We start from the raw sequence: 57,671 nt of genomic DNA, 5'->3' as shown, positions 1-57,671 counted from the left end.
CCGCGCCTTATCACGTCGAAGTAGCGCTGTCCTTCGCCCACAAGCTCCTTTCGCCGCTCCATGTATATGCGGTCGAGCGTGATGTCTTGGGCCGTCACCACCTTCGTTGCGTCGGTGGTGCGGTTGGTTATCAGCTTGTTGAGCAGCTGTGCGGCGGCAGCCTTGTCGCCCGTCTGGAATGCGGCCTCGGCAGCGCTAAGGTACACCTCCGACAGGCGCAGCATAGGCACGTTGGCATAGCGCACGTCGCCGTTGTGCGCCGGCATCTTGTTGATGAACACCCCGTGTTTCACAAAGTCGTTGCCGTCGGTTTCAAATTTGCCGGCATAGGTCTCGGGGTCGCCGCCCGGCTTGAGCAGCACGTTGTTGCGTGCGTCGGCCGGGTCGGCCTCCATTGCCTCGGCAAATGCCTTGGTCACCATGATGTCGCCGTAGCCGGGAACATCACCATGGGCGTCGCTCATGCAGTAGGCTATGCCCTCGCGGTCGGTCCAGTCCTTGTTGTCGTTGATAGACAGCTCGAATATTATCTCGTTGTTGTGTGCGTTGCTGGTCTTTGCCCATGCCTCGGCATACTCCCCGGGAGTCCACAGCACGTAGGGAGAGTTGCTTATTATGTCGCGCGCGGTGGCCAGGGCCTTGCCCCATTCGCCCTTTGTCATGTACACACGCACCTGCAGTGCCTTGGCTGCCCACAGGTTGATGTACACCGATGCGTCGCCTTTGTTTGATGTGGGCAGCGCCCCCGACTTCACGGCGTCGTCCAGGTCTTTCTCTATCTGTGTGTAGCATTCGGCCACAGTGTTGCGTTTCGGCTTGTTGGCGTATGCGTTTTCAACAGGCTTGAGCATTATCGGCGCGCCGAGCGAAGCCCCTTTGTCCATGGTGTAGGGCTTGCCGTAGATGCGCGTCAGGTCGAACAGTGCCATGGCTCTGAGTGTCTTGGCCTCGGCCTCGTATTGTGCTATGGCCTCGTCGTCGCCCAGTGTGCCGCTCTCGGCGGCCTCTATCACGCGGTTGGCCCTTTCGGTGACTATGAAAGCCGACTGCCACGGAGTGTTGCCGCCTGAGAAGTTGTCGGCCGTGGAGTAGGTCATGTAGTAGTAGAAATTGCCGCGTCCGCTTCCGTCCACCCAGTTGTACTGCACGTCTTCGCCTCTCATGTCGCCGTAGATGAACATGTTGCGGCCGTAATAGTCGACAAAGTCTCTGATGCCTTTCAGCGAGGCGTAAACGCCGTTGCGCACAGTCTCGAGGTCGCTCACCGTTGTCACAGCCCCGTTGGCGTCTATTCCGTCAGACGGTGTCTGGTCGAGCCAGTCGTTGCCGCACGACGTCATGCCGGCTATAATCGACAGGATGGCCATTGCTCTATATATTCTTGCTGTTTTCATATTTCGTTTGATTTATGTTGTTATTGTGCTAATTAACTTGATGTATGGCCGGAGCGGCAATCAGAAGTCGAGCTCCACGCCGAAGGCAAACGTCCTGTAGGCCGGCGTCTCAAACGTCATTATTCCGCTCGGGCTCATCTCCGGGTCTACCACGAGGTCTTTCGACTTCCATGTCAGCAGGTTGGAGCCCGAGAAGTATGCGCGGGCCTTGGTCAGTCCGAGCTTGCTGATGAAGCTTGTCGGGGCGCTGAAGCCTATGGTGAGGCTCTTCAGCCGCAGGTAGTCGGTGGGCATGAGCCATCGCGACGAGGCCGTTGTCGATGCGCTTCCGTACTGGAACTTGGGCAGCTTGGCGTTGGTGTCGCCAGGGCCCGTCCACATTTCCGACAGGTCGTATGACGCCGGCACGGCGCCGCCGTAAAGGTATCTGCCGCCGTCGGTGTGCTGCCATGTGGCGTAGTCGAACGCTTCGCCACCCACGGAGTAGGTCAGCGTGAAGCTCAGGTCGATGAACTTGTAGCGCAGGGTGTTGGTCAGTCCGCCCTCTATGGCCGGGTCGTGCTTGCCCACAATGGTCTTGTTGGCCTGTGCTATCTCGGTGGTGGTGTTGCGGGCGTTGTCGGTTCCGTCGTTGATGTAGTAGAGGGGCTTGCCCGTCTGGGCGTCCACGCCGGCGTATTCATACAGGTAGTACGAATAGTAAGGCTCGCCCACGCGGTGTATCATAGGCCCGCTTATTATCTCCTGGCTCTCGCCGTCGAGCTTGGTGAGCTTGTTGCTGTTGTGCGAAAGGTTAAGAGAGGTGGTCCAGTTGAAGTCTTTCGTGTCGAAGTTCACCGAGGTGACGGTCATCTCAAATCCCTTGTTCTCCATCTCGCCCACGTTCATTGGCTGCGTGAACACGTATGCCCCTGCGTTGCCGTCATAGCGGTAGTGGCCTCCTGTCATTGACACGGGCAGGTTGTATATCAGGTCCGACGTCTTGCGCTGGTAGTAGTCGAGCGTCACCGAAATGCGGTGCAGGAACTGCAGGTCGAGTCCGATGTTCCACGTCTTGTTCTTCTCCCACCTCAGGTCGGGGTTGGCAATGCCTACTATTCCCATGCCCGACATGCCGTTGTAGTTCTGGTTGCTGTACTTGTAGAGGTTCATGTAGGCATAGTAGTCGGACGGCTGCGTGCCGTTGACGCCGTAGCTCAGTCGCAGCTTGCCGTCGGAGAGCACATCCTTGACGGCCGCCATGAACTTCTCGTCTATAAAGCGCCATGCTCCCGACACCGACCAGAACGTGCCCCATCGGTTGTCGCGCGACAGCTTGGATGTGCCGTCGGTGCGCATGCTTGCGCCAATGTAGTATCGCCCTGCGTAGTTGTAGTCAATGCGGCCGAGGTAAGACGTGAGCCTGTAAGAGCTGTAGCCCGACGACGCATTGGTCTCGGCGGCGTTGCCGAATTCGTAGAGCTGCCCCGGATATTTCTGTCCGCTGACGTAGTTGTCGGAGTTAACGAAGTTCTCGGTCTCAAAGCCCAGCAGCACGTTGACGTTGTGCTGGCCGAACGTTTTCTCGTATGTCAGCTGCGTTTGCGAGTTGAGCTGTTGGTAAGAGAGCTTGTCGCGCTGCATCACTCCGCCCGGTCCGCCGTTGTTAGAGAACTTGTCCCACAGCACGTCCTCGGTGCCGTCAAAGTAGTCGTAGGCTATTTTCTCGCTCAGCTTCAGGTTGTCCCAGATGTTGTAGGTGAGCTTTACGGTGCTGAATGCCTTGGTGAATGTGTACACATCCGATGAGTGGTCGCGCTCGAATATCGGGTTGACGCCAAACAAGCCGCAGCCGTCGTTGAGCGTGCCGTCGTCGTTGTATGGTGTCGACGACGGGTTTTGCACCCAGGCGTAGTTCATTATCGGGCTGGTGAACGAAGTGCCTTCGTTGGCCAGGTCTTGCCTGGTGCGCGACAGCTGCGTGGTTACCTGAAGGTCGAACCGCCCGAAAGAGTGCTGCAGGTTGGCGTTGCCGGTGATGCGCTCCAGCCCCTGGTCGTAGGCAATGCCCAGCTGCTTGTTGTATGCGAGCGACGCATAGAACTTGGTGTCGGTGTTGCCTCCCGTGACGCTCATCTGGTAATTCTGGTGCGAGCCGGTGCGGAAGAGCAGGTCTTTCCAGTCGGTCCATCCGTTCTTGGGCATCGAGGCGTATGCGTCTATCTTGCTTTCGGCATAGGCTTTGGCGTCGGCTGCCGACATGCCGAGGTCATAGATGGCCTGGTTTTCGAGGCCCTTGCTCAGCAGGGCGCGCCTGTCGTCGCCGCCCAGGGTGGGCCTGTAGTTTATTGCCATGTTCGAGAATCCCCAGTCGCTGCGGAACGACAGCTTGGTCTTTCCGGCCTTGCCGCTCTTCGTCGTGATGACAATCACGCCGTTGGCCGCGCGCGAACCATATAGTGAAGCGGCCGCAGCGTCTTTTATCACCGTCATCGACTCGATGTCGTTGGGGTTGATTGTCGACAGCAGGTCGGAGCCAGTGTCGTTGTATGAGCCCGAGAACGGGTTGGCGTCGCCGCTCTGCACCGGTGTGCCGTCTACCACGATGAGCGGGTCGTTGCCGGCGTTGATGCTGCTCATTCCCCTTATCCTGATGCTCTTTGTGCCGCCGGGGGCGCCCGATGTCTGGCTTATCGACACGCCGGCCACTCCTCCCGACAGCTTGTCGGCTATCGAGATTACCGGCACGTCTTGCATGGCGTCGGTCTTCAGGCTCTGGGCCGAGCCGGTGAACGATGCCTTCTTGAAGTTGCCGTAGCCCGTGATGATGGTCTCGGCCAGCTCGTTCTTGGCTTCCAGCAGCTTGACCTTCATGCCGTTTTTGGCTGCCACTGTCTGGGGCTCGAAGCCAATGTAAGATATCCTCACATTCTTTTTGCCGGCGGGAAGTGTTATGCTGAACTTTCCGTCGCCGTTTGTCACTGTGCCTTTTGAGGTTCCGTCTACAACGATGGTGGCCCCTATTACAGGAGAGCCGTCACTGTCTGACACCACCGACCCCCTTATCAGGGCCTGCGCCATCGCAAATCCGCATGTCGTGATGAGCAATGACAAAATGATAAACAATCTTTTCCTCATGATGCTTTTTGTTTTAATAAGTGGATAATTATTTACTCTTTGGCATTCAATCCCGGTTTCGTTCACAAATTTAGAAACCTTTTCTTAATTTTAAGGCTTATAGTATTAAAACTTTGCGCGTTGGTAACGGTTTGATAGAATGATTCTGTGTTATCGGATAAATGTTAATTGAGAAAACGCAATATTTTATAGAATGAAAGGAAAAATGGCTATGCTTAGGGCTGTTTCACCGATATGTTGGCATAATCTTCGCATAATGTTAAAAAACGCCAGTTTCGCTGTTGCTGTCTCGCATTGGCCTCATGCCCTGGCCGTGGGCGTTTGGGGTGGTTTCGGCAGCAGCCGTGCGGCTCCGCCTTGCCGGCCCCGGGCGGTAGCCTTTGCCCTGCCGCCTGCCACGGTGGCGCCGGTTGCGTGCGGGTGGTTGCCGTGGGTGGGCGTGGCATGGCGGTCTGTCGGCCCCGGTCGTGGCGGCATGTCTGGGTGGCATCCTGCCGCGCCATGCCAACCCCTTGGCGCCCAGCAGTTTGCAAAACGGCTCGTTTTGCCTTGCCGAACGGCCCGTTTCAGGGTGCCATACGGGCCGTTCGGCAACCCCATACGGGCCGTTTGGGCTCGCAGGGCGCCAATAGCGGCAGTGGCGCAGAGCAAAAACGCCATTTTTGTTTCAGACTTCAAACATTTTTATTAAATTTGCACGAGATAAGCAGCGCACAGCCGCCCGGCAGCCGCAGTGGCCGACAGGCAGGCCCGGTTCACCGTGTCGGCGCAGCCTGCAAACCGAAGTGTGATGAAGAATAGATATCTCGAAGAATACAACAGGCGCAACCTCAGGGTGTGCCAGCTTAAGCAGCTCGACATACTTGAGGAAATAGACCGCCTATGCCGCCGCCATTCCATCAGCTACTGGCTCGACGGCGGCACGCTGCTCGGGGCCGTGCGCCACGGGGGCTTCATCCCCTGGGACGACGACATCGACATAGCCATGCGGCGCGAAGACATGGAGCGGTTTGCCGCCGAGGCTGCCGGCGAACTGCCGCCGGACCTGTTCCTGCAGACAAGGGCCACCGACCCCGAGGTGGAGCTGCCCATCGTGAAGGTGCGCGACATGAACTCCTTCTACATCGAGGCGGGCGACAACTTCGCCGCCGGCTACCAGAAAGGGCTCTATGTCGACGTGTTCCCCTTTGAAGACTACCCCACCGTGAGCCGCGGTTTCGTCAAGCGCATCACCAAGGGCATATCAAAGAGCAACTCAATACTGCACAAGGCCCACCACTACAGCGTGCGCGCCGCGGCCGAGCTGTTCTGGTTCGGGGGCAAGTATGCGGCATACAGCGCGCTGTGGGCGGCCGCGTGCGCGCTGAAGCCAAAGGGCACGTACATCGGCAACATACCCACCAACAACGGTTACGGCATCATGCACCGCAAGGACAGCGTGTTCCCGCTCACTGAGGTCGAGTTTGAGGGCAAGCGGTTTCTGGGCCCTGCCAACCCCGATGCCTACCTGCGCGACCTCTACGGCGACTACATGCAGGTGCCGCCCGAGGAGAAACGTGTGTTCCACTCTGTGTTCATAATGCCCGAACTGATGGCGTAGGCACAGCAAACAGCAAAGAAAATGAACATAGCAATCATACTCTCAGGTGGCGTGGGCAGCCGCATGGGCATCGACATGCCCAAGCAGTATGTCGAGGTAGAGGGCATGCCGGTGCTGGGCTACAGCCTCGCCGCCTTTGCCGCCCACCCCGACATCGACGCCATAGTGGTGGCCGTGGCCGACCAGTGGCGCTACTTCGTGGCCGGCCTTGCCGCCCGCCTCTGCCCCGAAAAGCCCGTGAGCCTGGCCCCGGCCGGCCAGACCAGGCAGTACTCCATATTCAATGCGCTTGAGGTGGCGGCACGGTCGGCCACCGGCGACGCCGACCTGGTCATCGTGCACGACGGCGCACGGCCGCTCGTCGGCGCCGACCTCATAGGCCGGTGCCTCGCTGCCTGCTCCGCGGCCGACGCCGTGATGCCGGCCATAGCGGTGAAAGACACAACCTACCTCAGCGACGACGGCACCACCATCACGGCGCTGCTCGACCGCAGCAAGCTGTGGGCCGGGCAGGCGCCCGAGGCGTTCAGGCTCGCCAAGTACCTGGCGGCCCACCGCGCCATGGACGCCGCAGAGCTGATGAAAATAAACGGCAGCACCGAACTGGCATTCAAGTCGGGCCTCAGTTGCCGCATCATCGAGGGCGACCCGATGAACTTCAAGATTACCACACCCGAGGACTTGAGCAACTTCAAGACCATCATCAAAGCAAGAAAGAAATGAAAGCATACGTACTACACGCCGTGGGCGACCTGCGTTACGAAGACGCCCCAACGCCCGAGTGCCCCGAGGGGTGGGCCCTGGTCAGAGTCAAGGCTGCCGGCATTTGCAGTTCCGACGTGCCGAGGATATTCACCAAAGGCACCTACCACTTCCCCACCATACCCGGCCACGAGCTCTCTGGCGTGGTCGAGAGCGTGGGCAGCCCCGCCGACGGGGGGCTGTGCGGGCGCCCGGTTGGCGTGTTCCCGCTCATCCCCTGCCGCCGGTGCCCGCAGTGCGAGGCCGGCAACTACGAGATGTGCGACCATTACGACTATGTGGGGTCGCGCCGCGACGGCGGCTTTGCCGAGCTTGTGGCCGTGCCGGTGTGGAACCTCCTGCCGCTGCCCGAGGGCGTCTCGCCAACGGTGGCGGCCATGCTCGAGCCGCTGGCCGTGGCCCTGCATGCCGTGAAGCGCAGCCGCCTGGCAACCGGGCAGTCGGCATGCGTTGTCGGCACGGGCATGATTGGCATCGGGGCGGCGCTCTGGGCCCGCATGCTCGGGGCCTCTACGGCAGACGTGGTGGTGCGCAACGAGGCCAAGCGGCGCATGGTCGAGAGACTGGGGCTGACGGCAGTGGCCGCCGCCGATGCCTGTGCAGGCCGCTATGACGTGGCCATCGAGGCTGTGGGCACGCCCGGGGCTGTGGCCCAGGCCGTGGGGCTCACGGCGCCGGGGGGCACGGCCGTGCTCATGGGCAACCCGTCGGGCGACATCACCCTGGCGCAAGACGTCTACTGGCGCGTGCTGCGCAAGCAGATCACGCTGCGCGGCACGTGGAACTCTTCTTACCACGGGGCGCAGCCGTCCGACTGGACCGAGGCCGCCGAAGCCATAGCGCGGGGGGCCATCAGCCCCGAGAGGCTCGTCACCCACGTGTTCGCCCAGAATGAACTCGGGCGCGGCCTGGAGATAATGCGCGCCCACTCAGAACCCTATTGCAAGATAATGACCACATGGAACTGATGGAAAGGAAAGGCGAGATATCGGCTTCGATGATGTGCTCCGACCTGGTCAACCTCAAGGAGACCATCGAGATATTCGAGCAGGAGGGCGTCGAGCGCCTCCACATCGACGTCATGGACGGCATATTCGTGCCAAACTTCGGGCTCGGCGTAGACTACATACGGGGCTTGCGCAGCCTCACGGGCATACCGCTCGACCTGCATCTAATGATAAAGGAGCCGGAGTACAAGCTGCAATGGATAGGGATAGAGCCTACCGACATTGTCTCTATACACTACGAGAGCAGCTTCCAGGTGCAGCGCGTGCTCGACTGGCTCGCTCCTTACGGCTGCAAGCGCTTCCTGGCCATCAATCCGGCCACGCCGATAAACTCGCTTGAAGAGGTGCTCGACTATATCGACGGCATCAATGTGCTCATGGTCAACCCCGGGTTTGCAGGCCAGAAGATTGTGCCGAGCACCATGCGCAAGGCCGCAAAGATAGCCGAGCTGCTGCGGCGCGAGGGCCGCGAGGACATAATAATGGAGGTTGACGGCAACATAACGCCCGACAACGCCCGCAAGCTGCGCGATGTCGGGGCCAGCATCTTTGTCGCCGGCACGTCGTCGATATTCAAGGGCGACATCAGCAAGTACCGCGACAACATCGAAGAGTTGCGCCGCGCCATCGTCTGACGGGGGCTTTTTAGGAGTTAAGGAGTACGGGAGTGCAGGAGTACAGACAATGGTTTAGTGTGTTTTTAGGAGTAAAGACAATAGTTTAGTGTATTTTTAGGAGTTAAGGAGTTAGGGAGTAAAGGAGTTAAGACAATGGTATTTGACTATCTTCCTGCACCACTTTCCCCATGCTCCCACAGCTTCCATGTTTCCATAACTATTGTCTGTACTCCCGTCTACTGCCTCCCGCCTCCAAAATATATACTAAACCATTGTCTGTACTCCTGCACTCCTGTACACCAGCACTCCTGAAAAAGCCTCTTGGATTTTATCTGGTGAGCATTGGTTTCAGCCCAGCATGAAGCCCACAAACAGCGTGCCGTTGTATGCCCACAGCCATGCGGCAAGGCAGCCCGTGGCCACCCGCAGGGCCTTCAGGGCGGCGCCTTTGGCCCTGAGCATGGCGTAGGCCATGGATATTGGCATGACGAAGAGCCAGTGGGGGCCCATTATGTATATCTCGTTGATGGCGAAGCCGAGCCCCATCGACAGCGCCATGTCGACCGCAAACCACGAAAGGCACAGCCAAGCGAACCGCTCGCGGCGCCCGCACCAAGCCCCCAGCGCGAAGAGAAGCACGAGCGCGGCCTCGACCACGTAGTTGGCGGCCAGGCTGTAGCGCACCACCACCGGCCTGTCTATCCACACATCGCCCAGCAGATGGTCGCTGTGCAGCTGCAGGGATTCGCCGAACAGGTTTTCCACGGCGGCGTCAAGGCGCGACGTGGTGGCGTCGGTCCAGTTCATGAACCCCACCGTGCTTATCGGTTCGCCGCCGTGGTCGGCGTGGGTGGGCATATTGTTCTTGCGCAGGTTGGCGTTTTCCTGCTGCAGGTCGGCGTCGGTCTTGGGCTGGGGCACGCCCCCCACGCTGAAGCCGGCCCACAGCAGCAGCGCCGAGGGCAGGGCCATGGCCACAAGTAGGTTGCGCCAAGCGAAAAACCGCCGGCCGTTGGCCATCCACTGGCCGAGCGCCACTTTCACCCCGTTGCTCAGCGTTACGCCAGCCGTGACCACCATGAGCAGCGCGGCGGCCGGGGCCGACAGCGGCGTGCCGTCGCGCATGTGGCGGCCGCACACGTAGAGGGTGAGCAGCAGCAGGCACAGCGAGAAGGCGAAGTGGTCGGGCACAACCATGGGCACCATCACATAGGCGAACGAGAAAAACAGGGCCGTGAGCAGCGCCGTGTCGGCCCGGCAGAGCCCCACCACGTCGCGCAGCAGGCGGTGGAAGAGAACAAACGAGGCGAAGTCGGCCACGGTGAGCATGGCCGCCGTTATCAGTTGGGCGCAGTTGATGCCCGCTATGGGCATGAGCCACTCGTTGAGGCAGGCCGCAGGGTAGAGCATCCACAGCAGCAGCGGATGGCGGAAGCCGTTGAAAAGCACCCGCCATACCGACATGACAAGGTAGAGGATGGGGTCGTAGCCCGACACATGGAACTTGCCGGTGAACATGCCCCAGAAGCCGCCGTGGATGTTTTTGGCAAACACGTCGTAGTATTTGCCCACCATGAGCGCGTTGAGCGCCACGATGACGGCCAGCGCCACGAGGGCCGGCCAGCGCTCTTCGCGGCGCAGGCATAGCTGTCTTGGGATTTTCATAAGGTATGACTTACATTTCCGGGCTGCAAAGTTAATAAATTATCTGCACTTAGCCTGCCGCCCGGGGGCAAAAAGCCTGTGGCGCCATGGCCGTTCGGATAAGTTTTAGTATCTTTGCACCCGACATTCAGGCGGGCGGCCCCCGGCACGGGGGGCTACGGGCTTTGTGGGGCAGGCGTGCCCCGGGGCCGGGCCGGCAGGGGCCATCGCGGTGGCGGTGGCATGGCTGTGGGCACGGTGGCGGCTGCCCCGCATCAGGCTACTTGACATAACATCCTACAATTGAACAGTGTAATGGACGTATTGGGTAAACGTGTTTCTATTGTTATGTGCACCTACAACGGGGAGCGGCATTTGCGCGAACAGCTTGACTCTGTGCTCAACCAGACATACGGGCTGCACGAGATAATCATACAAGACGACGGCTCCACCGACGGCACCATGGCCATTGTGGAGGAATATGCTGCACGTAACAGCATCATAAAGCCGTGTGTCAACAAGGGCGGAAGGGGCGTCAACGCCAACTTCTTCAGCGCAATGGCCCTTGCCACGGGCGACTACATTGCCATTTGCGACCAGGACGACATCTGGGAGCCCGACAAGATAAGGCTGCAGATGGACGCCATCGGCGGCAAGTTGCTGTGCACGTGCCGTTCGGTGCCGTTCAGCAACGACAGCCGCATCAGCCTTAACTACGACAGGCGCTGCCCTAACTACGGGCTCTTCAGGCTGCTCTTCTCGTCGCTCCCGGGCCACACGCTGCTCTTCAGGCGTGAGTTGCTGAACCTATTCCCGCACAAGGGCGAGATATTCAACCGCACTTATTATGACGTGATACTGAGCATCACGGCCGCTGCTTACGACAGCATAGTGATGGTGGACAGGGAGCTTGTGCACCAGAGGCGGTGTGCCACGTCGGACACTTACATCGTGCCCGACAAGCGGCGTGAGCGCTCTGCGGCCAACGGGGCCTACATACTGTGGTGGGCCGTTTGCAACTATGGCCGCATGAAAAAGTACATCGCGTGGCACTTCAGGCCCAGGCTCGACTTCCTCAGGGCCATCAAGTCTGACAGCCGGGTGTGCCGCGACGGCGTGAGGCTGCTCGAGTGCGAGTGCTCCGGGGGCCTGTTGCCGCTGCTGCGCATGGTGCGCTTGTTTGTGAAATACCGCCATACGCTGTTTTATACCTACGAGCCCGACCCCGTGGCCCTGCTCCGCAGCCTGCTCTACCCGCTGATGCAGGCCTACAACTACCGCTATCTGCTCGAGCGCGGCCAGCGGTTGGATTAGCCGCCGGGGATGCCGCCTGCGCGGGGCGGCTGCGCGGGCGCTCTGCAAAACGGGCCGTTTCACCGTCTGAAACGGCCCGTTTCACAATGCCATACGTGCCGTTTTGCACTGCAAAACGGCACGTATGGCCAACCGGTTGGCTATCAGCGGGTTGATGGCGGCGTCAGCATTGCTCCCTGACGCGGCCGGCCCTAACCTCTATCATCTCCACTCCGCCTATCCTTGCGGCCATGGGCGAAAACGAGCTTCCGGCCGAACCGTATATCCGCTGCGTGCGTGCCAGTGTGTACATGTCTGCCAGTCCGCCCCTGATGCCGTCGGCGCTGCTGCGCGATGCCGCCGCCGCTGCCGTGATGACCCTGCCGCCAAACTCTGCCGTGAGCTCGGCTTTCACCCCCTGGTCGTCGGTGGCGAGGAATATCTTCAGGCCCGGGTGGACTGCCAGTTCGCGCCTGCCGGCCTCGATGAACAGCGAGGTGGGGCTCTGGGCTGTGGCCTCTCCGTGGTCGGTGCGGCGTATGTGCATGCCTATGGTGTAGTCGGCAAAGAGGCCGGCGTTGGCCTCCACGCTCCGCATCACGCTTGCCACAGGGCGGAACAGCAGCCTGTAGGTGTCGTCGGGATATGCCCCGAACTCCTGGTAGCAGCTCATGTAGCACCGCCGCCCTGCGGCCCACGCCTCGAAGTCGAAGCCGCGCTGCTTGAGCGGCGTGACGCTTTTCTCGTATATCCGCCGTTGGTACGCCAGGGCCTGGGGCAGCGCCGGCAGCCACAGGTTGCGCCTGCGGGGGCGCCCGTTGACAATGGCGTCGGCCACGCCTGCCTCGCGCAGGTCGATGCCCGGTGCCTCGATAGGCTCGAAAATGTCGGCGAAGGGCGCGTTGAGTGCCCAGTCGCGGAACCACACCACGTGGAGCCGGCTGCCCACGGCGAGGCACAGCCGGTAGGCAGACGCCACGGCCCGCATCCTGTTGGCCAGTCCGCCTGCGGGCACAAGCGTCAGGCTTCCTTTGTGATTTGTCGTTTTCATGGTCGCAAATTTACGAAAAAGACTTGACAATACGGGCACTGTCAACAAATAACTGCTATTTGCTTTGAATATACGCCTACTTTTCTTATCTTTGCATAAGACAAGCTGCGCTCGGCAATCAGTGAGCAAGCTCACATTGCTCTCGCTGGCATTGTCTTTGCAAAAGACAAGCTGCGCCCGGCAATGGCTGGGCCGTCTTCCTATCAAACCTAATGTTACCATATATGAAACAACCGGCAAAGATTGACGTTGCGGTGCTGATACTGTTCTTCAACCGCCCCGACTCGCTCAAGAAAGTGTTCGACGAAGTGCGCCGTGCGCGCCCCTCGCGGCTGTTCCTTTACCAAGACGGCCCGAGGGGAGAGCGCGACATGAAGGGCATCATGAAGTGCCGTGAGGTGGTGGACGACATCGACTGGGAGTGCGATGTGCGGCGGCTGTACCAGCAACGCAACTATGGCTGCGACCCGTCTGAGTATATCTCGCAGAAGTGGGCGTTCTCGATGGCCGACAAGTGCATCGTGCTCGAAGACGACGACGTGCCTTCGCAGTCGTTCTTCCCGTTTTGCAAGGAGATGCTCGACCGCTATGAGAACGACGAGAGGATAGTGATGGTGTCGGGCTTCAACAGCGAAGAGAGGCTCGACGACTGCCCCTACGACTACATCTTCACCTCGTACATGTCGATATGGGGCTGGGCTTCGTGGCGCAGGGTGATTGACCAGTGGGACGGAAAATACACTTTCCTCGACGATGATTACAACATGCGGCAGCTGAAGGCGCTGATGCGCCAGCGCAAGATGAACTTCGACATGATACGCGCGTGCCACGACCACCGTGAGAGCGGGCGCGAGTTTTACGAGACTATACACTGGGCGACGATGATGTTCGGCTCGGGCCTGGCCATAGTGCCGGCCAGGAACCTTGTCAACAACCTCGGCGCGGCCGAGGAGTCCACCCACTATTCCAACAGCCTGGCTACCATGCCGCGGCGCCTCAGGCGCATGTTCACCATGCCGCGCTACGAGTTGCAGTGGCCGTTGCGCCATCCGCGCTATGTGATAGAGAACGTTGAGTTTAAGGAAAAGGTTTATCGCACACAGGCATACGGCCACCCGTGGATAAAGGTGGGGCGCTCGCTCGAGGAGCTGGCGCTCAACTTGCGCCACGGAAACATGGGCATCATCGTCAAGGCCGTGCGCAACCGCATCGACAAGTTGCTCGGCCGGGCAAGGCATGCCTGACCCGTTCAGGCGGCGGGCTGCAGCAGGTAGTTGGCAAGGAACACCCCGTTGTGGGCAGCCATGTACACTATGAGCAGCAGGAGCACGCCCCTGAGCGCCATGAGCACCGCCCCCCGGGCCCTCAGCAGCATGAAGGCCATGGCCAGCGGCAGCACAAACAGCCAGTGGGGCGACATGATGTAGACTTCGTTGATGCCGAAGCCGAGCCCTAAGTGCAGCACCATGTCGAAGCCAAACCACGACAGCGCGAGCCACAGCAGGCGGCTGCGGAAGCCGCAAGCTATGCCCGCGAGCATGAGAAGCACCACAATCGCCTCTACGAAATAGTTGAACTTGGAGTCGTATTCCACGAAAACGGGGCGCGAACGGAGCACGTCGCCCAGGAAGAAATTGGCGTGGAAGAGTAGCGGTTCGCCAAAAAGGTTCTCCACAACCGTGGGCCAACGGGGCGTGGTCACGTCGCTCCAGCGCATCATTCCCTCGCGGCTCAGCGGCCGGCCCATCTTGCTTGGCGCCTTCTTCTGCTGCAGGCGGGGAGCCATCTTTGCCCTCGTGGCCGAGTCGGCCTCGGCATACAGCTTCTGCATCTTGGCCTCTCGGGCCTTGCGCTCGGCCTGTCTCTTTACCCTGGCCTCGTGGCGTGCGCGGTCGATGGGGGCCACAAACACGCTGTATTCAAACTTGCAGAACATCCACAACGCCACCGACGGCACCGCTATGCCGAGCAGGATGTTGCGCAACCTGAAGAACTTGCGGCCGTTGACAAACAGCTGCATGAGCACCGCCTTGACGCAGTTGGTGGTGGTTATGCCTGTGGCAAAGACGTAGAGCACGGCCATCTGCCACGTCGGAACTGTCTTACGCTTCTTCATCCTCATGCCCGCCACGTAGAGAACGATGAGCAGCATGCACATGGAAAAGCCGAAGTGGTCGGGCGTGAAGCTTATCACCATGACATAGGCAAACGAGAAGAAGAGCGCCGAAAGCAGGTTGGCGTCGGTGTCGTCGAGCTCCATCACCTCGCTGAGCGTGCGCCTGAAGAACACAAACGAGTAGAAGGCGCAGGCCGCCATGAGGGCTGCCGTCAGGAAAATGGCGCAGTTTATGCCCGTCAGCCCGGCCAGCCAGCCGTTCAAAAGGCTCAGCGGGCTGATGAGGAACGCCAGCAGCGGGTGGCGCTCAACGTTGTAGATGTCTATCCACGACGACACGGTGATGAGCGTGAGCGGGTCGTAGCCCGACACGCGGAAGTGGGCGAGCATGTGCCTCTGCATGGCCCCGGCGTCGCGCAGCGGCGTGAACAGCCCGTACATCTTGCACACAAAGAGGGCGTTGAGCGTGGTTACGACGATGGCGGCCACGGCTGCCGGCAGGGCCTCGTCGCGCTTAATCTTGAATATGTCGAACGGTCTTGTCATGTCGGTATCATTTCCTGAATGGCTTGTAGTGGGCTTCGTCGGCCATGGCGAGCATCTCGCGGTCGCCCCGGCTGTCGCCGAAGGCCGTGAGGCGGTAGCTCTCTCTGTCGGGGAAAAGCCCGAGTATGCGTCTCACTTTCTCTGCCCCCTTGCAGTTGGGGGTGGCAAAGCGGCCCGTGAGCCGCCCGTTGCGTATCTCCGGTTCGGTGGCTACCACCGTTACGGCGCTGCCGTATTCGGCGAAGAACGGCGCCACCCACTGCCGCTGGCTGGCGCTGACTATGAGCACGGTGGCCCCGTCTTCAACGGCCTTGCCCACGGCCCTGATGCCTGCCGGGCGCAGCAAGGCCCTGTTGCGGGCGGCAAACGCCATGCCGCATTCCTCGTAGTCGCGCTCTGCGGTGCCTGCAAAGAAATGGGCGAACACCCTCTCCTTGGCCTTGCCCGCGGGGTAGAGGCCCAGCTTGGCGGCCGCCAGTAGAGGGGCGTGCAGCGCGAGCCACGCCACTACGCGGCGCGTTTGCCGGGCGTGGCATAGGAATGCGATGAACGAGTCGCGGCGGGTCAGCGTGCCGTCGAAGTCGAAGGCGTATATCTCTTTCTTTCCTTCCATCTTGTCAGAATATATATATAATGGTGAAGAACGACAGTCCCCAGCAAGCCACCACCACTTGGATGAACCTGTCGTGCAGTGCTATGGCAGTGGGGTCGCCGCTCTTCTCGTCGACCACGGCTATCTGTATGTAGCGCAGCAGCCCGATGATGACAAACACACTCGTAAGGTAAAGGTAGTCGGTTTGCATGACGGCGGCTGCCTCGGGCGACACGGTGTACATCACGTAGCACACTATTGTGACCGTGGCCGTGATGGTTATGGCCTGGTTCATGAACGTGAGGTTGTACCGCGACGTGTTGCGCCGTGGCGCCATGCCGGTGCGGTCCATGCGCAAAACGTCGTCGCGGCGCTTGGCGAGCGAGAGGAACAGCGTGAGCAGGAACGTCATGAGCACTATCCATTTGCTGAGCATGATGCCCGAGGCCTCGCCTCCCGCCAGTATGCGCAGCACGAAGCCGAAGGCTATTATGCACACGTCGATTATGGCAAACCGCTTCAGCCAGGCGCAGTAGGCCATGTTGAGCGCGTAGTAGCCGGCCACCACGCAGCCCGTGCGCAGGGCCGTGCCGCCCAGAAACGCCAGGGCTGCCACGGCGAGGGCCAGCATGAGGGCCATCAGGGCGTATGCCCCGGCCACTGGCACTGCCCCCGATGCCACGGGGCGGTGGCACTTGACGGGGTGCCGCCTGTCGTCGTCGGCGTCGATGATGTCGTTGAAGCAGTAGACCGATGAGGCCGCGAGGCTGAATGCCACCATGGCCAGCAGCGAGGCACTGACGCTGGGCCAGTGGGTGACGTTGCCGCTGAAGAACACCGGTATGAGCACGAACAGGTTCTTGACCCATTGCTGCGGTCGTATTATCCTTATGTATTCCATTTCAAAGAGTAACCGTTTTTATGCTATTTTCCTTGTCAACAGACTGATGCCCTTGTGCAGCAGCCATGCCGGGGCGGCCGATATGGCCACCACGGCCAGTGCCGTGGGCCAGTAGCCAAGGCGCAAGGGCTGCAGCGGCAGCAGCACAAACTGGGCGTGGATGAGGTATATCTCGAGGCTGATGCCGCCGATGAAGGCCAGCACAGAGCCTGCCCATGCCGGGGCGTGGGCCAGCGCCCGCGCCATGAGCAGGGCCATCGAGACCGTGAGCGGTATGTAGACCATGCGTTCGAGGAACAGAGGAAAGCGCCCCCGCAGGCCGTCCTCGAAGTTGACGCAGGCCAGCGTGCACACGGCCAGCATGCCGATGAGCATCCACCACCCGGCCCGGCCGATGTGCCGCCGCTGCTCGACGAGCAGTCCGGTGTTGATGCCTATGAGGAAGATGGGTATGCGGCTGAAGAATATCTCGAGGTGTCCTACCACCGAATGCAGCGGAGCCCAGTATTGCACGAGCACACACAGCACCATGGTAGCCACGGGCATCCACCGGCATTCGGCATGGCGGCGTATCAGTTCGATGTAGGCCGGGGCCACGGTGTAGAGCGCCATGATGGCCGGTATGAACCAGAATGTGAGCTCGTCGTGCTGCCAGAAGCCCCAGTTGACGGCTATCGACAGCGCCGTGTCGGCTGCCGAGGCCCTGCCGTCGAGACAGCGCGGCAGGTAGTATGCAGCCGCCACTATGAGCCATGCGGGGTAGACCCTGACGTAGCGCCGGCGCAGGAATGTGGCGTAAGGCGAGCCGGCGATGGCCTGGAGCAGCCTTTTGCCCCGTCTGCCTGAGGCGTTGCGTGGCGCGGGCCGGGTGCCGGTGGCTGTCGGGGCTGCATGCTTCTTGCCGATTATCTTGCCCCACGAGAACCACAGGCCTATGCCGCTGAGGTAGAGGAACACGTCGACGCCGACGTTGCCGCACCTGCTCAGGCAGTAGAAGAATGTGTCGTGGCGCATGCCGCCCACGTGGAAGAGCACCACCATGAGCATGGCGGCGCCCATCAGCCGGCCCCGCTGGCTGCTGAGGCAGCTGTAGTTGTCTGACGTTTTTTCCATTGTCGCTTGGTTGTTTATTGTTTGCTGTGGCCTTCCGGCAGCCGTGAGCCTTGCTGTGGGGCGGCTGCCGGCCGCGACGGGCGAGGGCCGTGGCATGGCCGCCGTGGCGCGGCGATTCTTTTACATTGTTGCCCCTGCGGCCGTCGGCTCATGGGGCGGGCCGCCAGGATGGCCCGTTTCGCGCCCCCGAACGGCCCTTGTGGCATTGCCGAACGGCCCGTTTTGCAACCCCGTAAGCATGGTTTTGCAACGTGCTGCAGACCAGGGTGTTGCGCTGGCAGGACGGGCGGCGCAATTGTTTTACGACGGTTGTCTATGCCTTTGGCTTTGGAATCCTGTTGATTATTATCATGAACATCCACGACACGGCCACCGTGGCTATGACATACAGCAGCAGTCCGTCGTAGATGTCGCCTCGGCGGGATATGGGTATGAACACCTTGCGCAGCAGCGGATGGGCCACGAACATGGCCGCCGATATGCCGCCGAGCCACGACAGCGGGCTGAGCCACGTGGCGGGCAGCGCCTTGACCAGCCCCACCGAGGCTGCCACCACGGCCAGCGGGGCCCACAGCCACGCCTGGAACGATGTGCAGCAGGCCAGCAGCAGGGCCGCAGACACCAGTGACACGGCTGCCCACGACGGGCGGCCCATGGCGTTGAGGCGTGCGGCGGGCAGGTGGCGCGCAGCCAGCAGGCCCGCGCAGAACACGAGCATGCCGCCGATGCAGTTGTAGCGCAGCCGGTTGAGCGTTTCGCCCATGGGGCTGCATGCGGCCTGGGCCGCCCAGCACAGGGCCACCAGCGCCGCTGCCCACGCCCAGTGGCGGCGGTAGAGCGCCAGCCGGTAGACTATGTAGAGCTGCATCATCAGTCCGAAGAACCAGTAGGGGCCCGGCCATATTATCCTGTCGGGGGCGGGTAGGAGGTTGATTGCCATGAGCATCTGGGCCACGACGTTCTCGGCCTGGAAGCGGAAAGGGCCCGGGGTGATGGCGTCGACGATGATGAAGGCCACGAAGCCCGGCACCATCATGCGCAGCAGCTTCATGTAGTGGTAGCGCGCAAACCGCCATGCGGGCAGCTCCTGCGGTCGCCGCTCATATTTCATCACGAGCCCGAAGCCGCTCAGGAACAGGAATACCGGCACGCCGTAGTGGCCGAAGTACGACAGCAGGTGGATGGGCAGGTTGGCGTCGGCGTGGGCCATGGCATCCCACAGGCGTGCGGTGTTGGCGGCGTTGAAGGTGTATTCGTTTTCCTTGACGGCAAACCCGAGCCAGTGGCAGTAGTTGTGCAGCATTATGGCCATGATGGCCAGCCCGCGCAGGGCGGCGCATTCATCTCGGTTGAGCCATGCCGTCGTTTTTGTCATTGTGTTCATTCTCTGCTTTCAGTTTGTTGTAGTCTACGCTGTTTTTCAGCTTCCTCGGCCTGTCGGGGTCGTAGTCGGGGCCCAGCAGGTTGTATTCGCCGCGGTAGGCGGGGCAGCTTATCCCGGCCAGGTAGAGCAGCATGTGGGCCACGCGGTCGGTCATGTATGGCTTGTCCTTAGCCCCGGCAATGGCCTCCATCATGCCCGGGTGGGATTTTGCATATCCCTTGGAGCACCATATCCAGAACGGTATCTCAAACTCCTCGTGGGCCAGGCGGTAGTCTATCTCTGCCGAGTGCAGCCGGCCGTAGACGCGCATTCCGCCCCCGAAGCACTCTTCGCCGTGGTCGGGCATGTATATCGCTATGGCGTCTTCGCGCTCGAATCGCTTCAGTATCTCGTCGACAATGGAGTCGTTGTAGAGCGTGGCGTTGTCGTAGTGGGCCATCACCTGCTTGTCGTTGGGCCTGAGCCGAGGCTCGTCGTAGTCGGCTCCCGCAAACCGTTTCCTGTCGGCCGGGTAGCGCTGCGAATAGCTCACGTGCTGCCCTTTCAGGTGGAGTATTATCAGGTTGTGGTCGTCGGGCCCGTCGAACCTGATGCTGTCTTGTGCCAGCAGGCGGTCGTAGTCGGCCAAGACGCCGTCGTCGTAGGTGTGGAGGGAGGTGTTGCGCACGTCAAACTGCGCCTTGTCGAGTGTCGGGTTGTTTAGGAAGAAGCCGCCGCTGAAGTCGTACACCGCCTCTTCGGCCTGCGGCAGGAACTGGTTGGTGATGAATGTCACGCGGTAGCCGGCCTTGCGGAAAAGCTCCGGGAAGAGCGGGTAGTCGCACCATTCGCCCCTGTCGCCCACGGTGTAGAGCGAGAATATGTGCTTGAAGACAAAGCTGGTGAGGTTCCATGGCGACACAACGTCGCTGAATGCCGTCAGCTGCCCGTCTTCTGCCCTGCGCAACTGGCGCGGCGTGGTGGGCTTGCCGTAGCCGTACAACTGTGAGTGGTGGCGGTTGTAACTCTCGCCGATGATGAGCACGATGTTGCGGCTGGTAAACCTGCAACTGTCCACCCGGGCCTTGCCGGTGGCCTCGATGAGCTTGTCTATCTGCCTTGCCGCCAGCCTGTTGGCATAGAAGCTGAACGCCACGCGGTAGACGGGCAGGTACAGTTCGGCCTTGTCGTCGCGCGTGAGCTCGTGCTCCACGTCGCCAATGTTGTCGTAGGTCATGAGCCTCACGAACGCTTTCTTGTTGTCGGCTCGCGTGGCTATGCCTTGCTCGAGCATGTAGATGGTGGCCAGCCCCATGGCGGGCAGCACCACGGCCGACAGCCGGTGGATGAGCTTCATGTCGATGTCGAGGCGTATGTGCCTGCGCCTGGCCATCGACATGAACACGTTGTAGAGCAGATGCACGGCCAATATCAGCATCACCCAGCCGAGGTCGGTCTTCAGGAGGCTCAGGTCGACATACGACTTGAGGAACTCCGAGGCCTCGCTTCCGGTGGTCTCTTCCATCAGCAGCAGCATGGTGGGGGTGAAGGTTGAGCCAAACTTTACCGTGCAATACATGTCGACGATTGATGTGGTGTACATCACTACGTATACGGCGCCCTTGATCCATCGTCTCACTTTCCACGGGATGAACGACAGGGCCACGCAGAGTATGTACAGGTCGGCAAACAGTTCGAATATGCCAAGCTCAGAGAAAGTGGGCGTCCCGAGCCTGTTGCATACATAGCACAGCACGAACATGAACACAAAGAAAGCCGGGCTCTTCTTTATAGGGTAAAAGAAGTAACCGAGAAGTCGGCCTATCAGACTGACGTATTTCATCTGTTTAGCAAGTTTGGTGCAAAATTACATCTTTTAATCCGAATACCAATGGTTGGCGGCGGATTATTCGCTGAAAGGCTGTTCTTTTGGGGTTGTGGTGGCGCATGGCGGCCGCCACGGTGGCGAAAAATGTTTGTCTGGGTGGAGAAATGCGTTTGCCTGGGTGGTGCATGGCGGGTGGCGGCCTGCCATGCGGCATAGGCGGAAGGCTTGTTGCTGGCCGATGGGCCGGCCATGCTGGCTGCCCGGCTCAGCTGCGGTTGCCCCGGCAGGCGTCGGCGTTGGCCGCATACCACCCCTGTTTGCTTATCATTGCGGCCACGGCGGGTGGCACCAGGGTGTCGATGGGCAAGCCCTCGGCCACCCGTCGCCTCACTTCTGTGCTGCTGATGTCTATCAGCGGCGTGTCGGCCATTGTCACCCCGGCGGGCAGCGAGCCCGCGTCGATGGGGCCGCCGCAGCCCTGCGCGCGCCGTGGATAGACCACTATGCGGCATGTGGCCAGTATGTCGGCGCTGTGGTACCAGCGGTCGAAGCGCTCCCAATTGTCGCCGCCGATGAGCAGCGTGAATTGCAAGCCGGGATGCTCGCTGCGCAATCGGCACAGCGTGTGCCATGTGTACGACGGCCGTGGCATGGTAAGCTCAACGCCGCAAGGCTTCAGCCGTGGCTCGCCTTCGAGCGCCGCGGTCACCATTGCCATCCTTGCGGCATCGTCAAGCAGGTCGGAGTTCTGCTTGAAAGGGTTTTGCGGCGACACCACAAACCACACCTCGTCGAGCCCGGCTGCCTCGAGCAGGCTGCGGGCCAGGGCAATGTGGCCGTTGTGTATGGGGTTGAACGAACCTCCGAAGAAGCCTATCTGCCGTGCTGTCGTGATGGTTTCCTGGTTCATTGGTGCTGTGGGGGCTTGCAGGTGTTGGCTGCTTCAGCCTTTGCTTACGAAGGCGCTGACAATCTCGAGCACTTCTTTTTCGGCCTTGCCAAGGTCGTCGTTGACCACCACGCGGTCAAACTCTTTGGCAAAGCCCAGCTCAAACTCGGCGCGGGCCAGCCTTTGCGATATCACCTCGGGGGCGTCGGTGCCGCGGCTTTCCAGCCGTCGGCGCAGCTCGTCGACCGACGGCGGCTGTATGAATATGCTCATCGCTTCGTCGCCATAGTGCCGTTTGATGTTGCAGCCGCCTTTCACGTCGACGTCGAACACAACGTTGTCGCCGCCGGCGAGCTGGCTGTCTACCTGCGACTTGAGCGTTCCGTAGAAGCGGTCTTGGTAGACTTCTTCGTATTCAAGGAATTCGTCGGCGGCTATCCGCTGCCTGAACTCGTCGGGAGAGAGGAAGAAATACTCCACGCCGTTGCGCTCGTTGCCACGTGGCGGGCGGCTTGTGCACGATATGGAAAAGGCCAGGCGGAGCTCCTTGTGGGCCATGAGCCAGTTTATTATGGTGCTCTTGCCTGTTCCGCTTGGCGCTGAGAATATGATGAGTTTGCCTTTCATTGTCATTGGTTTGGTTGATTGTTTATTGCGTTTGGGAGGTGGCGGCACCGCGGCTGCCGGTTGACGGTTGCCTTGTCGGGGCGCGTCGGCGGTCAGAGCACGTTGAGCACTTGCTCCTTTATCTGCTCCAGCTCGTCCTTCATCTTTACCACCAGGTTCTGCATCTCGGCGTTGTTGCTCTTCGACCCCGTTGTGTTTATCTCACGCCCCATCTCTTGTGCGATGAAGCCGAGCTTCTTTCCCTGCCCGTGACCGTCTTCCATGGTCTCGCGGAAGTACTTCAGGTGGTTGGCCAGACGCTGTTTCTCCTCGCTTATGTCGAGTTTCTCGATGTAGTAGATGAGCTCTTGCTCAAGCCTGTTCTTGTCGTAGTCCACCTCGGGTATCGACTTCAGGCCTTCCACTATGCGCGACCTTATCTTCTCTACCCGCTGTTTCTCGTATGTCTCAATCTCCGCCAGCAAGGCCGATATGTTGTCAATCTTCTCCGTAAACTTGCGTTGCAGCGCCACGCCCTCCTGCTGGCGGAACTCCGTCAGGCGGCACAAGGCGTCGTCGATGGCCACGCGCACGGCTTGCCATTCGTCTTCGCTGAGCGTTTCCTGCTCTGTCTTCGTGAGCACGTCGGGCATGCGCAGCAGCGTGGCAAACCAGTCTTGCGGCTCTGGTATGCCCGTCTTTGCAGCCAGGTCTTTTATCTGTCGGTAATAGTTTTCAACGATTGCGCAGTTGACAGGGGTGGCGTCGGCGCCGGCTTCCTTTTCGATCCATATGCTGAAGTCAACCTTTCCGCGTTCCAGGGTCTTGGCAACGAGCTGCCGCATCTCCATTTCCTTCTCGCGATATAGCGGTGCTATGCGTGTTGACAGGTCGAGAGCCTTGCTGTTTAGCGACTTTATCTCGACGTTTATTTTCTTTTCTCCGTAGGTTACGACAGCCTTGCCATAGCCTGTCATTGATTGTATCATATTTATGTGCGATTATGTTTGCTAAGTTGTTGAGTGCTTGCCGTCCTTTTTCCGGCGGTTGCAAAGATAATGTTTTTTCTGCGTTGTGCAAGCCAAAATGGATGTTTTTTGGCAGGCTAACGCCGGGAGCAGCCATTGTTGCGGTGCTCCCGGCGTTTTTGCCTTGCGTTTCACGCCATGCCTGCGCTCACTTTATCCTTGTCAGCGCCACGTCGTCGATGCGGCAGTATGCGCCGGCCTTGCCTTTGGCATGGAAGCCCACGGCCACCCGTCCGCCGCTAACCTTCACTTCCTTTATCCTCATCTGCTGCCATCTGCCCTGCTTGCCGCGGTTCAGGTTGCGTGCTTCGCGGCCGGCACCGCTCTCGGCGTACATCACCAGGCGGTCGAAGTCGCCGCCGTAGCACACCTTTGCCGTGAGCGAGTAGGTGCCGTCGGGCAGGTCGACATAGGGCATGGCAGTGATCTGTTGGCTCACCCTTCGCTCGAAGTCTACCACGTCTGTGATGTTGAGACTCTTCTCGCCGACAACGTGTAGACGGTCGTCGCGCGTGTTGAAATAGTTGAGTGTCAGCGAGTCGGGGTTGCCGATGGTCACCTTGTTGCCCTTGATGAACTCCGTCTTCCATCCTCTCAGGAACTCCTGCCTCGGCTTCACGGGGTTGGGTATCGACCGCCTGTCGGCCTCGAAGCTGCCGTTGAGCACATAGTTGTTGCCCTTGGCCACTCGCCATTCGCCCGTCGTAGCGTTGAGTTCCCATGCGCTCAGCGAGTTGAAGAACGGCCTGTCGCCGTTGAACGACAGCGGGCACCACTGGTTGTAGCCGAGCCCGTTGCCGGCAAAGTCGGCCCACCTGTCGCCGCAGTACACCACCGTTTCCTGCTTCGTTCCGCGCACGGTGACGAAGAATCCCGTCTGTGTCACGTGGGCATAGTCGGTCATGCAGCCGTCCATCACCTCCATGCTGTCTTTCGGTACGTACGGGCCGTAGATGTCGTCGGCAACGAGATAATAGGCGTGCGACGAGTCCCAGCCGTACAGGTCGGACGCGCACATGTAATACTTGCCCCTGAACTTGAACATGCAGTTGCCCTCGCGCCCTGCCCCCCGGTACACCTGGTGGCAGTCGAGCAGGCCAACCATACCTCCGCGCACGCCTATCTCAGACACGTAGATGCGGCTTCGCCCGCGCCCGTAAGAATATATAAGGTACGACTTGCCAGTGTCTTCGTCGGTGAAAACCGTCTGGTCGCCAGTGTTGTGAGTGCCTATCATGTCGTACATGCTTATCCACCGGTGCCACTTGAACCGCCCCGTGGGAGTGTCGGACAGGGCTATCAGCACGGCGCTCTCCGACGACATGGCGGCGTGCTGTATGAACATGGCATACTTGCCGATGTCTTTCAGGTAGGCCACTCCCATGCGGCCAACCCATGTCGAGCGGTTGCCTACGTTCTCGCGCAGTTCGTCGCGGTCGAGCACATCGCCCTCAAAGCGCCAGTTCACAAGGTCGGTCGAGCTGTAGCATGTCACCGATTGGAACGTGACGCCTGTCTGCGTGACGCTGGGGTCGTTGCGGTAGCGTTCAGCCTCCTCGTATCTCACCCCGTACCAGTAGTATCGCTGCTGTCCCGTCTTTGGGTCGTTGAAGCGGAAGATGCCTCCGCCCTGGCTGTAAATAGGCACGTTGTCGGCCGCAGTCCAGAAGCGGTCGTTTTCTATCCGTTGGAAACTGCCGCTGTCGGCAACGGCGTCCTGTGCTGCGGCAACCGTTGTGCAGGCCATTGCTGCCGCCAGCGCCAATGTGCTTAGTAGGTGCTTTCTCATCGATTCGTCTTGTTGTTTAGTTTATAGTTTGTTGCATTCCGCCGAGTGGTGCCGGCTCCCGTCGGTGGCCATGGGGCAGTGTCGAAGCCTGTGTGCCAGTCGTGCCGGAAGGCAATGCATGCGTGCCCGGCGCCCTCATGCCTCAATGTTGCCGGGTGCGCAATATTGTTGTGCAAAGTTATTGATATGACACATAAAAACCGTAAGTGTGACTCCGGCTTAATTTATTTTAACTGTTTTTGTGCCGTACGGCCGGTATTGCTGGGTGTCGGCGGCACTATATGGCGACAAGTCGTTATCGTTGGCCTCGCCACTTTTGTCCATGCCTGAGGCTTGCCGTGGCATTTGCTGCTGCCTCACGGGCCATTTCGGCATAAATGTTTCATTTTTTGGAAACGCATCCGGGGCACGGTAACACATGATTGTGGTAACTTTGCACCTGAATACCCATATATATAATAATGTGCGGTAATTGCCCCCGCCCCGCCGTGGCGCCCCCGCCATGGCCAAGGGCCTCACGTGAAGCGGGGGCCGTGCGGCCGCCGGGCTTTGCAGCCACTGCCGTGAGCAGCCGGCCCGGGCCTGTTGCCGTAGACAGTTTTTTCGAATATGAACATACAAACCATGACATTCAGATCAAGAGCGTTGGCCATTGCGTGCTGTTGCCTATGGGCCGTGGCAGCCTCATGGGTGGCAGTGCCGGCCGAGATTTTTGTGCCGTGGCTCGCGCTTTATGCACCCCTTGGCTGTGAGTCAAGGTTCTCTATTTGTTCCGTATGTGTGTGTTTTTGTGCATGTTGGTACAAAAATATTATTTTTTGATGATTTATTTGCCACGCCACTGAATATAAATGGATACCTTTGTCGTGGCCAATCAGAGAGCGTAACGTTGCCGGCCGTGTGGCGGCAGCGTTTCGGCGGTTGGCCGTCCCAATAACCTAAGGACAGTATCGATAACTGTTTAAGACTGTAAATATGTATATTACGATGAAGAGAAAAACTCTGTTGATGTGGTTGATGGCCCTGTTCCTGTTGGCCCCGTCGACTTATGCCGAAGCGAAAGTGGCATTGCCCCACTTCGTGACCGACAGCATGGTGGTTCAACAGAACAGTGTCTGGACTATCAAGGGCAGGGCCGACGGGCCCTCGGTAACCGCAAGGGCATCGTGGGGCGGCAAGGCCGTCACCGTGGCAACGCAGGCCGGAGGCCGCTTTTCGCTGCAGTTGCCCACGCCCAAGGCCGGCGGCCCATACACGGTCAGCCTGAGCGACGGGGAGCCCACGGTGCTCCGCGACGTGTTCGTGGGCGAGGTGTGGCTGTGCTCCGGGCAGTCGAACATGGAGATGCCCCTCGGAGGATGGGGCAAAGTGATGGATTACGAGCGCGAGATAGCCACCGCCTCAAATTCGTCGGTGCGGCTGTTGCAAATCAGCAACACCATGGCTTTCACCCCGCAGGAGGATGTAGGGGTCGAGATGGGCGGCTGGCGCACGTGCAGCCCGTCCACTGTCGAGGACTTCTCGGCCGTGGCTTACTTTTTCGCAAGGATAATGGCGGCAAGGCTCGGAGTGCATGTCGGTGTGATCGACTGCACATGGGGCGGCACGCCGGCCGAGGCCTGGACCAGCTTCGAAGGCGTGAAGACGGTGCCGGGCTTTGCCGAAGAGCTTGGGTTGCTCACCGGTTGCGGCTTTGATGCCGCCCGGATAGACAGTGCATACAACAGCCGCCTCATGCAGTGGCGGGCCCAGGCCCTGGCTTCCGGAGGCAAGGGCAGTGTGCGGGTGCTGGCCGACGGGGCCCCGGCGCTGTCGGAACCCATTGCCACCGGCTTGCCCGTGATGGCCGTGCCGGGCCAGTGGGAGAGCGGCGCGCTGCCGTCGTTCGACGGCATGGTGCGCTTGCGCAAGGTGGTGGACATACCCGACGGCTGGAGCGGACGGCCTGTGACACTGAGCCTGGGGTGCATCGACGACGAGGACGTGACCTACTTCAACGGCGTCAAGATAGCCGAGGGCTCGGGCTACAACGTCAGGCGCTCATACGTCATACCGGGCGGCATGGTCAAGGGCGGCGCTGCCGTCGTGACGGTGTGCGTGACCGATTATGAGGGCGAGGGCGGCATCTGCGGCGACGCCCGCGACGTGGCCATGTCGTGCGGTGGCGACACCGTGTCGCTGGCAGGCGGCTGGGAGTATGAGGTCTTTGCCGATTTCGGCAAGCTGCCCCGCAAGCCCGTCTCGCCCTCGGGGTCGTCGTTCCCCACCGTGCTTTACAATGCCATGGTGTGCCCCATAGTCACCATGCCCGTCAAAGGTGTGCTGTGGTACCAGGGATGTTCCAACGTGGGCCGCTCCGAGCAGTATTCCCCGCTGTTCCGCAGGCTTATTTCCGACTGGCGCGAGATGCGCCACTCTCCCGACATGCCGTTCTATTTCGTGCAGTTGTCGGCCTACCTTAAGCCCAGCCTCGTGCAGCCGGAGTCGGGATGGGCGGCCCTGCGCCAGGCGCAGGCCGACGCCCTGGAGCTCGACAACACCGCCATGGCCGTGACCATCGACATAGGCGACTCTGCCGACATACACCCCAAGAACAAGCAGGAGGTGGCCCGCAGGCTCTCGCTCATAGCGCTGAAGCGCTCGTACGGTGTCGGCGGGGTGGTAGACACGGCCCCCGTCCCGGTGTCATGCCGCTACGCCGGCGGCGGTGCCGAGCTTGAGTTCGACGGCAACATCGTCGTCGACGGCAGCAGGCCGCAAGGATTCATAGTGAAGACCGCCGCCGGCCAATGGGTGGTGCCGGCCGTGACGGTGGCAGGCAAGCGGACGCTGAGGCTCTCGGCCGACGGTGGCATAGAGGCCGTGAGGTACAACTGGGCCGACTATCCGCTCGGAAACCTGCGCGGCGAGACAGGCCTGCCCGTGGCGCAGTTTGCCCGCTGACGGGCCGCCGGGTGCCCGGCGGGCTGCAGCACTGTATTGACAACAACTTTCATGACATACCAGAAGATATGAAAATTACGCGAAAACTGACCTTGGCGTTCGGCTTCTTGCTCATGTCGGGCATGGCATGGGCCAAGAGCCAGATTGTGATTGAGACCGCAAAGACCGGTCTTGTGTTTACCGTTGGCGACGACGGGCGCCTCTACCAGAGCTACCTGGGCAAGCGCCTGCCGGCAAAGTCAGACTATGCCGGCCTGCCGCTGGGCAAGGAAGCCTACCAGGCCCATGGCATGGAAGACTATTTCGAGCCGGCCATCCACATCAACCGGGCCGACGCCAACTCGTCGACGCTGCTTGAGTACAGGTCGCACGAGACAAAGGCGTGCCCCGGGGGAACGGAGACAGTGATAAGGCTTGCCGACCCGGTGTATGCCGACGAGGTGGCGTTGCACTTCATGGCATACGCCGACGAAGACGTGTTTGTGGCATGGAGCGAGGTGTTCAACCGCGAGAAAAAGGCCATTGAGCTCGAGAAGTACGCCTCGGCCATGCTCCACTTCTACGCCCCTAAGTATTACCTGACGCAATACGACGGCGACTGGGCGGCCGAGGTGCGCCGACACACGCAAGAGCTGTACTTCGGCAAGAAGGTGATAGACACCAAGCTCGGCGCCCGTGCCGACATGTTTGCGCCGCCGTTCTTCCAGCTGTCTATAGGCACGCCGGCCACCGAGAAGGCCGGCGAGGTGCTCGTGGGCACACTGGCATGGACAGGCAACTACCGCTTCACGTTCGAGGTCGACAACCTCGGGGCGCTGCGTGTGCTCGGCGGCATCAACCCCTATGCCTCGCAGTACCGCATCGACAAGGGCGGCAGCTTCCGTACTCCCGACTTCATCTTCACACTGAGCCAGTGCGGCACGGGCCAGGCCAGCCGCAACCTGCACGACTGGGCCCGCAAGTACAGGGTGAAAGACGGCACGGGCAACCGCATGACGCTGCTCAACAACTGGGAGGCCACCTATTTCGACTTCAACGAAGACAAGCTCCTGAGGCTCATAGCCGACGCCAAGGAGCTGGGTGTCGACATGTTCTTGCTCGACGACGGTTGGTTTGGCAACAAATATCCGCGCCATAGCGACACGCAGGGCCTGGGCGACTGGGATGTCACGGCCGGCAAGCTGCCCAACGGCATAGGCCGCCTCACCGACGAGGCACGGCGCCAGGGGGTGAAGTTCGGGCTGTGGATAGAGCCAGAGATGGTGAACCCGAAGTCGGAGCTGTATGAGAAGCACAAGGACTGGGTGATAACCCTGCCCAACCGTAAGGAGTATTACTTCCGCAACCAGCTGGTGCTCGACATGAGCAACCCGAAGGTGCAGGACTACGTGTTCGGCGTGGTCGACGGGCTGCTCACCCGCTATCCGGGCATAGCCTACTTCAAGTGGGACTGCAACAGCCCCATAACCAACATCTACTCCAACTACGAGGGGCACGACCAGACCCACCTGTATGTAGACTACGTGCGCGGGCTTTACAATGTGCTCAAGCGCATAGAGGCCAAGTATCCCGACCTGCCCATGATGCTGTGCTCGGGCGGAGGCGGCCGCACCGACTACGAAGCGCTGAAGTATTTCACCGAGATGTGGCCCAGCGACAACACCGACCCCGTTGAGCGGCTGTTCATACAGTGGGGCTATTCGCAGGTGTTCCCGGCTAAGGTTCAGTGTGCCCACGTGACGTCGTGGAACAAGGATGCGGGCATCAAGTTCCGTGTCAACGTGGCGATGATGGGAAAGCTCGGCTTTGACATCAACCTTCATGACATCAGCGCCGGCGAGCTGGCATACTGCAAGCAGTCGGTTGCCGACTTCAACAGGCTCAAGCCGGCAATACTCGACGGCGACCAGTACCGCCTTGTGTCGCCCTACGACGGCAACCATGCGTCGACCATGTATGTGACAAAAGACAGGCGCAGCGGCGTGGTCTTCGCTTTCGACATCTATCCGCGCTACGCCGAGCGGCTCTACAACGTGGTTCTCGACGGCCTCGACGCCTCGGTCACCTACAGCGTGCGCGAAATCAACCGCGCCGACGGCTCGCAGGGTGAGGCCCGCAGCTATTCGGGCGCGTATCTCATGACCGTCGGCCTGTCGCTGTTCACAGGCAACAAGCTGTCGAGCCGTGTCTACGAGCTGACTGCCGAGTGACGCGGCCCGGCACCGAGGCCGGCATACGCACGTGTTGCGGCAGCCGGGTGCTGCCGCAAGGTTAGCTTTGTTTATGGTGGAGGTGCCGTTTCCCGACGTGCACCTCCATTTTGTTTCCCTGCTCCGGGCGGCGCACTGGCTCCGGTGTGAAGGCCCGACAGGCCTTCGGGCGGGCTGCTTTTCGCAAGGCCCCGGCGTTTGAAAAATCTTTATACGGCCGGTGCGGCCGCACCGCCGCCGCGCCCTTGGCCTGCCGAACGGCCTGTTTCACACCGCCATACAGGCCGTATGGCAGTGCAATCCGGCCCGTTTCGCAGGCTGTTTCGGCCCGTTTGCCAATGTGTTGTAAACCAGGGTATTGCGCAGCCAAGGCTATGGGTGGTTTTGTTTTTACAAAAATGGGTGTTGTGGCAGGGCGCCTGCGCCGCGCGTGGCGTTGAATCCGGGCCTCCCGGCGGCCGTCGCCGTTGGCGTGTCACGTGGCGCAATGGGCCGCGCGGCCATGGCCTGCCAGGCGTTTCCGCTGCCTCTGCGCCTCCGCTTCTGGCCACCCTTAAGCCCCATGCGGCTGGCTGCCACATGCCGTTGCCACCCGGCCAAACAGCCACGGCCGGGGCCCATGCTGCCGAAGTATCGCGTTAATTTCTTGTAAACGATTGCATTTAACGAAAAAAAACAGTATTTTTGCATTTCATTAGGATTATATTATTCATATATGTCGTGTATATTGCACATTGAGACGAGCACCAACGTATGCTCCGTAGCCGTCAGCGAAGACGGCGCGTGCCTGTTTAGCCGCGAAGATTTCGGCGGCCCCAACCACGCAGTGAAGTTGGGAACGTTTGTGGATGAGGCCCTCACGTTTGTCGACGGCCATGTAGCCGGGCTCGACGCCGTGGCCGTCAGTTGCGGCCCCGGGTCGTATACGGGCCTGCGCATAGGCGTGTCGATGGCCAAGGGCATCTGCTATGGGCGCGGCGTGAGCCTGCTGTCGGTGCCCACGCTCGAACTGCTTTGCGTGCCGGTGCTGCTCAATCACGACGAGATTGAGGACGACGCGCTGCTCTGCCCTATGATCGACGCACGCCGCATGGAGGTCTATGCGGGAGTATACGACCGCGCCCTGCGCCCCGTGAGGGAGGTGGGGGCCGACGTGGTTGGGCCCGACACCTACCGCGACTACCTCGACCGGCACCCGGTTTACTTCTTCGGCGACGGCGCCGCCAAGTGCATCGACGCCATAGCCCATCCCAACGCCAGGCTCATCGAAGGCATATCGCCGCTGGCCAAGTGGATGATGCCCCTGGCCGAGAAGCGCCTGGCCGGCGGAAAGGTGGAAGACGTGGCCTACTTCGTGCCGTTCTACCTCAAGGACTTTGTGGCCAAGACACCCCGCAAGCTGCTCTGACGGCCCTGAGGGCTGCCTGCCGGACAACGTGCGGGGCTGCCCGTTACTTACTTCAAAGACAAAAAGGAAAAATGAACATAGAAGGATTGGACTACAACACCCAGCGCGAGCCGTTGCTCATGCCTGAATACGGCCGCGAGATACAGAAGATGGTCGACTATGCCGTCACCCTGCCCGACAGGGGCGAGCGGCTGCGTTGCGCCGAGACCATCGTAAGGATGATGATAACCAAGGTGCCCCAGTTGCGCGAAAACGCCAACTATGAGCAGACGCTTTGGGACCACCTGTACCTCATGAGTCACAAACAGCTCGACATAGACTGGCCCTACGACGTGTCGGAGGCAGAGAAGATTCTCGGCAAGCCCGAGCCCATGGCCATGCCGAAAAAGGGCAGCCATGTGCGCCTGCGCCACTACGGACGGCTTATTGAAGAGATGTTTGAGAAGCTCAAGGCCATGCCCGAGGGCGAGGAACGCGACGAGCTGGTGCGCATAACGGCCAACCAGATGAAGCGCGACCTGGCTGCCTGGGGGCACGGGTCGATGGACGACGAGCGCGTGGCGGCCGACCTGGCACGCTTCACCGACGGCAAGGTGCAGCTCGACCTCGGCACCATGAGGCTCGACCGCATGCCGGCTGCATCCGCAGGCGACGTGCAGCGCAGGAAGAAACGCAAATAACCGGGCGTCGGCATGGCATCATTCTTGATTGAGGGCGGCCATCCGCTCAGTGGAACCATAACGCCGCAGGGAGCCAAGAACGAGGCTCTCGAGGTGATTTGCGCAACCCTCCTCACTGCCGACGAGGTGGTAATACGCAACATTCCCGACATACGCGACGTCAACAACCTGATACTTCTGCTCAAGGACATTGGCGTGAAGGTAGACCGCCGGGGGCGCAACGAGTATGCATTCAGGGCCGACGACCTCGACCTGGGCTTCCTCGGCAGCGACGAGTTTGTGCGCAAGTGCTCGGCGTTGCGCGGCAGCGTGCTTCTGATAGGCCCGCTGCTGGCCCGCTTCGGCAAGGCTGTCATTGCCACGCCGGGCGGCGACAAGATAGGGCGGAGGCGCCTTGACACCCACTTCCTCGGCTTCAAGGCCCTGGGGGCGGAGTTCCGCCACATCGAAGACCGCAACGTTTACGAGATAGGGGCCGACCGGCTGAAGGGCTGCTACATGCTGCTCGACGAGGCTTCGGTCACCGGCACGGCCAACATCATCATGGCCGCCGTCTTCGCGCGGGGCACCACCACCATATATAATGCGGCTTGCGAGCCATACATACAGCAGCTGTGCCACATGCTCAACCGCATGGGGGCGAGCATCAGCGGCATTGCCAGCAACCTGCTCACCATCGTCGGCACCGACGGGCTGCACGGAACAGTCCACGACATACTGCCCGACATGATTGAGGTGGGCTCGTTCATCGGCATGGCCGCCATGGCCGGCAACGGCGTGCGCATAAAAGACGTGTCGCTGCGCAACCTCGGCATCATACCCGAGGCCTTCCGTAGGCTTGGCATAAAGATGGGCATTGAGGGCGACGACATAGTGATACCGAAGCAAAGCCATTACCAGATCGAATCGTTCATAGACGGGACGATAATGACTCTGGCCGATGCTCCGTGGCCGGGGCTGACGCCCGATTTGCTGTCGGTGCTCATCGTTGTGGCCACACAGGCGCGAGGCAGCGTGCTCTTCCACCAAAAGATGTTTGAGAGCAGGCTCTTCTTCGTCGACAAGCTCATCGACATGGGGGCGCAGATAATACTGTGCGACCCGCACCGGGCTGTCGTTGTGGGGCACGACCACCACAGGAGGCTGCGCGCAGGGCGCATGGCCAGCCCGGACATAAGGGCCGGCATAGCCCTGCTCATAGCTGCCATGAGCGCCTGCGGCACGAGCCGCATAGACAACATAGAGCAGATAGACCGTGGCTATGAGGATATAGAGGTGCGCCTCAACAACCTCGGGGCCCGGATTGAGCGCATAAGCTGAGCTCCGGACGGGGCGCATGCGCCGGGGCGACAGGCATGCAGACGTGGCGCGGCGCGGCCCCGGCTGGCGCTGAAGGCTGCCAAACAACAGTGACAGATGATAAGACAAGAAGACGTTTACAGGATTGGCCGCATCGGACGGCCGCACGGGGTGAAGGGCGAAGTGACGTTCCGTTTCGACGACGACGTGTTCGACCGTGTCGACAGCGACTACCTGGTGCTCTCTGTCGACGGCATACTCGTGCCGTTCTTCATCGAGGAATACCGATTCAAGAGCGGCGAAGTGGCCCTCGTCAAGTTCTGCGACATCGACAGCCAGGACAGGGCCGCCGCCCTGACCGGTTGCGATGTCTACTTCCCGAGGCACCTGGCAGGGGCCGGCGCCGACGAAATGTCGTGGGCGTCGCTGGTGGGCTTCACCCTGGTCGACGCCGTGTCGGGCGGCAGCGTGGGGCGCATCGCTTCGGTAGACGACGCCACTTCAAACATATTGTTTGAGCTCGAGGACGGCCGGTTGGTGCCGGCCGCCGCCGACTTGATTGACGGCGTCGACGCAGAAGGGCGGACAATAACCGTCAGGTTGCCCGAAGGGCTGCTTGACCTGTAGCACCGCCGGGGCCGGCGGGCTGCTTGCGGGCGCACGGCCCGGGGCCGCCTATGAGGCAAGCTATTACATTTTATGAAGCAATGGATAAGAAACAAATAGCCATACTCGGCTCAACAGGGTCGATAGGCACACAGGCTTTGCAGGTGATCGAGGAGCACCCCGATCGTTATGAGGTATATTGCCTGACGGCAAACAACAAGGTTGAACTGCTCGCCGAGCAGGCCCGGAGGTTCAAGCCCGCCGCCGTCGTCATTGCCAACGAGGCCCGCTATGACGAGTTGCGGGCGTTGCTGGCCGACCAACCGGACGTCAAGGTGTACGCCGGGGCGCAGGCCATCGACGGAATAGTGGAGTCCGGGCCCATCGACATGGTGCTCACGGCAATGGTGGGCTTTGCCGGCCTGTCGCCGACGATACACGCCATAAAGCGCGGAAAGACCATCTGCCTGGCCAACAAGGAGACCCTTGTAGTGGCAGGAGAGCTCATCTGCAACCTCGCACGGCGGCATCACGCCGCCATATTGCCCGTCGACAGCGAGCACTCGGCCATTTTCCAGTGCCTGGCCGGCGAGGGCGACGCGCAGATAGAGAAGATATTGCTCACTGCCAGCGGCGGCCCCTTCCGCAACTACACCATCGACCAGCTTGCCACGGTGACCAAGGCCGACGCCCTTCACCACCCGACGTGGGAGATGGGAGCCAAGATTACCATCGACAGCGCAACGATGATAAACAAGGGTTTCGAGGTCATCGAGGCCAAATGGCTGTTCGGTGTCGAGCCAAGACAGATACAGGTGCTCGTCCATCCGCAGTCAATCGTCCACAGCGCGGTGCAGTTCTGCGACGGGGCGGTGAAGGCCCAGCTCGGCGTTCCCGACATGCGGCTGCCCATACAGTATGCTTTCTCGTTCCCGGAGCGCATCCACCTGTCGTCACAGCGGCTCGACCTGTTCAGCCACAAGCTCGAGTTCTTCGAGCCGGACATGGAGAAGTTCCGCTGCCTCTCGCTGGCTTTCGACGCCATAGGGCGCGGCGGCAACATGCCGTGCATACTCAATGCGGCCAACGAAGTGGCCAACCGCGGGTTCCTCGACGACCGCTGCGGCTTCCTGCAGATGGGCGACGTGATAGCCGAGACCATGAACCGAGTGTCCTTCGACCCCAATCCTTCATACGAGACATACGTTGCCACCGATGCCGAGGCACGTCGCGTGGCAGCCGAGATAATGCAGGGCGGCATGCGCCCGTAGCCACATGCCTTGCCGTACGGCCGGGCCCGGCACGCCCGTCCGGACGGAACAGTTAAACCATAGCAATAAAATTATCAATCAACAGCGAAATGGAAATCTTTCTGATCAGGGTATTGCAGTTCATGCTGGCAATATCCATACTGGTTCTTCTGCACGAAGGCGGGCACTTCTTCTTTGCCAAGCTTTTCGGCATTCGCGTCGAGAAGTTCTACCTTTTCTTCGATCCCTGGTTCCATCTCTTTGAGTTCAAGCCCAAGAAAAGCCACACTACATACGGCATCGGGTGGCTTCCTTTAGGCGGCTACTGCAAGATTTCGGGCATGATAGACGAGAGTTTCGACACCGAGCAGATGAAGAAGCCCGCCCAACCGTGGGAATTCAGGACCAAGCCTGCGTGGCAACGGTTGCTTGTGATGGTGGGCGGAGTGTTGGTGAACTTCCTCCTCGCCCTGTTCATCTATTCGATGATACTGTTCCACTGGGGCGACACTTACATCCCGGTGAGGAACATGACGCACGGCATGGTGTTCAATTCAGACGCCAAGGCCCTCGGTTTCAAAGACGGAGACATACTGATAGGCACAGAGAAGGGTGAGTTCAAGGATTTCAACGCCGACCTTTACCGCGACCTGTCCGAGGCGCGCCGTGTCGACATAGTGCGCCAGGGCAAGGCCATGAGCCTCAGTCTGCCGGGCGACCTCAACATGCTTGACATGCTGCAGAAGCAGCCGTCGTTTGTGCGTCCGCTCATCCCGGCAGAGGTAGACAGCGTGCTCCCCGGTTCGGCGGCATCCCGGATGGGCATGCGCCGGGGCGACATGGTGGTGGGCATCAATGGTGTCAAGGTAGGCTCGTGGAATGCCTTCACCGACGAGATAGGCCGGTTGAGCGACGTGCTTGCCGTGGCCAAGACCCCGGCCGACAGCATAAAGGTGCGCCGTGCCACCCTGGTCATCGACCGCGGCGGGCGCCTTGACACCTCCAGCGTGGTGCTTTCGGCCGACCTGAAGGTAGGCTTTACCGTCAAGATGACCTCGGCCATCTACCAGCCCGTCACAAAGCGTTATGGCTTCTGGGAGAGTTTCCCGGCCGGCGTGGTGTATGGCGTCGACGTGCTGAAGGGATATGTCAGCGACATGAAGTATGTGTTCACTGCCGACGGGGCCAAGTCGCTCGGCGGCTTCGGGGCCATAGGCAGTCTCTTTCCGCCCACGTGGGACTGGTACATGTTCTGGAAGATGACGGCATTCCTAAGCATCATACTCGCCTTCATGAACATATTGCCCATCCCCGCGCTCGACGGCGGCCACGTGCTCTTCCTGCTCTATGAGATGATAACGCGCCGCAAGCCCAGCGAAAACTTCATGATACGCGCCGAGTATGTGGGCTTTGCCATCCTCATACTGCTCATGCTGGTTGCCAACCTCAACGACATACTGCGTTGGCTCGGCTATATGTAGCGCCCTGAGCGCCCCGGACAAGCCTGGCTTGTGGCGCCGGGCTGCGGCTGCCGCCGGCAGGACGGGCGGCCGGCACGGCTGTTGCCGCATGCGGCCGGCAACGTCGGGATGCATCGAGTGGCCAGAAACACATTGAGGCCACGCCCATGGCACATGGGCGTGGCCTGCACATGGCAAAACAGGATTAGTCTTTTATCATTATTCATTATTCATAACAAACGCATGAGTCTTAACATCGAAAGAAACGGAAAGAAGCGGGTCGTAATCGTTGGCGGCGGCTTCAGCGGGCTCAAGGTGGCCAACAAGCTGCGCCATTCGGGTCTGCAGGTGATACTGATAGACAGGAACAACTATCACCAGTTTCCCCCACTGATCTATCAGGTGGCATCGGCCGGGATGGAGCCGAGTTCGATATCGTTCCCGTTTCGCAAAATTTTCCAGCGCAGCCGCGACGTTTATTTCCGCATGGCAGAGCTGCGCGCCATTTACCCGGAGAAGAAACTGATACAGACTTCCATCGGCAAGGTAGACTACGACTACCTCGTGCTGGCGGCGGGAACGACCACAAACTTCTACGGCAACGCCAACGTTGAGCGCGAGTCGATGCCGATGAAGACCGTGGCCGAGGCCATGGGACTGCAGAACGCCATACTGTCGAACCTCGAGCGCTCCATCACCTGCGCCGAGAAAGTGGAGCAGCAGGAGTTGCTCAACGTGGTCATTGTGGGCGGCGGCGCCACCGGCGTCGAGGTTGCCGGCGTGCTCTCGGAGATGAAGCGCACCATATTGCCGCGCGACTACCCCGACCTTGACCCCTCGCTGATGAACATCTACCTCATAGAGGCCGGCGGGAGGCTGCTCTCGGGCATGTCGCCCGAGTCGTCGGAGGCCGTCGAGAACTTCTTGCGCAACATGGGCGTCAACGTGCTGCTGCACAAGATGGTGACCGATTTCCGCGACCACAAGGTGATATTGGCCGACGGCAGCTCCATCGCCACGCGCACTTTCATCTGGGTGAGCGGCGTGGCCGGCTCGGAGGTTGGCAACATCGCCAAGGAGCACTTGGGCCGCGGGCGCCGCATATTGGTCGATGAGTTCAACCGGGTGCCCGGCATGGACGGCGTGTTCTGCATCGGAGACCAGTGCCTTGTCGAGGGCGACCCCGACTATCCCGGCGGCCATCCGCAGCTGGCACAGGTGGCTATACAGCAGGGCGCCAACCTGGCGCGCAACATACGGCGACTGGAGCGCGGGCGCGAACTGCGCCCCTTCCGCTACCGCAACCTCGGCTCGATGGCCACGGTGGGCCGCAACAAGGCCGTGTGCGAGTTTGCCGGGCTGAAGCTCAGCGGCTTCGTGGCATGGGTGATGTGGCTCGTTGTCCACCTGCGCTCAATCCTCGGAGTGAAGAACAAGGTAGTGGTGCTGCTCAACTGGATGTGGAACTACTTCAACTACAACCAGTCGCTGCGCATGATTTTCTATCCCACAAAGCCCAAGGAGGTGCGCGACCGCGAGCAGCGTGAGGCCACCATGCACTGGGGCGACGACTTGCAGGGAGACAAGGCGTAGGCCGGCGTGCCCCTTCGCGGGGCCGTTGCCGTGAACCATCCGGCCACGGCCGTAACCCGCTGTGTTACAGATAGCTTGTGAAACGTGCCGTTCGGTATTGCCGAAAGGCACGTTTTGTGTTTCAAAACGGCCCATTTGGCATCACGTTTCGGGCCGTTTTGCGGCGTGGCGCCAGCCGTGGCCGCTGCCCGGGGCTACACTGCCACCGCGGCAGGCTGGGCCGCAGGCAGCCCGGGGCAGGCCGCAGGCAAAGGCCGGTTTTTGCTTCTTTAACATCCGGCAGCCGCAAATCTTCGTGAAACTTAACTATCTTTGCAAGATGGAAAAATTCGCTGACATAAAGGTAATCGCCTTTGACGCTGACGACACACTGTGGGATTGCCAGTCGTACTTCGACGATGTGGAACGCGAGTATTGCCGCTTGCTCGCGCCCTACGCCCCGGCCGACACCGTGTCGGCCTCGCTGTTTGCCACCGAAGAGGCCAACATGCCGCTGCTGGGATATGGCTGCAAGGCTTTTGTGCTGTCGCTGATAGAGAATGCCGTGAGGCTGAGCGGCGGCCGGGTAGACGGCACCGTGGTCGGCGAACTGCTCCGGCTGGGCAAGCGGCTGCTCGAGTTGCCGGCCACGCCGCTGCCAGGCGTCGAGGCCACGCTGGCCGCCCTCTATGAGCAGGGGCGCTACAGGCTCGCCGTGTTTACCAAAGGCGAGCTGCTCGACCAGCAGAACAAGCTGCGCCGCTCGAGGCTCGAGAAGTATTTCCAGCACGTGGAAATAGTGTCCGACAAGACCGAGCGGGCCTTCCTCAACCTGTGCCGCCGAATGCGTGTGGCCCCCGGCAGTGTGCTCATGGTGGGCAATTCGCTCAAGAGCGACGTGGCCCCGGCACTGGCGGCAGGGGCACGGGCCGTACACATACCGTTTCACGTGACATGGAAGCTCGAGCAGGTTGAAGACTTCGAGCATACGCACATGGTGCGCATAGAGCGCTTCGCCGACTTGCTCGCCTACGTGTGAGCGGCCCCACAGGCTAATCCTTTTATATTCGACTAAACCAACGCACAGACAATGAACTACGCCATCTCATCACTACCACTCGCCTTGCGGCGCATGGCAACGTTGGCCATGGGCGCAATGATGGCCTTGGCCGTGGTGTCGTGTGACGACGACACCGACGAGCCCGACCCCGTGACGCCGCCTGCCACGGTGAGCCGCACGTTGCTGATGTACCTGCCATGGTCTACCGACCTGACCAATTATTTCTACAACAACATATCCGACATGAAGAAAGCCATAGAGGCCCAGGGGCTCGACGGCCAGCGGGTGCTGGTCTTCATGTGCACCACGGCCACCGAGGCGCAGCTGTTCGAGCTCGTGCCCGACGGCTCCGGCTGCCGCCAAGTGAAGCTCAGGGATTACTCGTCGCCATCGTACACCACTGCCGAGGGCATAGCCTCGATACTTGCCGACGTCAAGGCCGAGGCGCCGGCCGAGCACTATGCCATGACAATAGGCTGCCACGGCATGGGCTGGGTGCCCGTCAGCCAGTCCAGGGCAATGCGCTTGGCGCCACGGCAGGGCTACCACTGGGATGCCGGCGGAGGGCCGCTGACCCGCTTCTTCGGCGGGCGGACGCCCAGCGTGCAGACCGACATCACCACGCTGGCAGAGGGGATAGAGGGCGCCGGCATGCACCTCGACTTCATACTCTTCGACGACTGCTACATGTCGTCGGTCGAGGTGGCCTACGACCTGCGCCACGTCACCGACTATCTAATAGCCTGCCCCACCGAGATAATGGCCTACGGGATGCCTTATGCCGAGGTGGGGGCCGAGCTGCTCGGCGAGCCCGACTATGAGGCCGTGTGCTCCAAGTTCCTCGATTTCTACAGTTCTTACACCTATCCTTACGGCACCATCGGCGTGACGCGCACCTCAGAGCTCGACAGCCTGGCCCGCGTGTTGCGCAAGATTGAGGCGGCCTGCGACCTCGACGCCTCGCTGCTGCCCAGCCTGCAGCGCATGGACGGATACCGCCCGCCCATATTCTACGACCTTGGCGACTATGTGGCAGCCCTCTGCACCGACACGGCGCTGCTGTCAGAGTTTGAGGGGCAGCTCGACAGGGCGGTGCCCTACAAGGCCCATACCCCGCAGTATTACTCGGCATTCAGCGGGGCCGAGGACATCAGGGCCTACTCGGGCATTACCACCTCGGCGCCCACCACGAGCAGCTATGCCGCCGACTGGGCCGCCACGTCGTGGTATGAGGCCACCCACTGACATTAAAAACACATGTTGTTGCAAACGATGCGATGGCATGAAAAAGATATTCTTGCTGGTTGTCCTGGTGGCGCTGATGCCGCCCGGTGGCTTGGGCCGCCTATTCGCGGGCGAAAGGCCACGCGTCATTGTCACTACCGACGGCGAGGCCGACGACAAGGCTTCGATGGTGAGGTTTCTGCTCACGTGCAATGAGTTTGACGTGGAAGCCATAGTGAACAGCAGTTCCGAGTTCCACTGGTTGGGCGGCCGGGGCAGGAATGCCCTCTAGCCCGTGGACTGGGGGCGCGATTACATAAGGCTGTACGCCCGCGTCTATGGCAACCTAAAGACGCATTCGCCCCATTACCCCCATCCCGACAGCCTGCTCGCCCGGTGGCGCGTGGGCAACATCAGCGGCGTGGGCGAGGACGGCCTGCGCACCGAAGGGGCCGAGTTTATAGCCGGGATATTGCTCGACGACACCGACCCGCGCCCCGTGTGGGTGCAGGCTTGGGGCGGCTGCAACACCATATCGCGAGCTTTGCGCATAATAAGAGGAGGAGCATCCCGGGCGCATGGCCGAGGTGGCGGCGCGCATGAGGCTGTTTCTTATATGGGAGCAAGACAGCACTTAACAGCGGTACATCAGGCCGCATTGGGAGAGGTTTGGCATCACAACAATCATTTCCGACCAGTTTGACTGCATGGCCTACATCTGGCCGAAGGTGCTGCCGGCCGACGTCAAGCCTTTCTTCGGGGCCGAATGGATGACCGGAAACATCATCGAAGGCCACGGGCCGCTGTGCGCTGCCTATGAAAACAAAAACGGGGCGTTCAACGGCGAGGGCGACACGCCGGCCTTCCTGCACGCCATCCCCAACGGACTGCGCAGCCTCGAGTCGCCTTCCTACGGCGGATGGGGCGGGCGCTACGAGCCGGTGAGGGCCAATGTGTGGATGGACATACCGCCTGCCGGCGGCTACGGCCACCCCGACGGGCAGTGGGGCTTTGCCAACAGCTGGTCGAAGATGATGGAGCACTGGGCCTACCCCGACTTGGTGGCCGTGCGCACGGCTTACTTCAAGCCAATATGGAGGTGGCTCAAGGATGTGCAGAACGATTTTGCAGCTCGGGCCGACTGGTGCGTGAAGGGATATGCCGAGGCCAACCACCACCCCGTGGTGAGCCTGGTAGACACGCCTGCCGACATCTGTGCCAGGCCGGGCGAGGCCCTGACGCTCGACGCAACGGCCTCGGCCGACCCCGACGGCGACCGACGGGCTTTCCGTTGGTGGCATTATGCCGAGGCCGGCACATACCGCGGCCAAGAAATAAGTGGCGGCTGCGTGCCCAAGGTGGGCGTAGTGGCGCCGTCCGACGCAAAGCCCGGCGACACCATCCATTTTGTTTGCACCGTGACCGACGACGGTACGCCGGCGCTCACCCGCTATGCCCGCGTGGTCGTGACGGTGAGGTGAGCCTGCGGCATTGCCCCCGGCCAAAGCCCGGCCTATGGCCTTGCCGCGGCGATTGCGGCGCGCGTAGAGCCCCATGTTGCCCTGACGCCGGTTTGGCCTCAGTGCCATTGAATTGCGAAAAGGGCCGTCTTGCACTGCAAAACGGCCTGTTTCATGTAGCAATACCTGCCGTTTTACACTTCAAAACGGCAGGTATTGCTATTCTGTTGACTGCCAGGCGTTTGCCAAGGCTGCTAATGGGCCGTTCCGGCGTCGGCCGGTCTGCTCGCCAGTCGTTGCTCCCTTACGTATACGGTGATGGCGTTGTTGCCGCAGACGGTGTGGCTCTTCACCGCCAGGCAGTCGGGCAGCGTGGCGGCGCGGGTGCCGCGGTGCAGGGCCAGGGGGGCCGTCTCAACGCGTATCTCGTCCCACAGCCCGCGCTCAATGAAGGCCCGGTGGGTGGCGGCCCCGCCCTCCACGAGCAGCGACTGCAGGCTGTCGGCCCGGCACTCGGCCAATATGGCGTCGATGTCGTGGCTGTGGCTCAGCACCATGCGGCGCGGGGCGGGCCCGCTCCAGTGGCGTATGTTGAGCTGCGGGTGGTCGCGCTCGTCGGTGACGCGGCCCACCACGATGGCCTGGCACTCTGTGCGCAGTTTGTGGGCAAGCATCTGTGTGAACGGTGTTGATATCATCGTGGGGCGGAAGCCGCTGTCGATGAACCCGTCGGCCGACTGCGCCCATTTCAGCGTGATGTAGGGCCGGCCTAGCGTTTGGAACGTGAAGAAGCGGCGGTTGAGCTCGGCGCACTCGCGCTCAAGCACACCGACGGTGACGTCGACGCCTGCGTCGCGCAGCTTGCGTATGCCCATTCCGTGCACTTTGGCGAACGGGTCGACACACCCGACCACCACGCGCCGCACCCCTTTCCTTATTATCAGGTCGGCGCAGGGCGGTGTCTTGCCATAGTGGGCGCAGGGCTCCAGGCTTACATACATGGTCGATTCGGCGAGCAGGGCCTCGTCGGCCGGGGCCACAGATGCAAAGGCGTTCACCTCGGCGTGGCCCTGGCCGCAGTGCCGGTGGCAGCCTTCGCCTATTATCCTTCCGCCCGGAGCCACTATCACCGCGCCCACCATGGGGTTGGGCCGGGCTCCGTACATGCCGCAGGCAGCCAGCTGCAGGCAGCGGCGCATGTATATTTTGTCTTCTTTCATTTGGTTTTTGTGGCTTAATTTGTTACTTTTGCATCATGACTTACGACGACCTTTGGCGGCCGCTGGCTGCCATCTATGGCAGCGGCGAGGCCCGGGCCATCGTGCGCTATGTGCTTGAAGAGCGTTTCGGCTTGTCTGTAGCCGACATTTATTGCGGCAAAGTTACACAATTATCTCCAGACGACCAGCGCCTGATGGGCGAAATGATGGAGCGCCTCTTGCGCTCCGAGCCTGTGCAGTATGTGCTCGGCCATGCCGACTTCTGCGGGCGGGCGTTCTCCGTGGGGCCCGGTGTGCTCATACCGAGGCCCGAGACCGAAGACCTGTGCCTGTGGGTTGAGCAGGGCCTGGCCGCCAGGGGATGCGCCTCGCCGGCCTTGCTCGACATCGGCACCGGCAGCGGCTGCATAGCCGTCACGCTGGCGCTCGACGTGGCTGGGGCTGCCGTGTCGGCGTGGGATGTGTCTGCCGACGCCTTGCAGGTGGCCTCGGGCAATGCCGGGAGGCTGGGCGCACGTGTAGGCTTTGCCCTTGTCGACGCCCTCGACCCGCCGGCCCACACGGCAATGTGGGACGCGGTGGTGAGCAATCCGCCCTACGTGCGCCTTGGCGAGCGCGCCGCCATGGCGCGCAACGTGTTGGACTACGAGCCCGCCGGGGCCCTTTTCGTGCCCGACGCCGACCCGCTGCTCTTCTACCGGGCCATAGCGCGCTACGCCAAGGCGGCCCTGCGCCCGGGCGGCGAGCTGTATTTTGAAATCAACGAGGCACTGGCCGGCGAGATGCGCAGCCTGCTGCTGGCAGAGGGCTTTGCCACGGCAGAGGTGCGCAACGACAGGTATGGCCGGCCGAGGTTTACGAAATCTACATTGGAATGACTTCAGGAGAAATGCCAGAAAAGGAGGCGCTGCTGCGCCTCACCACCCTTTGCTCGCAGGCCGAGCACTGCTCGGGCGAGATGGAAGACAAGATGAGGAAGTGGGGTATGGCCCCCGATGCGCAGGCACGGGTGATGGAATACCTCACGAAAAACAAGTTTGTCGACGATGAACGTTACGCCAGGGCCTTCGCCCTCGACAAGATTCGGTACAACAAGTGGGGGCGGCGGAAGGTGGAGCAGGCCCTGTGGGCCAAGCGTATCGACGAGCCCACAAGGCAGCTCGTGCTGGGAGAGATAGCCGACGACGAGTATCTGGCCGTGCTGCGCCCACTGCTCAAAAGCCGCGGCCGCAGCATCAAGGCAGCCGACAGATATGAGTTGAACCGCAAGCTGGTGCGCTTTGCGCTGGGCCGGGGCTTCGACTATGCGCTCATACGCCGCTGCATCGACGTGCCCGACGACATCGACGAGGGCTATGGGGGTGAGTTTGTGGAGTAGGGTGCTCGACTTCGTGTCGCCGAGGCTGTGCGCCGTCTGCGGCAGCCGGCTGTCGGTCACCGAGCACGCGCTGTGTTCGGCCTGCTGCCTCAGGCTGCCCCGCACCGGCTTCTGCCTCAGGCCATACGACAACCCCGTGGCCCAGGCTTTCTGGGGGCAGGCCGACGTGGAGCGTGCGGCGTCGTTTTTCTATTTCGAACCCCATTCGGAGGTGAGCCGCATGATATACTCGCTGAAGTACAAAGGGCGCCCCGACATAGGCGTAGCGCTGGGACGGCTTGCCGCCGGCGAGTTCATGGCGGCCGGCTTCTTCGACGGCGTGGATGTCATAGTGCCGGTGCCGCTGGCAAGGAAGCGGCTCCGCGAGCGTGGCTACAACCAGAGCGCCGAGGTGGCGGCAGGGGTTAGCTCGCTCACGGGCATACCGGTAGATGAGCGCAGCGTCTGTCGCAAGGCCTTCAAGACAAGCCAGACGAAACTCGGACGGTGGGAACGGCTTGGCAACGTGAGCGGCCTCTTCGAGGTAAGGCGGCAGGAAAGGCTGCTGGGAAAGCACGTGCTGCTGGTCGACGATGTGTTCACCACAGGGGCAACCGTCATGGCCTGCGCCTCGGCAGTGGCCGCAGTGCCGGGCACAACTGTCAGCATCATGACGCTCGGCTTTACCAAGTGAATGCCGCAATAATCTTTTTTAACGGCATGAAGCGGTTTCTTTGGCAAATGTTTCCTACCTTTGCAAACTAATACAAACCATTAAACAATGTAATAGATGGACTCTATCAAGACAACATTTGCGGCCAAGCTGCTCGAAGTGAGGGCTATAAAGCTGCAACCCAACAGCCCGTTCACATGGGCATCAGGATGGAAGTCGCCGTTCTACTGCGACAATCGCAAGACGCTGTCGTACCCGAGGCTGCGCAGTTTCGTAAAGACTGAGTTGTGCCACGCCATACAGGAACACTTCCCCGAGGCCGAAGCCATTGCGGGGGTGGCCACGGGTGCCATCGCGCAAGGGGCGCTGGTGGCCGACGAGATGGGCCTGCCCTTCGTCTACGTGCGCAGCAAGCCAAAGGACCACGGGCTGGAAAACCTCATCGAGGGCAACCTTGAGCCGGGCTCAAAGGTGGTTGTCGTCGAAGACTTGGTGTCGACAGGAGGAAGCAGCCTGAAGGCTGTCGAGGCCATAAGGAACAACGGCTGTGAGGTGATAGGCATGGTGGCATCATACACCTATGGCTTCCCTGTGGCCGAAGAAGCCTTTGCCAAGGCCGGCGTAGAGCTCGTCACGCTCACCGACTATGACCACGTGGTGAAGCATGCGCTTGCCATCGGCTACATCAAACCCGAGGATGTGGAGGTCATCCACGAGTGGCGCAAGGACCCGGCAAACTGGAACAACAGATAAACCGATACACCGACGTTGGGGAGGGGGCACGGGCTGAGGCTCCCGTTTGTGTGGGCCGGCGCGCCCGTGTCCTCCCCCCTGTCTTACTACTTACTATTTTCCGACATATTGATGAGCAAGTTTGAAAGCAGCATAAAGCAGATACCATACTCACAGCAGGCCGTTTACGCCATGCTGAGCGACCTGGGCAACATTGAGAAAGTGCGTGACCGCATACCGGAAGACAAGATAAGGGATTTCCGTTTCGACCGCGACACCATCGCGGTGACCGCCCCTCCGGTAGGCGAACTGCGCCTGCGGATAGTGGAACGCGACGAACCGAAGTGCATAAAGTTTGCCACCGAGCAGTCGCCCATACCGTTTGACCTGTGGATACAGGTGCTGCCGGTGACCGACGCCACTTCGAAGATGAAGCTGACGATAAAGGCCGAGCTCAATCCTTTTATCAAAGGGATGGTGCAGGGGCCGCTTAAGGAGGGCGTGGAGAAGATTGCCGACGCCCTGGCGGCCATAAGGTATGAATGAGCCGGCGGGCCTATGCGGGGCCTGCCATGGCCGCACGGCCGGGCTGAAGGCTTTGCATGGCGGCGCTTGATGGTATAGAATGCTGTATACCGAAACAATAACCAACCAAAAATGTCAAACAAACTTTGGGAAAAAGACTTCGAGATTAACAAGGAAATCGAGCGATTCACCGTCGGGCGCGACCGTGAACTCGACCTTTATCTCGCCAAATATGATGTGCTGGGCTCCATGGCCCACATAACGATGCTTGAGAGCATAGGGTTGCTTTCGGCCGATGAGCTGCGCTGCCTGCTGGCTGAGCTTAAGGCCATATACAAGTTGTGCGACGACGGCGGCTTCGTGATTGAAGACGGGGTTGAGGACGTTCACTCGCAGGTGGAGCTGATGCTGACGCGCCGTCTGGGCGACATGGGCAAGAAGATACACAGCGGGCGCTCGCGCAACGACCAGGTGCTGGTAGACCTTAAGCTGTTCACGAGGCATGAGCTGATGGACATCGCCAACGGCATGAAGGCCCTTTTCGATGAGCTGCTGGCCAAGAGCGAGCGCTACAAGGGCGTGCTCATGCCGGGATACACCCATCTGCAGGTGGCCATGCCGAGCTCTTTCGGCCTTTGGTTCGGCGCTTACGCCGAGAGCCTGGCCGACGACATGCTCTTCCTCCAGGCCGCTTACCGCATGACCAACCGCAACCCGCTCGGCTCTGCAGCCGGTTACGGTTCGTCGTTCCCGCTCAACCGCACCATGACCACGCGGCTGCTGGGGTTCGACTCCATGGACTACAACGTGGTGTATGCGCAGATGGGGCGCGGCAAGATGGAGCGCAACGTGGCCTTTGCCATGGCTTCCATCGCCGGGACGCTGGCGAAGCTGGCTTTCGACGCCTGCCTTTTCAACAGCCAGAATTTCTCTTTCGTGCGCCTGCCCAAGGAGTGCACCACCGGCAGCTCCATCATGCCGCACAAGAAAAACCCCGACGTGTTTGAGCTGATACGCGCCAAGAGCAATAAGCTGCAGGCCCTGCCGCAGCAGATAACGCTCATTATGAACAACCTGCCGGTGGGCTATTTCCGTGACCTTCAGATTATTAAGGAGGTGTTCCTGCCCGCTTTCGGCGAGCTGAAAGACTGCCTTGGCATGACGGCATACATCATCAACCGCATGGAGGTGAACGAGCACATACTCGACAACCCGATGTATGATGCCATGTTCTCTGTGGAGGAGGTCAACCGCCTGGCCGCCGCAGGCATGCCCTTCCGCGACGCCTACAAGAAGGTGGGACTGGAGATTGAGGCCGGCACTTTCGTTCCCGACAAGAGCATACACCACACCCACGAGGGGAGCATAGGCAACCTGCAGACCGACTGCATCAGGGCAATGATGGACGACAACATGGAAGGCTTCCACTTCGACAGGATGCTGGAGGCGGAAAGGGCCCTGCTGGCATGAAGGCCGTGGGTTTGTCAATGGCTGCCGCGCTGGTTGCGGCGGTGTCGCTCTGTTCGTGCAGCAAGGCTGAAGAGCAGTTTAGCGACGAGCCCTGCTACTTTGTGTTCGACAACTCTGTACACCAGAACAGCACCCTGGCCACGGCCATGGCCTCCATGTCGCCCGGTGTGTTCTGCCTGGTCAGGGAGACGCGTGAGTCGGGGGCTACCTATTTCGAGTTCACAAACAACCAGGGGCTCTCGTCGAGCAGCATCGCCAACGCCGTCGACATGCAGCGCACGCGGCGGCTGGGCAGGCAGAATGGGCTCATAGTGGGCTACGGCAACGCCGACATCACCTCGCCCGTGTTCTATGCCTACGACGCGCAGTGCCCCGTGTGCTATACGGGCACGGGCATCATTGACCGCGTCTTGACCATCGACAGCCGCGGGATGGCCACCTGCCGCAACTGCAACAGGACTTACGACCTAAACAACGGCGGTTTCATACAGAGCGGCGGGCAGTCGACCGACGCCACCAACAAGCTGGTGCGCTACCACGCTTCCACCACAGGGGCTTTCGGGCAGCTCTTCGTCGGCAACTGAACGTCTCGCAGCCAAGTGCTATAACGCAAAGCGGCTTGCTTCGCCCCGGGGGCGTGCAAGCCGCTTTCTGCATTTTATTTCTCCTCTTCAAAGTCTACGTATTCGCCCTCGTCGTCGGCGAATATCCGCCGGTTGGCGGTGGCCCTGTCGCGTGTGTCTATTATCGTCTCGCCCGTGGCAGTGTGCGCCGTTCCGCCCCCGCGGCCCGATGCTCTGCCGCGCCGGCCGCCGTCGGCCTCGGTGTGCGTCTGCCTGCCGGTGGCTTTGTCGGCCGCCTTTCGGAACATCCGTATGCCCTTGTTGAGCAGATAGGCCCCTACGGCGATGGCTATGACCACCGCGAACAGCAAGAACAGGAGCAGTACTGACAGAAAGTGGAGCATGGCTATTCCCTCCTTTTTACTTGTTTCGGTGCTGTTGCACGGCCGAGAGCAGCATATACCATGCTATGGCCGCGGCCACACCTATGGTGCCCAGAAGGCATATTATTACGATGGAGGTGAGCGCGAAGACATACTTGACTTCGTTGCCGCGCCATCCCCACGTCTTGAACTTGAGCGCAAACATCGGTATTTCAGCCACGAGCAGCCAGCTGCTAACGAGCACCATGGCCACCACGGCCGGGGCGCCCCATGCAGAGGTGGCTATAGTGTCGCCCGCGCCCACTATCAGTGCCGCCCAAAACAGGGTGTTGGCCGGCGTGGGCAGTCCGATGAACGATGTGGACTGGCGCTCGTCGAGGTTGAACTTGGCCAGCCTGAGGGCCGAGAAGGCAGCCATGATGAACGCTGTGTAAGGCAGCACCGCGGCCACGGCCCCAAGCTGTGCGGGCCACGTGGCGGTGGAGAGCAGCGTGAAAGTCATTGCCGAGGGGGCCACGCCGAAAGTGACGTCGTCGGCCAGGGAGTCGAGTTCCTTGCCTATGGGCGACGAAACGCCGAGAAGCCGCGCGCTCATGCCGTCGAAGAAGTCGAACACCGCCCCTATGACGATGAACAGGAATGCCGTCTCGAAGCATCCGAAGAACGCATGGTAGGTGGCTATGCACCCCGATATGAGGTTGCAGCAGGTGATGGTGTTTGGTATGTGCCGTGTTATTCCGTTTGCCATTTTTTGTTTGTTGAATATGCGTTTCATTAGGCTTGCCGATAGCCTCGGCCTTGTCTAACCAAGTGCAAAGATAGCCTTTTTAGTCATAAACTCAGCGTTTTTTTACAAAATGCAATGCAAATTAATGTAAATTCTCACCTCGTCGCTACCCGTCAGTGCCCTCCGTAGCTGAGTCCGACGGGTAATTGTGGCCTTTGGCCGTGGTGCGCCCATTCCCACGTTTTCTGGCCGTCGCCGTCCGGGGGCGCAGGTGCGGGGCTGGTGCCACGGTTGCTGCGGCTGTCGTTGGTGTGCCTGCCGGGGCCGTGGGGCAGGCGGGCGTGGTCGCTGGGCCGCCGTTGTCGGCACATGGCTGTTGTCAATATTCCCGACGATGGCGGCGCCTCCGCGCATCTGCCTGGGCCACAGGGTTTTGCAGGATGGCCTTTCCCGCGTTGCGAAACGGCCGCTTTCATGGTGCAATATACGCCATACGGGCTTGCGGAACGGCCCGTTCCGCAAGCCCGTATGTTGCTGCCAATGGTGGCTTATGCCTGTTTGTCAGTGTTTTTCTTGTCTTTGAGGCGCGCTATCACCGTCAGGTCGCCGGTGGTGGCCTGCCCCATCTTCACGCACACCTCGGTGCCGATGGGCAGGAAAACGTCTACCCTCGACCCGAGCTTTATGAAGCCCAGGTGCTCGTCGATATAGCATTCCTCGCCTTCCTTGGCGTATGTCACGATGCGCCGGGCCATGGCCCCGGCTATCTGGCGGCAGAGGATGTCTTCGCCCTCGGGCGTGGTTATCATCACGTCGGCGCGTTCGTTCTCCTCGCTGGCCTTGGGCAGCCATGCCTTGTGGTAGTTGCCGTCTTGGTGGCGCACAAACTTCACCTTGCCGTCCACGGGAAACCAGTTGGCGTGTACGTTGAACAGGCTCATGAATATAGACACCATGAGCCTGCGGTCGTGGAAATACTCGTGCTCCTCCACTTCCTCGATGACCACTACCTTGCCGTCGGCCGGGGCGACAACAGTGCGCTCCGTGTCGTCGTTGAAGTAGCGGATGGGGCAGCGGTAGAAGTTGAGCACGATGGCCCACGCCGCGCCAAAGACGATGACGAACGACCAGAAAGGTATCTTGGAGTCGCAGAAATGCCAAAGGACGGCTGCCACGGCCACGATGGCCGCCATGCTGTAGACGAGCGTGTCGGTGCCCTCGCGGTGGATTCTGATCTTCTTCAGTTTTCTTATTCTTCTTCCCATGGGGTGCATTTCAGATTGTTTTGATTACTTTGCGGGCCAAGGCGCCGTTCCCGTGCGCTCCGGGCCGCCTGCGGCGGAGCGGCTTTAGCCGATGCAAAGGTAAGGCTTTTTCGTTTATCACGCAAATTTTTGCCTTATTCTTTTGGCCGTCTCGGAGATTAGGCGTAACTTTGAGCCACAAAAACGCAGCCAAATACATTCATAATGCAGGATTTCGTTCATCTTCACGTACATACATATTACTCGATATTAGACGGCCAGTCGAGCATCCAGAAGCTGGTCGACAAGGCCGTGGCCGACGGAATGCGCGGCATGGCAATAACCGACCACGGCGACATGTTCGGCATAAAGGAGTTCTGGGACTATTGCGCGGGAGTCAACTCCAAGCGCAAGAAGGAGGGCCTGGAGCCGTTCAAGCCCATCCTCGGGTGCGAGATGTACGTGGCTCACCATAACAAGGAAGACCGCGCCGGGAAGGAAGACCGGAGCGGTTACCACCTTATAGTGCTTGCCAAGAACTATCTTGGCTACAAAAACCTGATAAAGCTCGTGTCAAACTCGTGGACCGACGGCTTCTATATGCGCCCGCGCACCGACCGTGCCGACTTGGAGCGCCATCACGAAGGGCTCATAGTTTGCTCGGCCTGCATAGCCGGCGAGGTGCCGTCGAAGGTGCTCAAGGGCGACATAGAGGGCGCGCGGGAGGCCGTGCAGTGGTATAAGCGGGTCTTCGGCGACGATTACTACCTCGAGTTGCAGCGCCACGAGGTGAAAGACCCGTCGATACGGGCCAACCGCGAGACCTATCCGTTGCAGCAGCGGGCCAACAGTGTGCTCATGCAGCTGGCCCGCGAGTATGGCGTAAAGATAGTTTGCACCAACGACGCTCACTTTGTCGACCAGGAGAACGCCGAGGCCCACGACCACCTGCTGTGCCTTTCAACGGGCAAAGACCTTGACGACCCCACCCGAATGCTGTACTCAAAGCAGGAGTGGTTTAAGACGAGGGCCGAGATGAACGAGGTGTTCGGCGACCTGCCCGAGGCCATGGCCAACACTCTCGAGGTGCTCGACAAGGTTGAGCTGTACAGCATCGAGCACTCGCCAATCATGCCCTTCTTCCCCATTCCCGAGTCGTTTGGTACCGAGGAGCAGTGGCGGGCCAAGTTCACCGAGGAGCAGCTGTTTGCCGAGTTTACCAGCGACGAGAACGGACAGAACCCGCTTCCGCGCGAAGAGGGCGAGAAGAAGATAGAGAAACTGGGCGGCTACGACAAGCTGTACCGCATAAAGTTCGAGGCAGACTACCTGGCCAAGCTCGCCTACGAGGGCGCCAGGAAACTGTATGGCGACCCGCTCACCGACGAGGTCGAAGAGCGGGTGCGCTTCGAGTTGCACATCATGAAAACCATGGGTTTCCCCGGTTACTTCCTCATCGTGCAGGATTTCATCAACTCCGCGCGCGATGAGCTGGGCGTGATGGTTGGCCCCGGGCGTGGCTCGGCGGCCGGTTCGGTGGTGGCCTACTGCCTCGGGATAACCAAGATAGACCCCATCAAGTATGACTTGCTGTTCGAGCGCTTCCTCAACCCCGACCGAATATCGCTCCCCGATATCGATACCGACTTCGACGACGACGGCCGCGGCAAGGTGCTCGAGTGGGTTGAAGACAAGTACGGGCACGACAACTGCGCCCACATCATAACCTACGGCACCATGGCCACGAAGAACTCGATAAAGGATGTGGCCCGTGTCGAGAAGCTGCCGCTTGAGCAAGCCAACTACCTTTGCAAGCAAATACCAGACAAACTGCCCGACGGGCTGAAGATGAACCTTACCAACGCCATCAAGTGCATACCCGAGTTGCGCGAGGCCGAGGCCAGTCCCGACCCCAAGTTGCACAACACCATGGAGTACGCAAAGATGCTCGAGGGCACTGTTCGCGGCACCGGCATCCACGCATGTGGCTTCATCATCTGCCGCGATCCTATCAGTGACTGGGTTCCCGTGTCCATTGCCGAAGACAAGTCTGACCCGGGCCACAAGCTGAGGTGCACGCAGTATGACGGCCATGTCATCGAGTCGACGGGGCTGATAAAGATGGACTTCCTCGGCCTGAAGACGCTTTCGATACTCAAGGAGGCCGTCGAGAACGTGAGGCTGACCACGGGCAAGGTGATAGACCTCGACACCATACCCATCGACGACCCGCTAACCTACCAGCTGTATTGCGAGGGCCGCACGATAGGAACGTTCCAGTTTGAGTCGCCCGGCATGCAGAAATACCTCAGGGAGCTCCATCCCAGCGTGTTTGAAGACCTCATAGCCATGAACGCCCTCTACCGTCCGGGCCCAATGGACTATATCCCTTCGTTCATAGCGCGCAAGAACGGGAAGGAGGAAATAAGGTATGACATACCCTGCATGGAGAAATATCTCAAGGACACATACGGCATAACAGTCTACCAGGAGCAGGTCATGCTGCTCTCGCGGCAGCTCGCCAACTTCACCAGAGGCGAGAGCGACGCGCTGCGCAAGGCCATGGGCAAGAAGAAGAAGGCCATAGTCGACGCGATGAAGCCAAAGTTCATCGAAGGCGGAAAGGCCAACGGCCACGACCCCAAGGTGCTCGAGAAGATATGGTCTGACTGGGAGAAGTTTGCCTCGTACGCCTTCAACAAGAGCCACGCCACCTGTTACTCATGGGTGTCTTACCAGACTGCCTACCTCAAGGCCCACCACCCGGCGGAGTACATGGCTGCCGTGATGAGCCGAAACCTCGACAACATAACCGAAATAACAAAGCTCATGGACGAGTGCCGGGCCATGGGCATACCCACGCTGGGCCCCGACGTCAACGAGAGCCGCCAGAAATTCAGCGCCAACAAGAAGGGCGAGATACGCTTCGGCATAAGCGCCATCAAGGGCGTGGGCGGCGCGGCGGCCGACGCCATCATCGACGAGCGTGAGAAGAACGGGCCTTACAAAGACGTGTTCGACTTCATGCAGCGTGTCAACCTTGGCGCCGTCAACCGCAAGGGGGTTGAGTCGCTCGTGCTCAGCGGGGCGTTCGACGGCTTCGGGGCAATGAAGCGCGAAGACTTCTTTGCCACCAACGCCAAGGGCGAGGCGTTCATCGACACGCTCGTGCGCTACGGACAGACATACCAGGCGGAGCAGATGCAGATGCGCAACTCGCTCTTCGGCGGCGACAACGAGGTGGCCATAGCCACCCCGCCCATAATAAAGGGCGAGCGATGGAGCGACATCGAGAGGCTGAACCGCGAGCGCGACCTCGTCGGCATTTACCTCTCGGCCCATCCGCTCGATGAATACAAGATTGTGCTCGACAACCTTTGCAACACCCATTGCTCCGAGCTTGCCGACGTGTCGGCGCTGTCCGGGCGTGAGTCGGTGGTCATTGGGGGCATCGTTACGGCCATAAAGTCGAAGTTCACAAAGACGGGAAAACCCTGCGGCTTCGTCACCATCGAAGACTTTGCCGGAAGCGGCGAGCTCGCCATGTTCGGCGAAGAGTGGGGCCGGTGGAGCGGCATGTTCAAGGAAGGGTGCGCCGTATACATAACGGCAAAGTGCCAGCAGCGATACCGCGACAGCAAGTTTTTCGACCTGCGCATACAGAACATCGAATACCTGCAGACCATTAAGGACAAGGCCATCGACAGGATTACCATCTCGCTCAGCGCCGACTTGCTCGACGAGAAGGTGGTCGAGGAGCTCAACGAGATAATTTGCGACAACCCGGGGCAGACAAAGCTCTTCTTCAGGCTGCACGACTCGAGGGGGAAAAACCACGTGCTGTTGCGCAGCCAGAACCGCACCGTCGACGTGAAACGCAACCTCATAGCTTACATAGAGCAAACCCCGGCGCTTGATTACAAGATAAACTGACAGGGCGGAAGGCCAAGGGCGCCATTTGTGGCATGTCTTTTGCTGTCGGGATAGCATGTGAATCAATTCAAGACATTAACAATATAAACGAAAGAGACAATGGAAGTAAAAATCACAAACGAGAATTTCGAGTCGCTGAAGAATGGCGAACTGCCTTTGGTCGTTGACTTCTGGGCAACATGGTGCGGCCCATGCCGCATGATAGCACCTATCGTTGAAGAGCTGGCCAAGGAGTATGACGGCAAGCTCAACGTGGGCAAGTGCGACGTTGAAGAGTGCGAAGACATTGCCGCCGAGTTCGGCATACGCAACATACCGACACTGTTGTTCTTCAAGGGCGGGCAGGTAGTAGACAAGATCGTGGGCGCTGTGTCGAAGCAGAAGCTCGACGAGAAGTTCCAATCTTTGCTCTAAACGGCCATGGCCGACTTTGAGGAAGAGCTGCGGCTCGACGATGAAGAGAACGCGCGCGAGGTGGAATACATTCTCGACGTGCTGCCCGCCGACCTGAAAGAGAAGTACAGCGAGGCCGACCTGCGCTACATGATGGACACCATCGTTGACTATTACTTTGAGAGCGGAGTGCTTGAGGCCGACGCCGACGAGGAGGGTTACGTGGACATCGACCTGCAGAAGGTGGCCGACTATGTGTGCGCCAAGGCATCGGAAGAGGGCCGAGGCGACTTCGATCCGGCCGAGGTGTTCTTCGTGGTGCAGGCCGACATGGACTTCCAGGAGCAAAACCTGGATTGACCTACGCCGCCGGTGGCCGGCTGGTAACGCTGCCTGCAGGCTTCGGCGAATGGCAAACGGGGCGGTGGCTCACGACCTGCGATGGTCGTGTGCCACCGCTGCCGTTTTGTGCCGGTGGCTGTTTGGGCAATGTGCAAGCAAGTCCGCCGGCAATGCCTTTGGCCGTATCGTAACGGAAGAAAATGGGTGTTGCTAAACGGTTGGTTGCCAGTGTGTTGCCCATAGGTGCCGTTTTGCATCCTGAAACATGCCGTATTGCACCGCCGAACGGCCCGTATTGCCCTGCCAAACGGCCCGTTCGGCAGGGGCGGGCATAGGCTTTTATGTCAAAACGCTTGGCCGGAGAGATTATTATGTATATCTTTGCATAATACAAGCTGCACTCGGCAATCAGTGAGCAAGCTCACATTGCACTCGTTTGAAGTGCATTTCCATTTTCAAAGGCAATCGGTGCCAGCGGCTCAGGTCGCGGCCTGCCGGGGCTTGCAGCCCGGATGTTGGGGGCAGACAACTTGGCAGTATATGGCCAAGGCAAACAGTGGCATCAGACAGATAGGCGTATTGCGGGCGGCAACGGCGCTTGCCGGTTGCTTTGCAGCGGCCGGCTCGCCCGATTCGGACAGCCCCGGAGGCCAGGTCCGGTGGCTCTGACAATGCCGAGGGCGCGGCTTTTTGAATTATCATTGAATGTGGTGTATGGAGAAGGAATCGTTGAGGCAGTTGTGCGGCCGTATTGAGGTATACCGCCAATGGCACGACTCTTACGTGAGCTTCGTGCCGCGGTTTGTTGCCGAGGCACAGGCCGGCAAGCGGTGGGAAGATTGGGACAAGGGCGTGTTCTACGAGTATTTTGAGCGCTCCCAAGGCCAGTGTGTGGCCAACGTCGCCCAGAAATACTTCACCCGCGACGACCGGGCACGGCTCAAAAGCGCATGGCACGAGGTGGCGCCGCTGCTCAAGGCTATAGCCGAACACCAGGACGAGCCGCAGTGGGAGGCATACAGGCAGTTGAAGAAAGTGGTGCGCGCGCATACAGCGCAAGACCTGCGGGCGGCCACCAACCGCCTTGTGGCCGGCCTGCAGCCAAGGCTCTTGTGCTCTATCGTGGCCGAGCATCAGCTCGAGGAGCTGTACATGCTGTTGGGCCGCTACGTCAGCGACAGGCTGCCCGAGTACAGGAAGGGCGACTGGTTTGCCAACAGCTACAACATCACGCGCCTGTTTTGCGATGCACTGCAGCCCGCCGACCCAATGGACATAGTGACTTACCCGTGGCAATTGCTTGAATATCTGCGGGACAAAGACAACAAACAATACCTTATGGACAATTATATCGAAGAGAAGGCACAGATGCTCGAGAGGGTGAAAAACATGGTGCTCACCGGCCCCCCGGGCACGGGCAAGACATATCTTGCGCGCCGCATGGCAATGAAGCTGGTGGGAGTGGACACCGACGAGCAGCTCGCGGCCAGCGGGCAGTTTGGCTTTGTGCAGTTCCATCCCTCATACGACTACACCGACTTTGTGGAAGGGCTGCGCCCCGTGCAGTCTGACGACAACGGAAACGTGGGTTTCGAGTTGCGCGACGGAGTGTTCAAGCAGTTTTGCCGCAAGGCCATGGAGAAGGGGAGCATGGCCCGCCTTGATGAGGCCATAGAGCGAT

47 protein-coding genes and 1 pseudogene (2 of these 48 running past the window's edge) are annotated in these 57,671 nt (G+C 60.3%); 30 read left to right on the top strand and 18 right to left on the bottom strand.

What is annotated here, in order from left to right; translation table 11 throughout:
* Both H6B30_RS03845 and H6B30_RS03840 read right to left on the bottom strand, forming a co-directional pair.
* Positions 1-1,394, bottom strand: the 5' portion of a protein-coding gene (locus tag H6B30_RS03845) for a RagB/SusD family nutrient uptake outer membrane protein (RefSeq protein ID WP_205108095.1). The gene continues 163 nt to the left of window position 1, outside the view; the window shows 1,394 of its 1,557 coding nt (coding positions 1-1,394); it begins with the start codon at positions 1,392-1,394; the stop codon falls past the left edge of the window.
* 60 nt (positions 1,395-1,454) lie between these two features.
* Positions 1,455-4,511, bottom strand: a complete 3,057-nt coding sequence (locus H6B30_RS03840) for a SusC/RagA family TonB-linked outer membrane protein (protein WP_205108093.1) — start codon at positions 4,509-4,511, stop codon at positions 1,455-1,457.
* A gap of 790 nt (positions 4,512-5,301) precedes the next feature.
* Here H6B30_RS03840 and H6B30_RS03835 point away from each other — a divergent pair.
* From H6B30_RS03835 to H6B30_RS03820, 4 genes are read left to right on the top strand one after another with little or no spacing between them, the layout of a single operon-like run.
* Positions 5,302-6,111 (top strand): LicD family protein, encoded by an 810-nt coding sequence (locus H6B30_RS03835; RefSeq protein ID WP_205108092.1) that lies wholly within the window; start codon positions 5,302-5,304, stop codon positions 6,109-6,111.
* A gap of 21 nt (positions 6,112-6,132) precedes the next feature.
* Complete coding sequence (locus H6B30_RS03830; protein WP_205108090.1) at positions 6,133-6,834, top strand: IspD/TarI family cytidylyltransferase; 702 nt, start codon at positions 6,133-6,135, stop codon at positions 6,832-6,834.
* The gene (locus H6B30_RS03825; protein ID WP_205108088.1) at positions 6,831-7,841 is read left to right on the top strand and encodes a galactitol-1-phosphate 5-dehydrogenase; all 1,011 of its coding nucleotides are present in this window, start codon (positions 6,831-6,833) and stop codon (positions 7,839-7,841) included. Before H6B30_RS03830 ends, H6B30_RS03825 begins: the two co-directional genes overlap by 4 nt.
* The gene (locus H6B30_RS03820; RefSeq protein WP_205108086.1) at positions 7,832-8,515 is read left to right on the top strand and encodes a ribulose-phosphate 3-epimerase; all 684 of its coding nucleotides are present in this window, start codon (positions 7,832-7,834) and stop codon (positions 8,513-8,515) included. Before H6B30_RS03825 ends, H6B30_RS03820 begins: the two co-directional genes overlap by 10 nt.
* Before the next feature lie 330 nt (positions 8,516-8,845).
* Here the strand turns inward: H6B30_RS03820 and H6B30_RS03815 are convergent, their stop codons facing one another.
* Positions 8,846-10,162 carry a DUF6080 domain-containing protein gene (locus H6B30_RS03815; RefSeq protein WP_205108084.1) on the bottom strand — a complete coding sequence of 439 codons (1,317 nt, stop codon included), beginning with the start codon at positions 10,160-10,162 and terminating at the stop codon, positions 8,846-8,848.
* Positions 10,163-10,456: 294 nt separating this feature from the next.
* Between H6B30_RS03815 and H6B30_RS03810 the strand changes: the two genes are divergently transcribed.
* A complete protein-coding gene (locus tag H6B30_RS03810; RefSeq protein WP_262896796.1) occupies positions 10,457-11,455 on the top strand; it encodes a glycosyltransferase in 999 nt (332 codons plus the stop codon).
* 163 nt (positions 11,456-11,618) lie between these two features.
* Here H6B30_RS03810 and H6B30_RS03805 read toward each other — a convergent pair whose 3' ends face one another.
* Entirely contained in the window at positions 11,619-12,485 is an 867-nt protein-coding gene (locus H6B30_RS03805; protein ID WP_205108080.1) for an O-fucosyltransferase family protein, read from the bottom strand.
* Between the two features lie 224 nt (positions 12,486-12,709).
* Here H6B30_RS03805 and H6B30_RS03800 point away from each other — a divergent pair, with 224 nt between their 5' ends.
* Complete coding sequence (locus H6B30_RS03800) at positions 12,710-13,729, top strand: hemolysin activation protein (protein ID WP_205108078.1); 1,020 nt, start codon at positions 12,710-12,712, stop codon at positions 13,727-13,729.
* A 5-nt stretch (positions 13,730-13,734) separates the two neighbouring features.
* Here H6B30_RS03800 and H6B30_RS03795 read toward each other — a convergent pair whose 3' ends face one another.
* From H6B30_RS03795 to H6B30_RS03750, 10 genes are all read right to left on the bottom strand, one after another.
* Positions 13,735-15,147 (bottom strand): DUF6080 domain-containing protein, encoded by a 1,413-nt coding sequence (locus tag H6B30_RS03795; RefSeq protein ID WP_205108076.1) that lies wholly within the window; start codon positions 15,145-15,147, stop codon positions 13,735-13,737.
* A gap of 7 nt (positions 15,148-15,154) precedes the next feature.
* The gene (locus tag H6B30_RS03790) at positions 15,155-15,760 is read right to left on the bottom strand and encodes an HAD-IB family hydrolase (RefSeq protein WP_205108074.1); all 606 of its coding nucleotides are present in this window, start codon (positions 15,758-15,760) and stop codon (positions 15,155-15,157) included.
* Between the two features lie 4 nt (positions 15,761-15,764).
* Entirely contained in the window at positions 15,765-16,640 is an 876-nt protein-coding gene (locus H6B30_RS03785; RefSeq protein ID WP_205108072.1) for a decaprenyl-phosphate phosphoribosyltransferase, read from the bottom strand.
* An 18-nt stretch (positions 16,641-16,658) separates the two neighbouring features.
* On the bottom strand, positions 16,659-17,753 hold the full coding sequence (locus tag H6B30_RS03780) for an acyltransferase family protein (protein WP_239483522.1): 1,095 nt from the start codon (positions 17,751-17,753) through the stop codon (positions 16,659-16,661).
* 313 nt (positions 17,754-18,066) lie between these two features.
* Positions 18,067-19,137, bottom strand: coding sequence for an acyltransferase family protein (locus H6B30_RS03775; RefSeq protein ID WP_205108070.1), 1,071 nt, complete (start codon positions 19,135-19,137; stop codon positions 18,067-18,069).
* Positions 19,094-20,959 carry a phosphoethanolamine transferase gene (locus H6B30_RS03770; protein ID WP_205108068.1) on the bottom strand — a complete coding sequence of 622 codons (1,866 nt, stop codon included), beginning with the start codon at positions 20,957-20,959 and terminating at the stop codon, positions 19,094-19,096. Before H6B30_RS03770 ends, H6B30_RS03775 begins: the two co-directional genes overlap by 44 nt.
* Positions 20,960-21,209: 250 nt before the next feature.
* The gene (nadD, locus tag H6B30_RS03765) at positions 21,210-21,854 is read right to left on the bottom strand and encodes a nicotinate (nicotinamide) nucleotide adenylyltransferase (RefSeq protein ID WP_205108066.1); all 645 of its coding nucleotides are present in this window, start codon (positions 21,852-21,854) and stop codon (positions 21,210-21,212) included.
* Positions 21,855-21,887: 33 nt separating this feature from the next.
* Complete coding sequence (gene gmk / locus H6B30_RS03760) at positions 21,888-22,460, bottom strand: guanylate kinase (protein ID WP_205108064.1); 573 nt, start codon at positions 22,458-22,460, stop codon at positions 21,888-21,890.
* A 92-nt stretch (positions 22,461-22,552) separates the two neighbouring features.
* Positions 22,553-23,428, bottom strand: a complete 876-nt coding sequence (locus H6B30_RS03755; protein WP_205108062.1) for a YicC/YloC family endoribonuclease — start codon at positions 23,426-23,428, stop codon at positions 22,553-22,555.
* A 187-nt stretch (positions 23,429-23,615) separates the two neighbouring features.
* Complete coding sequence (locus H6B30_RS03750; protein WP_205108060.1) at positions 23,616-25,256, bottom strand: family 43 glycosylhydrolase; 1,641 nt, start codon at positions 25,254-25,256, stop codon at positions 23,616-23,618.
* A 987-nt stretch (positions 25,257-26,243) separates the two neighbouring features.
* Here H6B30_RS03750 and H6B30_RS03745 point away from each other — a divergent pair.
* The 13 genes and pseudogenes from H6B30_RS03745 to H6B30_RS16525 all read left to right on the top strand — a co-directional run bounded on the left by H6B30_RS03745 (position 26,244) and on the right by H6B30_RS16525 (position 42,449).
* Positions 26,244-28,199 (top strand): sialate O-acetylesterase, encoded by a 1,956-nt coding sequence (locus tag H6B30_RS03745; RefSeq protein ID WP_205108058.1) that lies wholly within the window; start codon positions 26,244-26,246, stop codon positions 28,197-28,199.
* A gap of 68 nt (positions 28,200-28,267) precedes the next feature.
* The gene (locus H6B30_RS03740; protein WP_205108056.1) at positions 28,268-30,409 is read left to right on the top strand and encodes an alpha-galactosidase; all 2,142 of its coding nucleotides are present in this window, start codon (positions 28,268-28,270) and stop codon (positions 30,407-30,409) included.
* Between the two features lie 715 nt (positions 30,410-31,124).
* Positions 31,125-31,817: a tRNA (adenosine(37)-N6)-threonylcarbamoyltransferase complex dimerization subunit type 1 TsaB gene (gene tsaB / locus H6B30_RS03735; protein WP_205108054.1), complete on the top strand. Its 693-nt coding sequence runs from the start codon at positions 31,125-31,127 to the stop codon at positions 31,815-31,817.
* Between the two features lie 71 nt (positions 31,818-31,888).
* On the top strand, positions 31,889-32,497 hold the full coding sequence (locus H6B30_RS03730) for a DUF4290 domain-containing protein (protein WP_205108052.1): 609 nt from the start codon (positions 31,889-31,891) through the stop codon (positions 32,495-32,497).
* Between the two features lie 12 nt (positions 32,498-32,509).
* Positions 32,510-33,817: a UDP-N-acetylglucosamine 1-carboxyvinyltransferase gene (gene murA / locus H6B30_RS03725; protein WP_205108050.1), complete on the top strand. Its 1,308-nt coding sequence runs from the start codon at positions 32,510-32,512 to the stop codon at positions 33,815-33,817.
* A gap of 96 nt (positions 33,818-33,913) precedes the next feature.
* On the top strand, positions 33,914-34,423 hold the full coding sequence (rimM, locus tag H6B30_RS03720; RefSeq protein WP_205108048.1) for a ribosome maturation factor RimM: 510 nt from the start codon (positions 33,914-33,916) through the stop codon (positions 34,421-34,423).
* 80 nt (positions 34,424-34,503) lie between these two features.
* The gene (locus H6B30_RS03715) at positions 34,504-35,673 is read left to right on the top strand and encodes a 1-deoxy-D-xylulose-5-phosphate reductoisomerase (protein WP_205108046.1); all 1,170 of its coding nucleotides are present in this window, start codon (positions 34,504-34,506) and stop codon (positions 35,671-35,673) included.
* Positions 35,674-35,762: 89 nt separating this feature from the next.
* A complete protein-coding gene (gene rseP, locus H6B30_RS03710) occupies positions 35,763-37,133 on the top strand; it encodes an RIP metalloprotease RseP (protein WP_205108044.1) in 1,371 nt (456 codons plus the stop codon).
* Positions 37,134-37,355: 222 nt separating this feature from the next.
* Complete coding sequence (locus H6B30_RS03705) at positions 37,356-38,705, top strand: NAD(P)/FAD-dependent oxidoreductase (protein WP_205108042.1); 1,350 nt, start codon at positions 37,356-37,358, stop codon at positions 38,703-38,705.
* A 319-nt stretch (positions 38,706-39,024) separates the two neighbouring features.
* Positions 39,025-39,723 carry an HAD family hydrolase gene (locus H6B30_RS03700; RefSeq protein ID WP_205108040.1) on the top strand — a complete coding sequence of 233 codons (699 nt, stop codon included), beginning with the start codon at positions 39,025-39,027 and terminating at the stop codon, positions 39,721-39,723.
* A 51-nt stretch (positions 39,724-39,774) separates the two neighbouring features.
* Positions 39,775-40,989 (top strand): clostripain-related cysteine peptidase, encoded by a 1,215-nt coding sequence (locus H6B30_RS03695; RefSeq protein ID WP_239483520.1) that lies wholly within the window; start codon positions 39,775-39,777, stop codon positions 40,987-40,989.
* Positions 40,943-41,671: pseudogene (locus tag H6B30_RS16530) on the top strand (nucleoside hydrolase-like domain-containing protein). Before H6B30_RS03695 ends, H6B30_RS16530 begins: the two are co-directional and overlap by 47 nt.
* Positions 41,616-42,449 (top strand): nucleoside hydrolase-like domain-containing protein, encoded by an 834-nt coding sequence (locus H6B30_RS16525; RefSeq protein WP_205108188.1) that lies wholly within the window; start codon positions 41,616-41,618, stop codon positions 42,447-42,449. The pseudogene H6B30_RS16530 and the gene H6B30_RS16525 overlap by 56 nt, the downstream one beginning before the upstream one ends.
* 233 nt (positions 42,450-42,682) lie before the next feature.
* On the opposite strand, the gene ribD is transcribed toward H6B30_RS16525, so the two are convergent.
* Complete coding sequence (ribD, locus tag H6B30_RS03675; RefSeq protein ID WP_205108034.1) at positions 42,683-43,648, bottom strand: bifunctional diaminohydroxyphosphoribosylaminopyrimidine deaminase/5-amino-6-(5-phosphoribosylamino)uracil reductase RibD; 966 nt, start codon at positions 43,646-43,648, stop codon at positions 42,683-42,685.
* A 35-nt stretch (positions 43,649-43,683) separates the two neighbouring features.
* Here ribD and prmC point away from each other — a divergent pair, with 35 nt between their 5' ends.
* From prmC to H6B30_RS03640, 7 genes are all read left to right on the top strand, one after another.
* The gene (gene prmC / locus H6B30_RS03670; RefSeq protein ID WP_205108032.1) at positions 43,684-44,526 is read left to right on the top strand and encodes a peptide chain release factor N(5)-glutamine methyltransferase; all 843 of its coding nucleotides are present in this window, start codon (positions 43,684-43,686) and stop codon (positions 44,524-44,526) included.
* Positions 44,523-45,026 (top strand): regulatory protein RecX, encoded by a 504-nt coding sequence (locus H6B30_RS03665; protein WP_205108030.1) that lies wholly within the window; start codon positions 44,523-44,525, stop codon positions 45,024-45,026. Before prmC ends, H6B30_RS03665 begins: the two co-directional genes overlap by 4 nt.
* Positions 45,004-45,699, top strand: a complete 696-nt coding sequence (locus H6B30_RS03660) for a ComF family protein (RefSeq protein ID WP_205108028.1) — start codon at positions 45,004-45,006, stop codon at positions 45,697-45,699. Before H6B30_RS03665 ends, H6B30_RS03660 begins: the two co-directional genes overlap by 23 nt.
* 96 nt (positions 45,700-45,795) lie before the next feature.
* On the top strand, positions 45,796-46,431 hold the full coding sequence (pyrE, locus tag H6B30_RS03655; protein WP_205108026.1) for an orotate phosphoribosyltransferase: 636 nt from the start codon (positions 45,796-45,798) through the stop codon (positions 46,429-46,431).
* 111 nt (positions 46,432-46,542) lie between these two features.
* Positions 46,543-46,956, top strand: a complete 414-nt coding sequence (locus H6B30_RS03650) for an SRPBCC family protein (RefSeq protein WP_205108025.1) — start codon at positions 46,543-46,545, stop codon at positions 46,954-46,956.
* 111 nt (positions 46,957-47,067) lie between these two features.
* The gene (gene argH, locus H6B30_RS03645) at positions 47,068-48,405 is read left to right on the top strand and encodes an argininosuccinate lyase (protein ID WP_205108023.1); all 1,338 of its coding nucleotides are present in this window, start codon (positions 47,068-47,070) and stop codon (positions 48,403-48,405) included.
* Entirely contained in the window at positions 48,402-48,989 is a 588-nt protein-coding gene (locus H6B30_RS03640) for a hypothetical protein (protein WP_239483518.1), read from the top strand. The genes argH and H6B30_RS03640 overlap by 4 nt, the downstream gene beginning before the upstream one ends.
* Before the next feature lie 74 nt (positions 48,990-49,063).
* Here H6B30_RS03640 and H6B30_RS03635 read toward each other — a convergent pair whose 3' ends face one another.
* The 3 genes from H6B30_RS03635 to H6B30_RS03625 all read right to left on the bottom strand — a co-directional run bounded on the left by H6B30_RS03635 (position 49,064) and on the right by H6B30_RS03625 (position 51,343).
* A complete protein-coding gene (locus H6B30_RS03635) occupies positions 49,064-49,372 on the bottom strand; it encodes a DUF4834 family protein (RefSeq protein ID WP_205108021.1) in 309 nt (102 codons plus the stop codon).
* Positions 49,373-49,388: 16 nt separating this feature from the next.
* Positions 49,389-50,099, bottom strand: coding sequence for a CDP-alcohol phosphatidyltransferase family protein (locus H6B30_RS03630; RefSeq protein WP_205108019.1), 711 nt, complete (start codon positions 50,097-50,099; stop codon positions 49,389-49,391).
* Positions 50,100-50,626: 527 nt separating this feature from the next.
* Positions 50,627-51,343 carry a phosphatidylserine decarboxylase family protein gene (locus H6B30_RS03625; protein WP_205108017.1) on the bottom strand — a complete coding sequence of 239 codons (717 nt, stop codon included), beginning with the start codon at positions 51,341-51,343 and terminating at the stop codon, positions 50,627-50,629.
* Between the two features lie 204 nt (positions 51,344-51,547).
* Here H6B30_RS03625 and dnaE point away from each other — a divergent pair, with 204 nt between their 5' ends.
* The 4 genes from dnaE to H6B30_RS03605 form a co-directional block, all read left to right on the top strand.
* Positions 51,548-55,255 carry a DNA polymerase III subunit alpha gene (gene dnaE, locus H6B30_RS03620; protein WP_205108015.1) on the top strand — a complete coding sequence of 1,236 codons (3,708 nt, stop codon included), beginning with the start codon at positions 51,548-51,550 and terminating at the stop codon, positions 55,253-55,255.
* Between the two features lie 99 nt (positions 55,256-55,354).
* Positions 55,355-55,669, top strand: a complete 315-nt coding sequence (gene trxA, locus H6B30_RS03615) for a thioredoxin (protein WP_205108013.1) — start codon at positions 55,355-55,357, stop codon at positions 55,667-55,669.
* A 6-nt stretch (positions 55,670-55,675) separates the two neighbouring features.
* Positions 55,676-56,008: a hypothetical protein gene (locus H6B30_RS03610; RefSeq protein WP_205108011.1), complete on the top strand. Its 333-nt coding sequence runs from the start codon at positions 55,676-55,678 to the stop codon at positions 56,006-56,008.
* Between the two features lie 696 nt (positions 56,009-56,704).
* Positions 56,705-57,671, top strand: the 5' portion of a protein-coding gene (locus H6B30_RS03605) for an McrB family protein (RefSeq protein WP_205108009.1). 812 nt of this gene lie beyond the right edge of the window; the window shows 967 of its 1,779 coding nt (coding positions 1-967); it begins with the start codon at positions 56,705-56,707; the stop codon falls past the right edge of the window.

This window comes from Marseilla massiliensis (assembly GCF_016899955.1).
In the GTDB taxonomy this organism is placed as follows: Bacteria; Bacteroidota; Bacteroidia; order Bacteroidales; family Bacteroidaceae; genus Prevotella; species Prevotella intestinigallinarum.
Note: the sequence above shows the minus strand (reverse complement) of the source record. Positions and strands in the feature narration are given on the sequence as shown.

Bases quoted from the DNA above. Each gene is read 5' to 3' on its own strand.
- H6B30_RS03840 (WP_205108093.1), bottom strand. From the start codon at position 4,511: ATGAGGAAAAGATTGTTTATCATTTTGTCATTGCTCATCACGACATGC.
- H6B30_RS03835 (WP_205108092.1), top strand. From the start codon at position 5,302: ATGAAGAATAGATATCTCGAAGAATACAACAGGCGCAACCTCAGGGTG.
- H6B30_RS03830 (WP_205108090.1), top strand. From the start codon at position 6,133: ATGAACATAGCAATCATACTCTCAGGTGGCGTGGGCAGCCGCATGGGC.
- H6B30_RS03825 (WP_205108088.1), top strand. From the start codon at position 6,831: ATGAAAGCATACGTACTACACGCCGTGGGCGACCTGCGTTACGAAGAC.
- H6B30_RS03820 (WP_205108086.1), top strand. From the start codon at position 7,832: ATGGAACTGATGGAAAGGAAAGGCGAGATATCGGCTTCGATGATGTGC.
- H6B30_RS03815 (WP_205108084.1), bottom strand. From the start codon at position 10,162: ATGAAAATCCCAAGACAGCTATGCCTGCGCCGCGAAGAGCGCTGGCCG.
- H6B30_RS03810 (WP_262896796.1), top strand. From the start codon at position 10,457: ATGGACGTATTGGGTAAACGTGTTTCTATTGTTATGTGCACCTACAAC.
- H6B30_RS03805 (WP_205108080.1), bottom strand. From the start codon at position 12,485: ATGAAAACGACAAATCACAAAGGAAGCCTGACGCTTGTGCCCGCAGGC.
- H6B30_RS03800 (WP_205108078.1), top strand. From the start codon at position 12,710: ATGAAACAACCGGCAAAGATTGACGTTGCGGTGCTGATACTGTTCTTC.
- H6B30_RS03795 (WP_205108076.1), bottom strand. From the start codon at position 15,147: ATGACAAGACCGTTCGACATATTCAAGATTAAGCGCGACGAGGCCCTG.
- H6B30_RS03790 (WP_205108074.1), bottom strand. From the start codon at position 15,760: ATGGAAGGAAAGAAAGAGATATACGCCTTCGACTTCGACGGCACGCTG.
- H6B30_RS03785 (WP_205108072.1), bottom strand. From the start codon at position 16,640: ATGGAATACATAAGGATAATACGACCGCAGCAATGGGTCAAGAACCTG.
- H6B30_RS03780 (WP_239483522.1), bottom strand. From the start codon at position 17,753: ATGGAAAAAACGTCAGACAACTACAGCTGCCTCAGCAGCCAGCGGGGC.
- H6B30_RS03775 (WP_205108070.1), bottom strand. From the start codon at position 19,137: ATGAACACAATGACAAAAACGACGGCATGGCTCAACCGAGATGAATGC.
- H6B30_RS03770 (WP_205108068.1), bottom strand. From the start codon at position 20,959: ATGAAATACGTCAGTCTGATAGGCCGACTTCTCGGTTACTTCTTTTAC.
- nadD (WP_205108066.1), bottom strand. From the start codon at position 21,854: ATGAACCAGGAAACCATCACGACAGCACGGCAGATAGGCTTCTTCGGA.
- gmk (WP_205108064.1), bottom strand. From the start codon at position 22,460: ATGAAAGGCAAACTCATCATATTCTCAGCGCCAAGCGGAACAGGCAAG.
- H6B30_RS03755 (WP_205108062.1), bottom strand. From the start codon at position 23,428: ATGATACAATCAATGACAGGCTATGGCAAGGCTGTCGTAACCTACGGA.
- H6B30_RS03750 (WP_205108060.1), bottom strand. From the start codon at position 25,256: ATGAGAAAGCACCTACTAAGCACATTGGCGCTGGCGGCAGCAATGGCC.
- H6B30_RS03745 (WP_205108058.1), top strand. From the start codon at position 26,244: ATGAAGAGAAAAACTCTGTTGATGTGGTTGATGGCCCTGTTCCTGTTG.
- H6B30_RS03740 (WP_205108056.1), top strand. From the start codon at position 28,268: ATGAAAATTACGCGAAAACTGACCTTGGCGTTCGGCTTCTTGCTCATG.
- tsaB (WP_205108054.1), top strand. From the start codon at position 31,125: ATGTCGTGTATATTGCACATTGAGACGAGCACCAACGTATGCTCCGTA.
- H6B30_RS03730 (WP_205108052.1), top strand. From the start codon at position 31,889: ATGAACATAGAAGGATTGGACTACAACACCCAGCGCGAGCCGTTGCTC.
- murA (WP_205108050.1), top strand. From the start codon at position 32,510: ATGGCATCATTCTTGATTGAGGGCGGCCATCCGCTCAGTGGAACCATA.
- rimM (WP_205108048.1), top strand. From the start codon at position 33,914: ATGATAAGACAAGAAGACGTTTACAGGATTGGCCGCATCGGACGGCCG.
- H6B30_RS03715 (WP_205108046.1), top strand. From the start codon at position 34,504: ATGGATAAGAAACAAATAGCCATACTCGGCTCAACAGGGTCGATAGGC.
- rseP (WP_205108044.1), top strand. From the start codon at position 35,763: ATGGAAATCTTTCTGATCAGGGTATTGCAGTTCATGCTGGCAATATCC.
- H6B30_RS03705 (WP_205108042.1), top strand. From the start codon at position 37,356: ATGAGTCTTAACATCGAAAGAAACGGAAAGAAGCGGGTCGTAATCGTT.
- H6B30_RS03700 (WP_205108040.1), top strand. From the start codon at position 39,025: ATGGAAAAATTCGCTGACATAAAGGTAATCGCCTTTGACGCTGACGAC.
- H6B30_RS03695 (WP_239483520.1), top strand. From the start codon at position 39,775: ATGAACTACGCCATCTCATCACTACCACTCGCCTTGCGGCGCATGGCA.
- ribD (WP_205108034.1), bottom strand. From the start codon at position 43,648: ATGAAAGAAGACAAAATATACATGCGCCGCTGCCTGCAGCTGGCTGCC.
- prmC (WP_205108032.1), top strand. From the start codon at position 43,684: ATGACTTACGACGACCTTTGGCGGCCGCTGGCTGCCATCTATGGCAGC.
- H6B30_RS03665 (WP_205108030.1), top strand. From the start codon at position 44,523: ATGACTTCAGGAGAAATGCCAGAAAAGGAGGCGCTGCTGCGCCTCACC.
- H6B30_RS03660 (WP_205108028.1), top strand. From the start codon at position 45,004: ATGGGGGTGAGTTTGTGGAGTAGGGTGCTCGACTTCGTGTCGCCGAGG.
- pyrE (WP_205108026.1), top strand. From the start codon at position 45,796: ATGGACTCTATCAAGACAACATTTGCGGCCAAGCTGCTCGAAGTGAGG.
- H6B30_RS03650 (WP_205108025.1), top strand. From the start codon at position 46,543: ATGAGCAAGTTTGAAAGCAGCATAAAGCAGATACCATACTCACAGCAG.
- argH (WP_205108023.1), top strand. From the start codon at position 47,068: ATGTCAAACAAACTTTGGGAAAAAGACTTCGAGATTAACAAGGAAATC.
- H6B30_RS03640 (WP_239483518.1), top strand. From the start codon at position 48,402: ATGAAGGCCGTGGGTTTGTCAATGGCTGCCGCGCTGGTTGCGGCGGTG.
- H6B30_RS03635 (WP_205108021.1), bottom strand. From the start codon at position 49,372: ATGCTCCACTTTCTGTCAGTACTGCTCCTGTTCTTGCTGTTCGCGGTG.
- H6B30_RS03630 (WP_205108019.1), bottom strand. From the start codon at position 50,099: ATGGCAAACGGAATAACACGGCACATACCAAACACCATCACCTGCTGC.
- H6B30_RS03625 (WP_205108017.1), bottom strand. From the start codon at position 51,343: ATGGGAAGAAGAATAAGAAAACTGAAGAAGATCAGAATCCACCGCGAG.
- dnaE (WP_205108015.1), top strand. From the start codon at position 51,548: ATGCAGGATTTCGTTCATCTTCACGTACATACATATTACTCGATATTA.
- trxA (WP_205108013.1), top strand. From the start codon at position 55,355: ATGGAAGTAAAAATCACAAACGAGAATTTCGAGTCGCTGAAGAATGGC.
- H6B30_RS03610 (WP_205108011.1), top strand. From the start codon at position 55,676: ATGGCCGACTTTGAGGAAGAGCTGCGGCTCGACGATGAAGAGAACGCG.